43 protein-coding genes and 3 tRNA genes are annotated in these 57,671 nt (G+C 36.9%); 23 read left to right on the plus strand and 23 right to left on the minus strand.

Features of this window, described 5'->3' with window-relative positions; translation table 11 throughout:
- Positions 1 to 574, plus strand: a 574-nt coding sequence (locus tag ACFIK7_RS06115) for a DNA adenine methylase (protein WP_375663100.1), incomplete at its 5' end; no start/stop codon positions are given.
- Between the two features lie 65 nt (positions 575 to 639).
- Positions 640 to 1,032 carry a helix-turn-helix domain-containing protein gene (locus tag ACFIK7_RS06120; RefSeq protein ID WP_375663101.1) on the plus strand — a complete coding sequence of 131 codons (393 nt, stop codon included), beginning with the start codon at positions 640 to 642 and terminating at the stop codon, positions 1,030 to 1,032.
- A gap of 89 nt (positions 1,033 to 1,121) precedes the next feature.
- Here ACFIK7_RS06120 and ACFIK7_RS06125 read toward each other — a convergent pair.
- Positions 1,122 to 1,196, minus strand: a tRNA-Glu gene (locus ACFIK7_RS06125).
- 1,346 nt (positions 1,197 to 2,542) lie between these two features.
- On the opposite strand from ACFIK7_RS06125, the gene ACFIK7_RS06130 reads away from it, so the two are divergent.
- The gene (locus tag ACFIK7_RS06130; RefSeq protein WP_273791204.1) at positions 2,543 to 3,859 is read left to right on the plus strand and encodes a homoserine dehydrogenase; all 1,317 of its coding nucleotides are present in this window, start codon (positions 2,543 to 2,545) and stop codon (positions 3,857 to 3,859) included.
- A 140-nt stretch (positions 3,860 to 3,999) separates the two neighbouring features.
- The gene (gene glpX / locus ACFIK7_RS06135) at positions 4,000 to 4,986 is read left to right on the plus strand and encodes a class II fructose-bisphosphatase (RefSeq protein WP_273791203.1); all 987 of its coding nucleotides are present in this window, start codon (positions 4,000 to 4,002) and stop codon (positions 4,984 to 4,986) included.
- A 105-nt stretch (positions 4,987 to 5,091) separates the two neighbouring features.
- Here the strand turns inward: glpX and ACFIK7_RS06140 are convergent, their stop codons facing one another.
- Positions 5,092 to 6,198, minus strand: coding sequence for a branched-chain amino acid aminotransferase (locus ACFIK7_RS06140; protein WP_375637461.1), 1,107 nt, complete (start codon positions 6,196 to 6,198; stop codon positions 5,092 to 5,094).
- Positions 6,199 to 6,508: 310 nt separating this feature from the next.
- Here ACFIK7_RS06140 and ACFIK7_RS06145 point away from each other — a divergent pair, with 310 nt between their 5' ends.
- Complete coding sequence (locus tag ACFIK7_RS06145) at positions 6,509 to 6,784, plus strand: hypothetical protein (protein ID WP_273791201.1); 276 nt, start codon at positions 6,509 to 6,511, stop codon at positions 6,782 to 6,784.
- 176 nt (positions 6,785 to 6,960) lie between these two features.
- Here ACFIK7_RS06145 and ACFIK7_RS06150 read toward each other — a convergent pair whose 3' ends face one another.
- From ACFIK7_RS06150 to ACFIK7_RS06160, 3 genes are all read right to left on the minus strand, one after another.
- Positions 6,961 to 9,477 carry an SPOR domain-containing protein gene (locus tag ACFIK7_RS06150; RefSeq protein WP_375631247.1) on the minus strand — a complete coding sequence of 839 codons (2,517 nt, stop codon included), beginning with the start codon at positions 9,475 to 9,477 and terminating at the stop codon, positions 6,961 to 6,963.
- A gap of 151 nt (positions 9,478 to 9,628) precedes the next feature.
- Complete coding sequence (argS, locus tag ACFIK7_RS06155; RefSeq protein WP_375637463.1) at positions 9,629 to 11,386, minus strand: arginine--tRNA ligase; 1,758 nt, start codon at positions 11,384 to 11,386, stop codon at positions 9,629 to 9,631.
- A gap of 30 nt (positions 11,387 to 11,416) precedes the next feature.
- A complete protein-coding gene (locus tag ACFIK7_RS06160) occupies positions 11,417 to 12,619 on the minus strand; it encodes a deoxyguanosinetriphosphate triphosphohydrolase (protein WP_273791198.1) in 1,203 nt (400 codons plus the stop codon).
- Between the two features lie 108 nt (positions 12,620 to 12,727).
- On the opposite strand from ACFIK7_RS06160, the gene ACFIK7_RS06165 reads away from it, so the two are divergent.
- From ACFIK7_RS06165 to glmS, 5 genes are all read left to right on the plus strand, one after another.
- Positions 12,728 to 13,051 carry an iron-sulfur cluster assembly accessory protein gene (locus ACFIK7_RS06165; protein ID WP_273791197.1) on the plus strand — a complete coding sequence of 108 codons (324 nt, stop codon included), beginning with the start codon at positions 12,728 to 12,730 and terminating at the stop codon, positions 13,049 to 13,051.
- A 39-nt stretch (positions 13,052 to 13,090) separates the two neighbouring features.
- Entirely contained in the window at positions 13,091 to 14,080 is a 990-nt protein-coding gene (locus ACFIK7_RS06170) for a carboxypeptidase regulatory-like domain-containing protein (RefSeq protein WP_375663122.1), read from the plus strand.
- A gap of 43 nt (positions 14,081 to 14,123) precedes the next feature.
- Positions 14,124 to 14,912, plus strand: a complete 789-nt coding sequence (locus ACFIK7_RS06175; RefSeq protein ID WP_375631278.1) for a cytochrome c biogenesis CcdA family protein — start codon at positions 14,124 to 14,126, stop codon at positions 14,910 to 14,912.
- Positions 14,913 to 14,926: 14 nt separating this feature from the next.
- Positions 14,927 to 16,276, plus strand: a complete 1,350-nt coding sequence (gene glmU, locus ACFIK7_RS06180) for a bifunctional UDP-N-acetylglucosamine diphosphorylase/glucosamine-1-phosphate N-acetyltransferase GlmU (RefSeq protein WP_375631249.1) — start codon at positions 14,927 to 14,929, stop codon at positions 16,274 to 16,276.
- A gap of 173 nt (positions 16,277 to 16,449) precedes the next feature.
- Complete coding sequence (gene glmS / locus ACFIK7_RS06185) at positions 16,450 to 18,273, plus strand: glutamine--fructose-6-phosphate transaminase (isomerizing) (RefSeq protein WP_375663102.1); 1,824 nt, start codon at positions 16,450 to 16,452, stop codon at positions 18,271 to 18,273.
- A gap of 391 nt (positions 18,274 to 18,664) precedes the next feature.
- On the opposite strand, the gene recG is transcribed toward glmS, so the two are convergent.
- Entirely contained in the window at positions 18,665 to 20,773 is a 2,109-nt protein-coding gene (gene recG / locus ACFIK7_RS06190) for an ATP-dependent DNA helicase RecG (RefSeq protein ID WP_375663103.1), read from the minus strand.
- Positions 20,774 to 21,149: 376 nt separating this feature from the next.
- Between recG and dnaE the strand changes: the two genes are divergently transcribed.
- Positions 21,150 to 24,617, plus strand: coding sequence for a DNA polymerase III subunit alpha (gene dnaE / locus ACFIK7_RS06195; RefSeq protein ID WP_375663123.1), 3,468 nt, complete (start codon positions 21,150 to 21,152; stop codon positions 24,615 to 24,617).
- A gap of 193 nt (positions 24,618 to 24,810) precedes the next feature.
- Here the strand turns inward: dnaE and ACFIK7_RS06200 are convergent, their stop codons facing one another.
- A complete protein-coding gene (locus tag ACFIK7_RS06200) occupies positions 24,811 to 26,058 on the minus strand; it encodes an FAD-binding protein (protein WP_375663104.1) in 1,248 nt (415 codons plus the stop codon).
- A 52-nt stretch (positions 26,059 to 26,110) separates the two neighbouring features.
- Positions 26,111 to 26,359: a zinc-finger domain-containing protein gene (locus tag ACFIK7_RS06205; RefSeq protein ID WP_375657882.1), complete on the minus strand. Its 249-nt coding sequence runs from the start codon at positions 26,357 to 26,359 to the stop codon at positions 26,111 to 26,113.
- A gap of 325 nt (positions 26,360 to 26,684) precedes the next feature.
- Here ACFIK7_RS06205 and ACFIK7_RS06210 point away from each other — a divergent pair, with 325 nt between their 5' ends.
- Both ACFIK7_RS06210 and ppx read left to right on the plus strand, forming a co-directional pair.
- The gene (locus ACFIK7_RS06210) at positions 26,685 to 28,865 is read left to right on the plus strand and encodes an RNA degradosome polyphosphate kinase (RefSeq protein WP_375663105.1); all 2,181 of its coding nucleotides are present in this window, start codon (positions 26,685 to 26,687) and stop codon (positions 28,863 to 28,865) included.
- A gap of 6 nt (positions 28,866 to 28,871) precedes the next feature.
- Positions 28,872 to 30,389 (plus strand): exopolyphosphatase, encoded by a 1,518-nt coding sequence (gene ppx / locus ACFIK7_RS06215; protein WP_273791189.1) that lies wholly within the window; start codon positions 28,872 to 28,874, stop codon positions 30,387 to 30,389.
- A 271-nt stretch (positions 30,390 to 30,660) separates the two neighbouring features.
- On the opposite strand, the gene ACFIK7_RS06220 is transcribed toward ppx, so the two are convergent.
- Together ACFIK7_RS06220 and rnd are read right to left on the minus strand one after the other, a co-directional pair.
- Positions 30,661 to 30,846: a helix-turn-helix transcriptional regulator gene (locus ACFIK7_RS06220; RefSeq protein ID WP_375631280.1), complete on the minus strand. Its 186-nt coding sequence runs from the start codon at positions 30,844 to 30,846 to the stop codon at positions 30,661 to 30,663.
- A gap of 637 nt (positions 30,847 to 31,483) precedes the next feature.
- A complete protein-coding gene (gene rnd / locus ACFIK7_RS06225) occupies positions 31,484 to 32,638 on the minus strand; it encodes a ribonuclease D (protein WP_375631255.1) in 1,155 nt (384 codons plus the stop codon).
- A 132-nt stretch (positions 32,639 to 32,770) separates the two neighbouring features.
- Between rnd and aspS the strand changes: the two genes are divergently transcribed.
- Both aspS and parC read left to right on the plus strand, forming a co-directional pair.
- On the plus strand, positions 32,771 to 34,564 hold the full coding sequence (aspS, locus tag ACFIK7_RS06230; RefSeq protein ID WP_273791187.1) for an aspartate--tRNA ligase: 1,794 nt from the start codon (positions 32,771 to 32,773) through the stop codon (positions 34,562 to 34,564).
- Between the two features lie 773 nt (positions 34,565 to 35,337).
- A complete protein-coding gene (gene parC / locus ACFIK7_RS06235) occupies positions 35,338 to 37,587 on the plus strand; it encodes a DNA topoisomerase IV subunit A (protein ID WP_273791186.1) in 2,250 nt (749 codons plus the stop codon).
- A 477-nt stretch (positions 37,588 to 38,064) separates the two neighbouring features.
- On the opposite strand, the gene ACFIK7_RS06240 is transcribed toward parC, so the two are convergent.
- The 10 genes from ACFIK7_RS06240 to rpe all read right to left on the minus strand — a co-directional run bounded on the left by ACFIK7_RS06240 (position 38,065) and on the right by rpe (position 47,171).
- Positions 38,065 to 39,321, minus strand: coding sequence for a multidrug effflux MFS transporter (locus ACFIK7_RS06240; RefSeq protein WP_375643190.1), 1,257 nt, complete (start codon positions 39,319 to 39,321; stop codon positions 38,065 to 38,067).
- Between the two features lie 71 nt (positions 39,322 to 39,392).
- Positions 39,393 to 39,725, minus strand: a complete 333-nt coding sequence (grxD, locus tag ACFIK7_RS06245) for a Grx4 family monothiol glutaredoxin (RefSeq protein WP_375606638.1) — start codon at positions 39,723 to 39,725, stop codon at positions 39,393 to 39,395.
- A 98-nt stretch (positions 39,726 to 39,823) separates the two neighbouring features.
- Positions 39,824 to 40,057, minus strand: a complete 234-nt coding sequence (locus ACFIK7_RS06250; protein ID WP_273791183.1) for a BolA family transcriptional regulator — start codon at positions 40,055 to 40,057, stop codon at positions 39,824 to 39,826.
- Positions 40,058 to 40,116: 59 nt separating this feature from the next.
- Positions 40,117 to 42,327, minus strand: coding sequence for a phosphoribosylformylglycinamidine synthase subunit PurL (gene purL, locus ACFIK7_RS06255; RefSeq protein WP_375663106.1), 2,211 nt, complete (start codon positions 42,325 to 42,327; stop codon positions 40,117 to 40,119).
- Positions 42,328 to 42,619: 292 nt separating this feature from the next.
- Complete coding sequence (purQ, locus tag ACFIK7_RS06260) at positions 42,620 to 43,291, minus strand: phosphoribosylformylglycinamidine synthase subunit PurQ (protein WP_375657887.1); 672 nt, start codon at positions 43,289 to 43,291, stop codon at positions 42,620 to 42,622.
- Between the two features lie 11 nt (positions 43,292 to 43,302).
- Positions 43,303 to 43,542, minus strand: coding sequence for a phosphoribosylformylglycinamidine synthase subunit PurS (gene purS / locus ACFIK7_RS06265; RefSeq protein WP_375654565.1), 240 nt, complete (start codon positions 43,540 to 43,542; stop codon positions 43,303 to 43,305).
- An 80-nt stretch (positions 43,543 to 43,622) separates the two neighbouring features.
- A complete protein-coding gene (gene purC, locus ACFIK7_RS06270; protein WP_273791179.1) occupies positions 43,623 to 44,387 on the minus strand; it encodes a phosphoribosylaminoimidazolesuccinocarboxamide synthase in 765 nt (254 codons plus the stop codon).
- A gap of 173 nt (positions 44,388 to 44,560) precedes the next feature.
- The gene (locus ACFIK7_RS06275) at positions 44,561 to 45,109 is read right to left on the minus strand and encodes an RBBP9/YdeN family alpha/beta hydrolase (RefSeq protein ID WP_375631257.1); all 549 of its coding nucleotides are present in this window, start codon (positions 45,107 to 45,109) and stop codon (positions 44,561 to 44,563) included.
- A 68-nt stretch (positions 45,110 to 45,177) separates the two neighbouring features.
- Positions 45,178 to 46,485, minus strand: coding sequence for an adenylosuccinate lyase (purB, locus tag ACFIK7_RS06280; protein ID WP_375631281.1), 1,308 nt, complete (start codon positions 46,483 to 46,485; stop codon positions 45,178 to 45,180).
- A complete protein-coding gene (gene rpe / locus ACFIK7_RS06285) occupies positions 46,485 to 47,171 on the minus strand; it encodes a ribulose-phosphate 3-epimerase (RefSeq protein ID WP_375663107.1) in 687 nt (228 codons plus the stop codon). The genes purB and rpe overlap by 1 nt, the downstream gene beginning before the upstream one ends.
- Before the next feature lie 145 nt (positions 47,172 to 47,316).
- Between rpe and ACFIK7_RS06290 the strand changes: the two genes are divergently transcribed.
- Together ACFIK7_RS06290 and dksA are read left to right on the plus strand one after the other, a co-directional pair.
- The gene (locus tag ACFIK7_RS06290; protein ID WP_273791175.1) at positions 47,317 to 47,856 is read left to right on the plus strand and encodes a flavin reductase; all 540 of its coding nucleotides are present in this window, start codon (positions 47,317 to 47,319) and stop codon (positions 47,854 to 47,856) included.
- 318 nt (positions 47,857 to 48,174) lie between these two features.
- Positions 48,175 to 48,591, plus strand: a complete 417-nt coding sequence (gene dksA, locus ACFIK7_RS06295) for an RNA polymerase-binding protein DksA (protein WP_015856486.1) — start codon at positions 48,175 to 48,177, stop codon at positions 48,589 to 48,591.
- Between the two features lie 51 nt (positions 48,592 to 48,642).
- Here dksA and ACFIK7_RS06300 read toward each other — a convergent pair whose 3' ends face one another.
- Positions 48,643 to 49,119, minus strand: a complete 477-nt coding sequence (locus ACFIK7_RS06300; RefSeq protein WP_375663108.1) for a hypothetical protein — start codon at positions 49,117 to 49,119, stop codon at positions 48,643 to 48,645.
- A gap of 212 nt (positions 49,120 to 49,331) precedes the next feature.
- Between ACFIK7_RS06300 and ACFIK7_RS06305 the strand changes: the two genes are divergently transcribed.
- Positions 49,332 to 51,866, plus strand: a complete 2,535-nt coding sequence (locus tag ACFIK7_RS06305) for a response regulator (protein ID WP_375663109.1) — start codon at positions 49,332 to 49,334, stop codon at positions 51,864 to 51,866.
- A gap of 281 nt (positions 51,867 to 52,147) precedes the next feature.
- Here ACFIK7_RS06305 and purN read toward each other — a convergent pair whose 3' ends face one another.
- Both purN and purM read right to left on the minus strand, forming a co-directional pair.
- Positions 52,148 to 52,759: a phosphoribosylglycinamide formyltransferase gene (purN, locus tag ACFIK7_RS06310; protein ID WP_375663110.1), complete on the minus strand. Its 612-nt coding sequence runs from the start codon at positions 52,757 to 52,759 to the stop codon at positions 52,148 to 52,150.
- Complete coding sequence (gene purM / locus ACFIK7_RS06315) at positions 52,756 to 53,865, minus strand: phosphoribosylformylglycinamidine cyclo-ligase (protein WP_375643184.1); 1,110 nt, start codon at positions 53,863 to 53,865, stop codon at positions 52,756 to 52,758. Before purM ends, purN begins: the two co-directional genes overlap by 4 nt.
- A 158-nt stretch (positions 53,866 to 54,023) precedes the next feature.
- Here purM and ACFIK7_RS06320 point away from each other — a divergent pair, with 158 nt between their 5' ends.
- The 5 genes from ACFIK7_RS06320 (at position 54,024) to ACFIK7_RS06340 (ending at position 57,219) form a co-directional block, all read left to right on the plus strand.
- Positions 54,024 to 55,235, plus strand: a complete 1,212-nt coding sequence (locus tag ACFIK7_RS06320) for an AI-2E family transporter (RefSeq protein WP_273791170.1) — start codon at positions 54,024 to 54,026, stop codon at positions 55,233 to 55,235.
- Positions 55,232 to 55,921: a DnaA regulatory inactivator HdaA gene (gene hdaA, locus ACFIK7_RS06325; RefSeq protein ID WP_375631259.1), complete on the plus strand. Its 690-nt coding sequence runs from the start codon at positions 55,232 to 55,234 to the stop codon at positions 55,919 to 55,921. The genes ACFIK7_RS06320 and hdaA overlap by 4 nt, the downstream gene beginning before the upstream one ends.
- Before the next feature lie 710 nt (positions 55,922 to 56,631).
- Positions 56,632 to 56,708: transfer RNA gene (locus tag ACFIK7_RS06330), tRNA-Pro, on the plus strand.
- Positions 56,709 to 56,797: 89 nt separating this feature from the next.
- Positions 56,798 to 57,103 carry an ETC complex I subunit gene (locus ACFIK7_RS06335; protein ID WP_273791168.1) on the plus strand — a complete coding sequence of 102 codons (306 nt, stop codon included), beginning with the start codon at positions 56,798 to 56,800 and terminating at the stop codon, positions 57,101 to 57,103.
- 39 nt (positions 57,104 to 57,142) lie between these two features.
- Positions 57,143 to 57,219 (plus strand) — tRNA-Arg (locus ACFIK7_RS06340).
- Positions 57,220 to 57,671: the final 452 nt, after the last annotated feature.

A 57,671-nucleotide genomic window follows, 5' to 3' on the forward strand; every position in this document is an offset into this window, starting at 1 on the left:
TGTTCAAAATGACTTTGATGATTTAGCCAAACGACTAGAATGGTTTGTTTGTTCAAGACAGTTGTTTTTTGAACTTGCGGCTATTGAACCAGAGAGCCTTTCCAAAGTTGAAAGAGCCGCACGTTTTTTGTTTCTCCAACGTTGTGTGATGTATGGGAAAAAAGAGTATGTCTCTTTTGGCTTTGGAAGGAAAAAGCCTATAGCATTTAATCCCGATAAGCTGTTATCAAGGATGCGACGTGTTAGACAGAAGCTTCTTGATACGACAATCTTAAATTTGTCGTGGGAACGGGTTATCGAGCTATTTGATGCACCCGACAGTTTATTTTACCTAGACCCGCCTTATCTTGTGAAGAAGAAGTGTTACAGCTCTGGGAATTTTGTTGAAGATGATTTTGTGAGTATGGCAAAAGTTCTCAAAAGCATACAAGGCAAATTTGTCTTGAGTCTAAATGATTGTGATGCGGTTCGAGAGATCTTTAAGGATTTTGACTTTTTAGAATTAGAGACCCTTTGGACCTCTGGTTTTGCTAAAAAACCACCCCGAAAAGAACTCTTGATTCGTAATAATTGAAGAAAATCATAAAAAGATTTGTTAGAATCAGAAGAAAATATTTCTTCTCTAATAGGACTTTTTATATGGTTACATCTTTTGGTAAAATTTTACGGAAACTTCGCATTGATCACTCCGAACGCCTTTTAGATATGGCTAAGAAATTAGACATATCTGTATCATTTTTATCTGCTGTAGAAATTGGCAAAAAATCTGTTCCTGTAGGACTGGAGGAAAAGATAATTGAACTCTATGCTTTAGATCAAGAGGTAGCAGAAATTTTGAGAAGAGAATCGGATGCTTGTCGCAAAAGTTTTACAATCAAGACTTCTGATCCGTTGAGACGTGAAGCTGTTGGTGAGTTTGTTAGAACTTTAAAAGATTTTTCACAAGAGGATTTAGAAGCATTCAAAACATTATTAGAGATGATTAGCGAAGCGCAAAGAAAAGAAAATGCTACTGTTGTAGAGAAATGTTAGAAAATCCTATTCCCTAACTTTTATCCACGTATCCCGTACTTTAAAAAAGATATATAAAATCAATAGACTGTGTACAGTAAAAAGAAACATGGTACGCCCAAGGGGAATCGAACCCCTGTTTCCGCCGTGAAAGGGCGATGTCCTAACCGCTAGACGATGGGCGCAAACCAATGATGAGGCTTATAGAGAGGATCTTTTTACTTCGCAAGCCCTCTGTGTCATTTTTTTTGAAAAAAGTGTGTTTTATTGAATAATTTTTGAGAAACTCTTGTTTGAATCATCTTATTTTCTAAGATTTTTTGTAGAAAAAATGTAAAGTTATCATCATTGATAGAAAGTTTTGATGTGGGTATCATCTCAGCAAATGATATTTGCATTTATTTTCAGTTTGAAAAGTAGGCAAAAATGATCAAAACAGCATTTTAAATGTATTTATTTTTTACATATTTTATCGTTTGTTATCTTTGTTGTCACATGAGAATATTATTTAACTTGCTTGAAAGAGCCTTTATACGGAAGATTTCTCATTTGAGCTTATCATAAAGCAAAAACTGTATAATTTATAAAGTAGAAATACAATATTTATTACCAAATAAACAAATAATACCAATCATACAAAAGTTTTTTTATGAATAATCCATAGATTACTTACAATTTAACAAAATATAAATAGATATCTGTATAATAAAAATGAAAATATTAAATCAATTTTTATAGAATATATTAAAAATATTTTTTATATTTACTTTTACATGTCTGTAAGAAATTTAAGATTAAAAACCCTTCATTTGCTCTTTTATATATTGAGAAGGTTCTTGATTTGAAAATGAATTAGCGTGGATAAAGGGTAGATTGAGTTTTTTTTCATTTCAATTCGCTAGTTTTTTAAAGAGGTGGCAATAAGTTGAGATAAAATATTCAAATTTTGAAACTTTATTCTCTATATTTATAATATTTCAGAATTATGGTGTGCGCATATTAAGTTTTGTTTTTTACTTTAATGTAAGGTTCTATTTTGATATATGAGTGCGTTAAGATTTTGCATTAAAGATTTATATTTAAAGCTATGGAATGGTAGGAAGAAATGTGTTATTATGTACTGATCTACTTTATTTTATCCATTCTCTTAATTTATCATATAAAAGAATGTTTTTTGTTCCATACTTGTTGATTTAGAAGAGATGTTTTATTCTTTCTTACTAAGTCTTCAATATTCTTTAACTTGTTATTGATTATTTTTTAGAACTTTTCTTTATGGAAACTTGCATTTATCAGTTTTACAGATTTTCATTCTGAATTAAATATTTTATAAAGATTCTGAAATCTTTGAAGACAATAAATATTATATTTTTAGGAATGTTGATTGAACAAGCGGGGATAATTCTATTGGAAAAAATGAAGTGAATAGAGCGGGGTATTTCTTTTGTTCTTATGGATGTAAATATTCTTTGTGTTGATTGGCACATCATTTAAACGATTTTTCAATGAAGATAGGGATCAGTGGTTAATAATGGCAGAAGCTTTAAAAGTTGGTGTTGCGGGACTTGGTACGGTTGGTACTTCAGTTGTTCGAGCTCTATGTGAAAAAGCGAATAGTTTAGCTTGTCAATGTGGGCGATTCATCAAAGTTGTTGCTGTTAGTGCGCGCGATAAAGGCCGCAATCGTGGACTTGATCTCAGTGATATAAAATGGTTTGATTCACCTGTGGAGTTGGCTGCTTCTGATGAGATTGATGTTTTTGTAGAGTTAATTGGTGGTGAATTGGATGTGGTGTATACCGCTGTTAAGAGAGCGCTTGAGGCGGGACATCATGTTGTAACAGCCAATAAAGCTCTTCTTGCTCGACATGGAGTAGAGCTGGCTATAATTGCAGAAAAAAAAGGTGTTTTTCTTCATTTTGAAGCAGCTGTTGCAGGGGGGATTCCTGTCATCAAAGCGATGAGAGAATCACTTGTTAGTAATCGCATATCGCGAATTTATGGTATTCTCAATGGAACCTGTAATTATATATTAACACGCATGTTTACGGAAGGTCTTTCATTTAAAGATTGTTTAGCAGATGCACAGAGACTTGGGTATGCTGAAGCAGATCCAACTTTTGATATTGAGGGAAATGATACTGCTCATAAATTAGCTTTGTTGACAAGCTTGGCATTTGGAACAGCTATTTCGTTAGATGATGTTTATGTTGAAGGAATTCATAATATTTCGCAAATTGATATTCGAGCAGCTGATGAATTGGGGTATCGGATTAAGCTTTTAGGGGTTGCATTAAAAACGGATTCTGGAATAGAGCAACGCGTTCATCCAACAATGGTACCAGCATCCTCAATGATTGCACAGATAAATGGTGTAACCAATGCTCTTTCTATTCAAAGTGATTTATTAGGTGAATTACTGTTTTCTGGTCCTGGCGCTGGAGGAAAGGCAACAGCATCAGCCGTTATTGGTGATTTGGCTGATATAGCAAAAGCGCGTTCTGGTTTTCAGTATGCACCTGTTTTAAGACGTCCAGCATTAGAACTTGCTCCTCATAAAAAAGCACGTATTTCGCATCATGCAGGTGGTTATTTTATTCGTTTAAATGTTCATGATCGTACTGGTGTTTTTGCCGCGGTCGCAAGGCATATGGCTGATAATCACATCTCATTGGAGTCGATTGTTCAAAGATCTTTTGTAGAAGATCAAATTGAAAAAACAATTATTTTAATTACGCATGAAACAACAGAGGTGAATGTACGACAGGCACTTGCAGAAATTGAAAAAGATGGACATCTTGTTGCAAAATCTCAATTTATTCGTATTGAACCTATGGCAAAGAATTGATAACTTTCTTGATAATAAAAACGCACGCTTGAGTTCTTTTATCTCTTGTGAAAAATTTTCATCTTTGCCAAAAAACTTTATTCTTAGTATTTAATAAGGACTCATATTTTTCTGGTATTCATTCGGTAGGATTTTTTCATATGCCCACAACTCAGAAGATTTTAAATGGACTTGATCGTATTTTGACGCTTGAATTGGTACGTGTTACTGAACGTGCTGCTGTTGCTGCTGCACGCTGGCGCGGACGTGGCGATGAAAAGGCAGCGGATCAGGCTGCTGTAGATGCAATGCGGCAAGAACTTAATCGATTGCCTATTGATGGTACAGTGGTGATTGGTGAAGGTGAGCGGGATGAAGCGCCTATGCTTTATATTGGAGAAAAAGTGGGTCTTCAAAGTGGATTGGCGATCGATATTGCACTTGATCCACTAGAGGGTACAACACTTTGTGCTAAAAATATTGCTAATTCTTTGGCAGTAGTTGCAATTGCTGAAAAGGGTAATCTCCTTTACGCTCCTGATGTTTATATGAACAAAATTGCTATTGGTCCTGGTTATCCAAAGGGAATAGTCGATATAGATGCTTCTCCTACCGATAATATACATGCTCTTGCGAAGGCTAAAGGAGTGGCTGTTAATCAGATTGTTGTTTGTATTATGGATAGACCTCGTCATGAAAAATTGGTTGATGAAGTACGAGCGACAGGGGCGTCGATTCGCTTGATTGGGGATGGAGATGTGGCTGCTGTTATTGATACAACTGATCCAGAAGAAACAGGTATTGATATCTATATGGGGATTGGTGGAGCACCTGAAGGTGTTTTAGCTTCTGCTGCTTTGCGCTGCATTGGAGGACAGATGCAAGGTCGTTTGCTGCTTGATACAGAAGAGAAAATTGCTCGTGCAGCTAAAATGGGGATTAGTGATCCCAATAAGGTTTATACAATGGAAGAAATGGCAAAGGGTGATGTTTTGTTTTCAGCAACAGGGGTGACAGATGGTAATATGCTTTCTGGTGTTAAATTTACACCTCACTACATTCAAACGGAAACTCTCGTAATGCGCGCCCATACGGGTACAGTTCGTAATATTAAAGCACAGCATAGAGATCATTCAAAATTTGATTAATGTTTTCTTTTTTTGTCACTAAAAATAAAAGGAGTTTTTTAGGAAATACGCTCCCATGAAGCTACTTTCATGGAAGCGTTTATAGATATGGGAATACCCTTAATATTATGAGAGTTGCACAGAATGCACCCAGCCATTTTTATCTTCTATGTTCCCTTTTTGAATGCCAACCAATTGTGTACGAAGCTGCTTTGTGACTTCTCCAACTGTTTCATTTCCAATAATAAATTCTCCTCCTTTATATCTAAAACGACCAATTGATGTGACAACGGCAGCTGTACCACAAGCAAAGGATTCTTTAAGGTGTCCACTCTTTGCATCTTCTTGAAGCGCTGCAAAAGAATAAGGACGCTCTTCTATTTTTAATCCCATTTGTTTTGCCAACTCTAAGAGTGAATGACGTGTTATTCCTGGAAGGATAGTTCCATTAAGTGGGGGGGTTACAAGTGTATTATTGTCCATAATAAAGCAGACATTCATACCACCAAGTTCTTCAATCCATTTATGTTCAATCATATCAAGAAAGAGTACTTGGCTACAATTGTTTTCAGTTGCACTTTTTTGTGCAAGTAAGCTTGCTGCATAGTTTCCACCACATTTGGCAGCCCCTGTTCCTCTTGGACCGGCACGACTATAATCTGTTTCAATCCAGACGCTGACAGATTTTTCTTCTCCTTTGAAATAGGATTCAACTGGAGAGGCTATGATACAAAAAAGATATTCTTGAGAAGGGCGGACTCCCAAAAAGTTTTCATTGCCAAACATAAATGGACGGATATAGAGGCTAGCGTTGGGCTGATCAGAAACCCATTTTTGATCAATCTTTACTAATTGATGAACGGCATCCAGAAAAATATCTTTTGGCAATTCTGGCATAGCTAAACGCCTCGCTGATTCTATAAAGCGTTGTGCATTGGCATCAGGACGGAAGAGCAAGATGCGCCCATCTTTTGCACGATATGCTTTTAAACCCTCAAAAATTTCCTGTCCGTAATGTAAAACGGTACTTGCAGGGTTAATTTCTAAAGCTTTGTATTGAGAGATGATAGCATTGTGCCAGCCTTTGTCTTCAGTCCATTGAATAGTACACATGTGGTCTGTAAAAAATTGACCAAAACCGGGACTTTTTAAAATTTCTTCATATTTTTCTTCTGACAGAGGAGATGGGTGCTTTTCTATTTTAAAGGGAAGCGATGATATGGGAGATTTCATAAAAAACCTTTTGAGTATGTTTCATTTTTATTAATAAAAATAATGAAATATTTTGATTATAACTCTATTATTAACAAAACCTTTGTGTCAATGTTTTATTATAGAATAAAAAGGGGTTTATTATAGAATTCAAAGGCTAGGGTAGGGTAGATATTTTAATTCTATCCTCGCCTCTTTTTCTCAACTTTATGAAGTAAGCTGGAACTTTTGTCTATAATTATCGTTTTCTCATAATAAGTATCTGAATAATTTCATATATGCATATTTTCTAGAAATTTAAAGGTAAGGGAATTGAGAAAAGGAATCCACTATGATTGATAAAAATTATCACACATATGAAGAACGTATGGCCGCAGAAAGAAAAGGTCGTGAACAACGTGTTTCAATCGCTAAGGGTATTTTTGCTATTCTTCTTGCGATGGTTATTATCTGGTTTATTTTTGGTTTTTTAGGATCTTTTTTTGCAAAATCTCCTGAACATAGTTCGCGTTATAATACTCCAGAAACAAGCCAAAGTGTAACAACGCCAAAAAAAGATTTAAATTCACTTCCTCCTGTACCTTATACCTATAAGGGTACGGAGTGATTTTTTCATAAATATAATCTTTTAGATAGGGCGAAAATCGACGTAGATTAAGGAATAAAGTCAGCACAAAGACATAAAAAGATTGGAACGATTTTAATTTCTGAAGTTTTTGATAAGTAATTAAATGGTATGAAAATAAATCATGCAACGGTTTTAACAACCGTTGCATGTTTGGTTTAGCGTGTGATGAAGCAGCTTCCACCAGAACTTTTAATGGATTCACAAAGGATTATGGCTTCATTACGGTCTTGCGCTTGAATCCGAACACGGTAATAAGTACCTTTTCCTGGTATAAAAGCGGATTGAATATTTAAAGAACGGGCGCCGATAAGGAATCCAAATTTAGATTTCATATTTTTTAAAGAATTTCTAGCGAGCTCATGCGTTGGTTGAGATGCAAGTTGTACGTAATAACTTTCTGAATTTTGTGCTGCGACTCTGTTTGGTGATGTGGAGCGAGACGCGGCTGGTGTTTCAACTTGTGTATTTCTTTCTGCATGAGAAGGAATAGGGATAAATTTTTCTTCAATATTTGAGCTAGAATTATTTTCTGCAATTATTTTATCAATATTATTTTTGAGATCATGATCTCTTTCTTGGTCGTTTATATCAGAATCATGCGACGAAACAAGGGACGAATCTTGAAGTTCATTAGAAGCTTGATCAATGCTTTCTTCAGATTGAGCAGCAGTTTTGCTGTTTGTTTGATGCGCGGGGGCTAGTGTAACTGTACCATCTTGATTGACAATAACAGTTTGTACTTCTCGCATTGGAATAGTATGGTTTATGGCTTCTGTGACTGCATCTTCAACATCAGATTCATTTAAAGACGATGAGGAAACGTTTGAAGATTCTTCAGGGTTTAATTCTTTTAAATTTTCAGGTTGTTCAGAGTTATCAATAAGAAATTGTTGTGTATTTTCTTGTTTCTCATTTTGTTCAGTTGTTTGTTTATAGATATCTAAATTATGTGCAACATCATTTTTCGTTTCAGTTGTTTCTGGTTTGAATTTAAAAGGCGTATTATCAGCGTGGATAATGACCGTTTCTTCATTTTTTTGTGATGGCATAAAAAAGTGAGAATAACCTGCAAATCCAATTCCTATTAAAATAAGTATAAAAAAACCTTTAATGAAAGTTTTACCAAAAATAAAACTTTTTAAGGGAGGAGGAGCTGATGGATGCGTGGGAACCTCATCTGAGCTTGTGTATGATGAATTCTCGCTAAAAGAGGGGAAATTATATTCCATATTGGCAGAAGAAGAATAGTCGGAATTTTGTTCTTTAGAGTTTATATAAACACCTTCTTTTGAATTTTGCATAGACTGATGAAAAACTTCACTAAAAACTTCATTCTTCTGTTGTTTTTGAGAAAAATTATCTGTTGGAACATTTCCTACATTGAGTACATCAGCAAATTCTTCTTCTAAACCACCATTAGTTGGCACATCATATTCTGGCGCTTCATACGGGACTTCTGGAACCATAATAGGACCAGTTTTTTCTACGATTTCCTCTGAAAATTTATAAGTATCAACATTGGGAGGGGGAGTATCTCTGTGCGTATAGTTATGGGCAAAAAAGCCCTCCGTTTGTTTTGTATTTAAAGAGGGTGATGAGGAAAGAAACTCATCTAAATTATTTTCATTATATGAAATTTCTCTATTTGGGTTAGAGGCACCTTCGGCATTATTGATGTATTGGGCTCGAGCCTCATCATATATCGGAACTTTTTCGCTATAAGTTTCTTGTTGTGAGGGGGGGGCTTCAAAAAAATGGGGATAATTGGTTGTATGATCTTCTTGTGAAGCCCCCTTTAAATAAGATTGTCTATCAACTGGTGGAGAATCTAAAGGTGAGGAGAAGGTACTTGTTGTTTGATTTCTTGCAGTGTTTTGTCTTTCTGACACAAGATTAGAAGATGAGAAAAACTCATTTTCCTCTGTAGAAGAGGAGGCATCAGGATAATCTTTTTTAATCCAATTTTCTTGATCAGCTGAAATTTTATAGGGATGGTTTATAGGAGTGTCATAGAGGTTTGGATTGTCATCATAAGTTTTTTGTATATTCGTAGTCTCAGGTTGTTGTGAATTTATTTGTGAAAAACGATTGGTTTGTTCAACATCTTCTGGCATCTCTCTCTTATTTTCACGCCTTTCAGATTTATCAAAAAAGAAATTTTCTGATTCTGATTGTGACATAAGATTACTTTTTTCAAGAAAAGGATCAGCACTGGTTGCTGTTGTTTTCTGTTGATGTGATTGATTCTTTGGGATTGGTAATGGAGAAAGCTCATCTAAAATTTGTTCTTCATCATGACTGCTAGGTGAAGAATATTTCTCTTCAGATAAATTATTTTGTTTTGAATGGTTGAAAGAAGCAGCTTGTGCAATATTTGAGGCTGTTGCGTTGCTGGTTGCATACAAGTCCCATTGTTTTTTTTGATCATCAAACGGTAAGTCATGTGCTAAATTATTTTCAAGTTCCTCTTCTAGAAAGGACAAATCAAAATCATCATCATGAGATGATATTTCGGGGTGAGATGTTGATCGATCTGTTTTTAAAGAAGATTGCTCATTTTGGTTTCCGCTTTGTTTGTGCGGATTAAAAATGCGCGTAAGCCTTTCTAAAGGATCATGGTGTTCATGATCGTGTTTTGTTTCGTGTAGATTTTTGCGATCGTTATCGCTCATAGCTTTTCTCACATGGTGGTTTGCACTTACGTGCAATCAATGGTTGATTTTGATTTGTTATATTAAAATTATAAATTTTCCCCCTCTCATGCAATGATACATGAAAAAGTTTATCAATAGAGTACCTATTGTATGTATTTATAGAACTTTTTCAACGCATTTCTATGGGTGCTTCGACTCCTATGATGGTAAGCCCTGATGATAAAATATTGATAACAGCTTGTATCAATCCTAATCTTGCAAAGGATAACTCTTTATCATCAGGTTGAATAAAGCGTAAATTGAGATTTTCACTCCCTTTATTCCAATGGGTGTGAAAATTGGAGGCAAGGTCATAAAGATAAAACGCTAATCGATGCGGTTCCTTATGAACTACGGCCTGTTCAATGATACGTGGATATTCAGAAAGTTTGCGTATTAACAATATTTCATGGTCATCTGTTAATCGATGAAGATGGGCAATCAATGTATCATTTGAAAAGCTTTTAATATGAAGCGCTTCTTGTGCTTGACGAAAGACTGAGTGACAACGTGCACTTGCATATTGTACGTAAAAGATGGGGTTATCTTTTGATTGTTCTGTTACTTTTGCAAAATCAAAATCAAGAGGTGCTTCACACTTACGGTATAGCATCATAAAACGCACAGGATCACGCCCAACCTCTTCGACAACATCCCGTAGAGTGACAAAAGATCCTGCTCTTTTTGACATGCGTACAGGATGACCGTTGCGAAAAAGTTTTACCAATTGACACAAGAAGACACTTAATTTAGCCTTATCCCCAGAAATTGCTTTTGCCATTGCCTCCAGCCGCTTTACATAGCCAGCATGGTCTGCGCCTAGAATATAAATCATTTCATCAAAATGACGATTAAATTTATCCCGAAAATAAGCAACATCAGCAGCAAAATAAGTGTAAGAACCGTCAGATTTGACTAAAACACGGTCTTGGTCATCACCGACATTTGTTGAACGGAACAAAGTTTGTTCGCTTGGTTCCCAGTCTTCTGTATTTTGTCCCTTGGGAGGGGGGAGTTTTCCTTTGTAGATATAACCATTTAAAGTGAGGTCGTTGATGGTGTTACGAATGGCGCGTGCATTATCAGCATAAAGCATTCGCTCAGAGAAAAAGATATCATGATAAATATTAAGAGCAGCCAAATCTTCGCGAATCATGGACATCATTGCATGAATTGCACGTTCTTTCACAAGAGATAAGGCTTCATCTTTATCCATCGTGAGGAGTTGGTCACCAAACTCTTGAGCAAGCGATTGACCCAATGGTATCAAGTATTCTCCAGGATAGAGTCCTTCTGGAATTTCATTAATTTTTTGCCCAAGAGCCTCACGATAGCGCAATAGTACAGAATGGGCGAGGACTTCGATTTGTTGACCAGCATCATTGATATAATATTCTTTTGTAATGTTATAGCCCGTAAATTGCAGCAAATTGGAGAGAACATCCCCAACAACCGCTCCGCGGCAGTGTCCTACATGCATTGGTCCTGTCGGATTTGCTGAGACATATTCAACATTGATGCGTTTTCCTTGTCCCATTGGAATACGACCATAAGAAGTGCCTAATTCAAGCATGGATTTTATAGCATCTTGCCAAAATAATTTTGTAAGCTTTATGTTTATAAAACCAGGACCGGCAACATCTATATTTTCGATAGAGGGATCATTTTTAAGAAGTTCTATGATTTTATCTGCAAGTGCACGTGGATTGATTCCAATAGATTTTGCAAGCACCATAGCAGCATTGGTTGATAAATGACCATGGGAGGAATCACGTGGAGGATCAACAGTGATTTTTGATAAATCTAGATCTTCTCCATTTTTTCCTTTTAGATCAGATAATTCAATTGATCTCTTAATTTTTTTTTCGAAGTTTTTAAAGATATTCATATTTAGCTTCCATGATGATGCCAAAAGCCATTAAACGAAATTATCTGTATGGTCAAATAAACGGTGATATTCACGTAGAGCGTAGTGATCTGTCATGCCTGAAAGAAAGTCAGCAATCAAACGTGCTAACTCTTGATTTTTTAAGTGCACTGTTTTGCTCTGCCAACTTTCAGGCATTGTATTTGGATTTTCATAATAACAATTGAATAATTTTTGTACAATGCATTTTGCTGCATTGCGACGACTAAGAACTTGTTCATGATAGTAAAGATTTTTAAATAAAAAGTTTTTTAGTTCTTTTTCATAAACGGTCATTGTTGGTGAAAAGGTGACAATAGTTTGTTTTGCTTGGTGAATATCGTTTATGCTTGTTGGTTTGATGCGTGCTAAATTTTTTTGTGACTGTTTGATAACATCTTCAACCATGGTTGTTATTTGTCTTCGTACAAGTGTGTAACCGCGACGCGTTTGGTCGAGATGGGGATGCTCATCTGTTATATCTTTTAATATTGCTGCTGTTAGTGAAACATGTTCAAATTGATCGAGTGTTAAAAATTGCGAACGTAGACCATCATCAATATCATGCGCATTGTATGCGATATCATCTGCAATAGCAGCACATTGCGCTTCTAGTCCTGCAAAACAATCGAGTGCAAGGTCTTGCTTTGCATTGTATTGTAAAATATCGATAGGAACCTCCTTATTCTTCGCGTGGGGACCTAAAAGGGGACCATTGTGCTTTACAAGTCCTTCGAGGGTTTCCCATGTAAGGTTAAGTCCATCAAAATTTGCATAGCGCTGTTCTAGTTTTGTTACAATGCGTAATGCTTGTGCATTATGATCAAAGCCGCCATAATGTACCATGGCTTCATTAAGAGCATCTTCTCCAGCATGGCCAAAGGGTGTGTGTCCAAAGTCGTGAACAAGAGCAATGGCTTCGGCAAGGTCTTCATCAAGACACAGGGCACGGGCTAATGTTCTTGCAATTTGAGAAACCTCTATGGAATGGGTTAGGCGAGTACGGTAATGATCGCTTTCATCAGCAATAAACACTTGCGTTTTATGTTTAAGACGTCGAAATGCATTAGAATGGATAATACGATCTCTATCTCGTTGAAAAGGTGAGCGTGTGGTGCTCATCGTTTCATGGTATAACCGACCACGGCTTGTTTGTGGATGAGCACTGTACACTGCTCGAGATTGGTAATTGAAGTTGATATTGCCTATATCCATTGCAAGCTGCCCATTATCATCTTAAAATCGAGAGTGGTTTATGACAAATAAACTGATCTTTGAGTGTGGGATACTCTTTCTTGATGGTTTAATGCAAGGATATATAAAATGAATGTGAAAATTTCAGATGTTGCTGCTAAAAAAATTGCACAGATACTTTTGCGTGAACCCGATAAAATAGCATTACGTATTTCTGTTGAAGGTGGTGGGTGTTCTGGTTTTTCTTATAAATATGACTTGGTTTCTGAAATGTGTGAAGATGACCTCGTTCTCAAAAAAGACGGGGCAGTTGTGTTTATTGATTTACTATCACTTCCTTTCATGGAAGGAGCTGAGATTGATTTTGTTGATGATCTTATGGGGCAGTCTTTTCAAATCCACAATCCCAATGCTGTTTCATCATGTGGTTGTGGTGTAAGTTTCTCAATTTAAAATGATGGCTGTGTGATATTGTTTCTTGAAAAAAAGATCATGTTGGTCAACAATGCAAAAATGGGTATTCTTATAAAAATAGTGCACCGATGTATATGGTTGTGCGTGGTGCTTGCTTTATTGACTTGGAGCCACTGTGCTTTTTCTGAAGCAGGAGAAGGGCAAGATCAGCAGCAGGGACAATCAAGGAGTTTTATTGTAAAGACTCAAGAGCAGGAAAACGAAAATTTAGCATCTCAAACACAACTCATTTTGAATGCTCGATTAACAAATAGTCATCCGGATATTGAAAAAGGGCTTGTCTGGCGGGTTTATGCCCCTATTCTAGGGATTGATAATAAATTACCATTAGTGGCAACCTATAAGGGGGGAAGTGCACGTTTTGATCTCGAACTAGGAAGTTATCTTGTTCATGTCTCATTTGGTCATATGAGTGCTGTGCGCCATATTCGTTTAGAAAATGGGCAGAGTCTTGTAAAAAACTTTAATCTTGAGGCTGGTGGTGTCATTTTAAATGCAACACTGCTCAATGGCGTAATGAATGAAAAGGAACTCCGTTTTACCATTTATGAGGATGAAAAAGAAAATGATGATACGGGAGTGATTATATCAAATGTTAAACCCCAATCAGTTGTGCGTTTAAAAGCTGGCCGCTACCATGTTGCTTCCCATTATGGTTCCATTAATGCGACGGCTCGTTCGGATATTCAAGTGGATGCTGGTAAAATAACAGAAGTTACTCTTGAACATCAGGCCGCTCAGATTGTCTTAAAACTGGTACGGCAAGAAGGAGGGGAAGCGCTTGCAGATACAAGTTGGTCTCTTGCCAATGATTCTGGTGATATCGTTTATGAAACAGTTGGTGCGTATGTTTCACTCGTGTTAGCGGAGGGAGAGTATATTGCAATTGCTAAAAATAAAGATAAAATCTATCAGAAAGTTTTTTCAGTCGTTTCTGGTCATGATGAAGATATAAGTGTGGTGGCGAATGAACAAAATATGCAACAAATTGATGAAGATGTGGATTGATTGTTGTTCATGGGGGTAAGCTATGATGAAAGACGGGGTATGAATTTTGATTGAAATTTCAACAGTTGGTGTGTTTTTTGCTGGGGCACTCTCTTTTTTGTCACCATGCGTTTTGCCATTAGTTCCTCCTTATTTGTGCTATATGGCAGGGGTTGGTATTGATGATTTTCGTTCAGAAAAGCCTGATGAGAAAGTCTTTATACGGTGGGCTTTACTGTCTTCTGTTATTGCTTTTGTTCTTGGGTTTACGACTGTTTTTGTTGCTTTAGGTGCCAGTGCTAGCACAATTGGGAAATTCATCGGTTATTATCGTGATTGGTTTGCTCTTGCTGCTGGAATTGTCATTATTATTTTTGGTTTAAATTTTTTGGGGATTTTCAAAATCGCTTTTTTATTTCGTGAAGCGCGTTTTCAGACCAAAAAAACACCTGCTGGTCCTTTAGGCGCGTATATTATCGGTTTAGCTTTTGCTTTTGGTTGGACACCGTGTATTGGCCCTATTTTAGGTCCTATTATAACGCTTGCTGGAACAAAAGAAACTGTGGGAGAGGGAGCTGTTCTCTTAGCGGTTTATGCATTAGGTCTTGCTATTCCTTTTATGTTAGCAGCTTTATTTTCGAGCAGTTTTATGCGATTTTTAGGAGCTTTTCGTATTCATTTAGGAAAAGTTGAAAAAATTATTGGTGTTTTTCTTATTCTTACAGGGATTTTGTTTTTAACAGGTTCTATGCAGGATCTTTCATTTTGGCTTTTAGAACATTATCCTTCGTTGAGTTATATTGAAGATATTCGTTGGCACAATATTATGAATTTTTTTGGATTTTCTCGTTAGTCTTATGTGTTTTTATGGTTAGAAGTTGTCTTTCTATTGTTCTTGCCGCAGGTGAGGGGACGCGCATGAAATCGTCTCTGCCTAAGGTACTTCATAAAATTGCTGGATTGCCTCTTATATGCCATGTTCTAAAACAAATAGAATTGGCAGGCTCTTCACAATTAGCAGTTGTTGTGGGATTTGGTGCTAAGGAGGTTACGCACGTTGTTCAGTCATTTGTAAAAGATGTAATGATTTTTGAACAAAAAGAGCGTTTAGGAACAGCTCATGCTGTTTTGTCTGCTCGTTCAGCTTTGCAAAAGGAAGTGGATGATGTTCTCATTGTTTTTGGGGATACTCCTCTCATTCAGCAAGATTCATTGCACCAAATGCGTGCACAGCTTGCTGATGGAGCAGATGTTGTTTTTGCAGGTTTTCATACCAAAAATCCAACAGGTTATGGGCGTCTTCTCGAGAAAAATGGTCAATTAATTGCAATTGTAGAAGAAAAAGACGCTAGCGATGAAGAAAAAAAGATTTCTTTTTGTAACGGTGGAATACTCGCTATGCGTGGAAAACATGCACTTTCTCTTTTAGAGAAAGTTGGTAATAACAATGTGAAAAAAGAATATTACTTAACAGATATTGCTTCTCTTGCAACACGCAAAGGATTAGATGTGCGTGTTGTTGAAGTTCCTTTTGAAGATATTGTAGGAATTAACAATGGTCTTGAGCTTTCTGAGGCTGATTCTTTGTGGCAAAAACGTAAAGCGCGCGATTTAATGTTATCGGGTGTTACACTCTTAAAGCCAGAAACACTCTATTTTTCTTATGATACAGAAATTGAACCAGGAGTGGTGATAGAACCAAATGTTTATTTTGGGTTAAGCGTAAAAGTACAATCTGGTGCGGTTATTCATGCATTTAGTTATCTCGAAGGTGCTGTGGTTGGTAGAGATGCACAGATTGGTCCCTATGCACGTTTGCGTCCTGGAACAGAGTTGGCGAAGTCCGTAAAGATTGGAAATTTTTGTGAAGTCAAACAAGCTAAGGTAGGAGAATCTTCTAAAATCAATCATTTAAGTTATATTGGTGATGCTGAAATTGGTGCATATACCAATATTGGAGCCGGTACAATTACTTGCAATTATGATGGATTTAACAAATATAAAACCGTGATTGGTGATCATGCTTTTGTTGGGTCTAATACGGCACTTGTTTCCCCATTGATAATAGGGGATGGCTCTTATGTTGCTTCAGGAAGTGTTATTACTGAAAATATTCCTATGAACAGTATGGCTTTTGGGCGTGCACGACAGGTTATAAAAGAGGGCTATGCGACAAAATTTCGAGAGCGCTTGTTAGAAAATAAACAGAAAAAATGATTATTTTCAGCTTATTCTTTTGTTTCGTGTTAATCTAATGATGGATGGGAGGTTTATTCTTAAAGATTGCCGTACTCCATGTTTGAATTATTTTTATTATTTATAGTTTTAAATAAAGGCTGTTGGATTGTTTTATAAGATTTAAATCTTAAGATGTGGGTTGGAGCTTTTTAATGTGTGGAATTATTGGAATTCTTGGAAAGAGGTGTGTTTCGTCCTCTTTGGTTGAGGGGTTAAAACGTCTTGAATATAGAGGGTATGATTCATCTGGGGTGGCAACGGTCCATAATGGGCATCTTTATCGTGTACGTGCTGAGGGGAAGCTTGTTCATTTAGAAGAAAAATTAAAAAAAACACCTCTGGAGGGAAATTTAGGGATTGGTCATACCCGTTGGGCTACGCATGGAATTGCTGTTGAACGCAATGCGCATCCCCATGTGACTGAAAAGCTTGCGATTGTTCATAATGGTATTATTGAAAACTTTGTAGAACTGCAAAAGGAACTCATAGAGGATGGTTGTATCTTTGTAACAGAGACGGATACGGAAGTTATTGCACATTTAATAACGCGTGCATTAAAAGATGGTCTTTCTCCGCAAGAAGCCATACGCACCAGTTGGAAAAGGCTGCAGGGGGCTTTTGCTATTGCTCTTATTTTCGAAGGTGAAGATAACCTTATGATTGCGGCTTGTTCTGGTCCACCTCTGGCAATTGGTTATGGAAAAGATGAATTTTTTGTGGGGTCAGATGCGATTGCTTTGGCACCATTCGTTGATTATATTAGCTATATGGAAGATGGGGATTGGGCTGTTCTCACACGGGAGGGTGTTACAATTTATGATGCTAATAACCAACCGGTAAAACGTCCTGTGACGACATTACTTGAAGGGGCTTTATTGATTTCTAAGGGTAATCATCGTCATTTTATGCACAAGGAAATGTTTGAACAACCTGAAGTGATTTCTCATAATTTGGCGCATTATCTTGATCTTGGAAATTATGTCGTTCGACCCCTTGAGAATTTGATTGATTGGAAAAATATTCATCGTCTCCTTTTTGCGAGTTGTGGAACGGCGTATTATTCAACCTTAGTTGCGCGCTATTGGTTTGAGAAATTTGCCGCTTTAAGTGTTGATAATGATGTTGCTTCGGAGTTTCGTTATCGTGAACCTCCTATAACGTCTGATGTGTTATCGCTGTTTGTTTCTCAATCTGGTGAGACAGCTGATACATTGGCTTCTTTGCGTTATTGTCGTGAGCGGGGTGTACAAACAGCAACAATTGTGAATGTAGAGCAATCAACAATGGCAAGGGAGGCTGATTTTATTCTCCCAACACTTGCCGGACCGGAAATAGGTGTTGCTTCAACAAAAGCTTTTACCTGTCAATTGGCAACGCTTGCTTCACTAGCACTTAGTGCTGCTAAACAACGTGGCTATCTTTCGGCTCAAATGGAAAAGAAACTGGTTCAACAGTTGGCAGAAGTTCCACGTATTTTAAATGAGGTCTTAAAACTAGAGAGAAAAATTGAATGTATTTGTCGTGATTTGGTGAATGCAAAAAGTGTTCTTTATCTGGGACGTGGAACTTCTTATCCGATTGCTTTGGAGGGAGCCCTTAAACTGAAAGAGCTTTCTTATATTCATGCTGAAGGTTATGCGGCAGGTGAATTAAAGCATGGACCAATTGCTCTGGTGGATGAGACAATACCCGTTATTGTTGTTGCACCGTATGATCGGTGGTTTGAAAAAACTTTTTCTAATATGCAAGAAGTGGTAGCGCGTAATGGTCGTATTATTTTAATAACCGATAAAAAAGGAGCAGAAGTAGCTTGTCTTAAGACTTTATCAACGATCACTTTGCCAGATGTTCCAGAATTTATTTCTCCTATTATTTATGCACTCCCTGTTCAGTTAATCGCTTATCATACGGCTGTTTTATTAGGAACAGATGTTGATCAACCCCGTAATTTAGCAAAATCAGTCACGGTTGAATAAAAGTATATTTCTGAATCTTTTGGAGAATAATCAAGTGTAAGAAATTGATTTATAATGAAACTTATTTTTTCATTTTTCTCTGTTGAACGAGAATACTGAAGAAAAGTTTTTTCTTTCTAAATCCTTTACGATAAAACGAAAAATATTTTCTTACCTGTCAAAAAATAGATCAGTTATGTGAATATAATGGTAAAAAAAGACGCAATATTGCTTCTACTGTTTTAATGCAAGAATAATTCAGATTGAGAGAGAAGATAGTGCTGTTGATTTGTTATTCGTTCATGAAGCATAAAGATGCTAAGAGACTGCGTAGATCATTTATGGGTAATTCTAAGAGAGAAAATCATATTTGAACAGAGAGGTATTTAAGTTTTTTATTAGAGGGTCTTTGTTATCCTGCTCGTAAGAGGCGTGCAGCATCGTTGTGTCCGAAAAGATAAAGGAGCAACCGTAAAGCTTGTCCTTGCTCAGAAGAAAGATGAGGATCGCGTTGTAAAAATAAACGAGCATCTTTTCTTGCCATTGACAAAAGATCGCTATGAACTGCAAGGTTTGCTATATGAAATTCAGGGACTCCGGATTGTTTTGTACCTAAAAGTTCTCCTTCGCCTCGTAGGCGCCAATCTTCTTCAGCAATTTCAAAACCATCTTCTGTATTGCGGATAATATTAAGGCGTGTTGCTGCTGTTTTAGTCAGTGGATCTTTATAGAGCAAAATGCAGGAAGATTTTTTATCGCCTCGTCCTACACGTCCACGTAATTGGTGCAATTGTGAAAGGCCAAAATGTTCCGCGTGTTCGATGATAATGATCGAAGCATCTGGAATATCTACTCCCACTTCAATGACGGTGGTTGCAACTAAAATACGTGTATTTCCACATTTAAAAGATGCCATAGCGGCTTCTTTTTCTGCTGTAGACATTTTTCCATGGATCATACCAACGTGTGCTCCAAAGCGCTCATGGAGAAATGCAAAGCGGTTTTCAATTGAAGTGAGATCAAGAGCTGTCGATTCTTCTACTAAAGGACAAATCCAATAGAGCTTTTCTCCTTTTTCTAATGCAATTGCGATTCTCTCTATAAGCTCATGAAGACGTTTCAAAGAAAGCGTTGCTGTTGTAATGGGTTGTCGTCCCATTGGTTTTTCGGTAATTTTAGAGACATCCATATCACCAAAAGCTGTTAAGACGAGTGTGCGCGGAATGGGTGTGGCGGTCATAACCAGCATATCAGCTTTATTGCCTTTTTCTGTAAGAGCGATACGTTGATGGACACCAAAACGGTGTTGTTCATCGATAATGGTTAAAGCGAGATTATTATAAGTAACGCTGTTTTGTATGAGAGCATGGGTTCCGATGACAATAGAAACTTGACCTGACAGAATATCATTCACGATATTTGTCCTCAACTTCCCTTTTTCTCGTCCTGTTAAAAGGGTTGTTTGTAATCCGACCTTTTCGGCAAGAGGAGCGATGGTGGCAAAATGTTGCCTGGCAAGCACTTCGGTTGGTGCCATTAAAGCTGATTGTCCTGAATTTTCAGCAATTTGTGCCATTGCCATCAATGCAACAACAGTTTTTCCTGCGCCTACATCACCTTGAAGTAGTCTTAGCATCGGTTCTGGTGAAGCAAGATCATTTGCGATATCTTCTACTGCTTTTTTTTGTCCGGTTGTGAGTTGAAAGGGGAGGATATTGAGCAATTTTTTAGTATAAATTCCTGTTGATGGTCGAGAAGTGCCAACAAGAGATTTAGTTTTCAAACGCACGAGTCCTAGTGCCAATTGACAAGCGAGCAATTCATCATAGGCAAGACGTTTGCGTGCTGTACTTTCTAAGGATAGATCGTTGGGGTTAATGGGCGCATGGATACGGCGTAAAGCAACAGAAAAAGAAGGAAAATTTTGCTGCTTTTTCACATTTTCATCTATCCATTCTGGGAGGAGTGGAATAAAATCAAGAGCGTTTTGTATGGCGCGTCTTAGTGTTTTTGCAGCTAGTCCTGCAGTAGAGGGATAGACAGGTTCGATGAGAGGTATCTGATTTGATTGTTCGCTCGGGGCAATATAGTCTGGATGCGCCATTGAAAGCTGTCCATTAAACCATTCAACTTTTCCTGATATAATGACTTTTTTTCCTTCGGGGAGTTGTTTTTTTAGCCAAAGAGGTTGAGCATGAAAAAAGACTAAATTTATTTTTCCTGTGTGATCATGGGCAATAACTCGATAGGGAATTCGGTTGTGACCACGGGGTGGTGATTGATGTTGATCGATGATAATTTCGAGCGTAACAGTATCTCCTTCTTTTGCACAAGCAATGCTGGGACGCATTCTGCGGTCTATAACGGAATGGGGCATTAATTGAAGAAGGTCAATAAGGGTTGCTTCTCGTTGTGTAGGATTAACATCTAAGAGTTTGGTCAATAAACCATAGACTTTAGGTGTAATACCAGAAAGAGTTCGAATAGAATTAAAAAGAGGGGTAAGAAGACTTGGAGGCATGAGCAAACTTAACCTGCCCTTTTTGTTTTTTCTAGACCTTTAGAAGAGCTTTTTGGGGATAACGTCATAAAGAGGAGGTTGCTTTATTTACACATTGAACTTTAGGAAGAAAAATACAATTAAAGGGTCAAAAATTAAAGTGCTTAGATGAGATATATTGTTTTTCTTTTTATTTTAGGTGTTTATTTGCTGTGAATAGAAGCATTTTCTTGATAGAACTCTCTTATAAATATTAATAAAATTGGGATATTTCTCCTATGTATGATGATGAATTTATAGCTTTAAAGTTATGATAAACAGAAGTTTTTTCTTTTATAAGGGGTGCTGTTTAGCATTGATTTTGTAGTGGGAAATTGTGAGAGTGGTAAAAAATAAAATGCAAGAGAACAAAAATTCTCTTCCTCGCTTTATTCATTTGAGAGTGCATTCAGCTTATTCCTTGCTCGAGGGGGCTTTAAAAATCCCCCAAATTATTCAACAGGCGATTTCAGATCATGCACCAGCGGTTGCTATTACCGATACCAATAATTTATTTGGTGCTTTGGAATTTTCACAGCATTGTCTTTCTCATGGGGTCCAACCTATTATTGGTTGTCAGCTTACTGTTGACTTTCGTGATGAAAATGATCATTCACGTTTGGCTAAATGGCGTAATTCTTCTGATTTCTGCTCTATTGTTCTTTTGGCTGCTAGCAAAACCGGTTATGCTCATTTGGTTCGTCTTGTTAGCCGTGCTTATCTTGATAAATGTGATACTGATCCTCCTCATATTAAAGCTGATTGGTTGTCAGAACACAGTGAAGGAATAATCGCTTTAACGGGAGGAAAGGGAGGACCTATTAATCTTTCTTTGGCAGAAGAGAAAAAAGAACATGCTGTTGAGCGCTTAATTTATTTGAAAAAATCTTTTGCTGATCGTCTTTATGTGGAGTTACAACGGCATGGCTCTTATGATCAGAGAGTAGAAGCTGATCTTATTGAATTGGCTTATGCGCATGAAATTCCTCTTGTTGCAACAAATGAAGCTTTTTTTCTGAAGAGAGAAGGATATGAAGCCCATGATGCGCTGATGGCTGCTTCAGAAGGACAAATCGTCTCTAATCCAGATCGCAAACGTGTGACGCCAGATCATTATTTGAAGTCACAAGATGAAATGGTTACACTGTTTTCTGATCTTCCAGAAGCTTTGGAAAATAGTGTTGAAATTGCATTGCGTTGTCATATTGCCACGCCTCTTCGAAAACCGATATTGCCTCGTTTTATAGAACAATCTGCTAATTCAGAAAATACTTTAGAAATAGAAGATAGTGAGTTGTTAAATCAAGCTAAAGCTGGTTTGAAGATGCGGCTTGAAACAATAGGGTTGGCTGAAGGGTATACGATTGCAGATTATGAACAGCGGCTTGATTATGAAATTTCAGTTATTACGCGTATGCAATTTTCTGGATATTTTCTTATCGTTTCAGATTTCATAAAATGGGCAAAGGTTCATGATATTCCCGTTGGACCAGGACGGGGTTCTGGTGCTGGTTCACTTGTTGCTTATGCATTGACGATTACTGATGTTGATCCCTTACGGTTTTCTCTTCTCTTTGAACGTTTTCTCAACCCAGATCGTGTTTCGATGCCAGATTTTGATATCGACTTTTGTCAAGAGCGGCGCGAAGAAGTTATTCAATATGTTCAAAAAAAATATGGACGTGATCAAGTTGCTCAAATTATTACCTTTGGTAAGTTACAGGCGCGTGCAGTTTTGCGTGATGTGGGGCGTGTTTTAGAAGTTCCTTATCGTCAGGTGGATTATCTTACAAAATTAATTCCTGCCACGCCAGGAAGTCAGGTAGAATTGGCTGATGCTATTAAGGATGAACCTAAATTTGAAGAGGAAAAGAAAAAAGATCCCGTTGTTGGCCGCGCATTAGATATAGCACTTCAGTTGGAGGGACTTTATCGTCATGCTTCAACTCATGCTGCTGGGATTGTTATCGGAGATCGTCCACTTTGGGAGCTTGTCCCGATGTATCGTGATCCTCGTTCTGATATGCCTGTTACACAATTTAACATGAAATATGTGGAACAGGCGGGGCTGGTAAAATTTGATTTTCTTGGATTAAAAACGCTTACTGTTTTGAAAATGGCAGTCGATTTTGTTGCCAGAAAGGGGATTAAAATAGATTTATCAAATATTCCTCTGAATGATGAAGCAACCTACGCTATGATGGCACGTGGTGAAACGGTTGGTGTGTTTCAGGTGGAAAGTTCTGGTATGCGCAAGGCGTTGATTGGAATGAAGCCAGACCGTATTGAAGATATTATTGCGCTGGTCGCACTTTATCGTCCAGGTCCAATGGAGAATATTCCAACCTATAATGCACGCAAACATGGGGAAGAGGAAATTGCTTCTATTCATCCTAAAATAGATCATCTGATCAAAGAAACACAAGGTGTGATTGTTTATCAAGAACAGGTGATGCAGATTGCTCAGGTTCTTGCTGGTTATTCGCTTGGAGAAGCTGATTTATTACGTCGTGCTATGGGGAAAAAAATTCATGCTGAAATGCAAAAACAGCGTACGCGTTTTGTCAATGGAGCTGTTGCAGGTGGCGTGGATAAAGATCAAGCTGATATTATCTTTGATCTTTTAGCAAAATTTGCCGATTATGGTTTTAATAAATCGCACGCTGCTGCTTATGCAATTGTTTCTTACCAAACGGCTTATATGAAAGCAAACTATCCCGTTGAGTTTTTAGCTGCTTCAATGACATATGATATGACGAATACAGATAAGCTCAATGATTTTCGGCGTGAAGCATTAAGGTTGGGTATTGAAGTTATTGCACCTTCTATACAAACATCTCATCGTGTTTTTGAGGTTGGTGATAACTGTATTTATTATTCTCTTGCTGCCATTAAAGGTGTGGGAGAAACTGTTGTAGATCATATTGTTTCTTGTCGTGGGAATAAGATTTTTAAGGATTTGGAAGATTTTTGTGCGCGTGTTGATCCTCGTATTGTTAATAAGCGTGCGATGGAAAGTTTAGTTTGTGCTGGTGCTTTTGATTGTTTTAACATTGCACGTGAGGTTTTATTAGCCAATCTTGGAACCCTTCATGCGCGTGCACTTCGTATTCTCGATGACAATTCTAGCGGGCAGGTTGATATATTTGGAATGGCAGGCGGATTAAAAGAACCATTGATTTTATCGCAAACAACCCCTTGGTTGCCGGCTGAGAAACTTTATCGAGAATTTCAAGCTATAGGTTTTTACTTTTCTGCGCATCCTTTGGAGGAGTATCAAGCTATTCTGAACAAAAAACGCATTCAGACTTGGGGTAATTTTGCCAATGCCGTTAAAGGGGGAGCAACGGCTGCACGGCTTGCTGGAACTGTTGTGGCAAAAAACGTGCGCAAAACAAAATCTGGTAAAAAAATGGGAATTATTCATTTTTCTGATACAAGTGGACAATATGAAGCAGTTCTCTTTTCTGAGGCACTCTCGGATTATGAAGAGATGCTAGAACCCGGAAAATCTTTTATTATTACGGTGAGCGCAGAAAATCGTTCTGAAGGAGTTAGTTTGCGAATTGAAACAATTCAGTCTTTGGAAAATGAATCATTACAACAGCATAAAATGATGCGTCTTTTTATAAAAACAGTTGATATGCTTCCACAAATTGAACAAAATTTAAATCTTGGGGGGAATGGAGAGGTTGGGCTTATTTTAATTCAAGAGGATGGATTGCGAGAAGTCGAAATTGCGCTTCCTAAGCGATATAAGGTAAATTCACATGTCGCAAATGCTATGAAATTAATTCAGGGTGTTGTTGATGTAGAATTGAGTTAAAGAAAGATTAAAGATGGGAGCTGATTTTGAGTGGTGTTTTTGCTTTTAGGAGAGCTAAAAATTGAGCTTTTAAAATCGGATTGTAGGTTTCGAAAAATATTGCTTTTATTTGAGTAAATTATGATATTTTTTTAGTGTCATAAAATTAAAAAAAATCTCGTTCTTTCGTAATATTCAAAGTGTCGGAAGGATTTTATAAGTTTTTATCATTATTTTTTATAGAATTCATCGCATCATACATGTAAAGCCAATTGAGATCTGACATAATGCTCTCTGGTGTACGAATTTTCATCATGAGATTGCGTGCAATTGCTATGGGACCGGTTGCATGATAGGCTAATCTATTGAAATCTCCGCGTTTTTTTACTGCTGCAATACGGGGTGTGCGTGTTGTTTCGTAAAGCGAAAGTGCTTTCGTTAATGAAAAATCTTTCAATGAAAGTGCTTTTGCTAATGTGGCAGCATCTTCGATTGCCATAGCGGCACCCTGTGCTGCAAAAGGTAAGGTAGCATGTGCGCAATCGCCAACAAATACTTGTCTCTCTAAACCGATAAAACGATTTTGTTTCATTTGAAAGAGTGGCCAATAACTCCATTCATCAATATGATCGAAAATTTGTAAGATTTTTGAATTCCAATCTTTAAAAAGAGATTTGAGTTTTTCTTTATTTCCTTTATGGGCCCATCCTTCTTTTGAATTTTCTCCATGCGTAATGGCGACAAAATTAAAAATTTTTTCTGATGATTGAATGGGGTAGACAACAAGATGATTTTTTGGTCCCATCCAAGCCGTAATTGTCTTCATATTTTGCAATGAAGAACGAAAGTTTTGAGGAAGATTATCAAATGTTGTTGTTGCACGCCAAGCAATAAAGCCACTAAAATTTGCTTTTTCATGAAAAGGAGATTGTTGCCGTAATGTTGACCAAACGCCATCACATCCGATCAGGAGGGGCGTTGAATGAAGCTGTTCTGTTGCCGTATCTGTTTTTATTGTCGTGATTTTAATGTTGGTTGCAGATTGGGTAGAAGATACAATCGTTTCGCCTGCTTTGTATTTGATCAAAGGATTTTCAATCACTGCATTATATAAAATTTTTTGTAAAGCCGCGCGGTGAATCGTCATATAAGGGGCTTTCCAATATTTTTCTGTTAGATTAATAAGATGAGCCCGTAGATGTATTTTTAAAGATAATCCATCTTTTAACTCAAAAAAATGTGGGATTGTCGCGACTTCAGAGAGTTTGTTAAGAAGTTCCCAGCGAGCAAGAATAGATGTTGCATTTGGTGTCAGTTGAATACCAGCGCCTATCGTTTCAAGTTGCTTACACTTTTCGATAATGGTGCTTGCAATTCCTTTATGAGCGAGTGCTAAAGCGGTGCTTAAACCAGCAATTCCTCCCCCAACGATGATGGGTGACTGTTCCACAAATGATTTCATATTAAACAAGCAGAATGAAAAGAGGGGTTATTAAGAAAGCCAAAAAACGCAATTATAATAGCTTTTCTGGATGATATAAGCATCCTGTTGGGTTTGTTTGATCGTATGATAGCGAGGGAACATAACGATAAAGGGTTGAGCAGTAAGGGCAAATTTTCTCATCTGCTGTTCCCATATCGATAAAGATATGAGGATGATCGAATGGGTGTGTAGCGCCTACACACATAAATTCTTTCACACCAATTTCGATTGTTTTATATCCAAGGTCATTTTGGAAATGAGGAATATTGTGATCAGCCATGGCATACAAACTCCAGAATAAATTTTCTCATCAGCTATGATTGGGCTCTTCTATTTTATAGGCGTGAGTTTGTAATAAAGCGTATAATAATGCAAGATGCTTTTTAAGACAAATTTCTCTTCTTTTATGCTATATTAGAATAGTTGTCTTACTTTTAGTGCTTTGCGCATAGCAATAATTCCAAGTATTTTTAAATATTAAATGGAAAAATGATGAGGGAAGTTAAGCATTGATATATTATTATGATGATAACATATTATCAAATATTATGTGAGATATTTTGTCAAGGATTTTAGAAAATATAAAAGAAAATTATTTAGGATATATGGAACAGAGGGTGGTAAATAAAATTTCTATATCGAATATAACAATGAAAAATCCGGTACGGTTTATTAATCGAGAGTTTTCATGGCTACAATTTAATAATCGTGTTTTGATGGAAGCGGCTAATTCGAAACATCCTTTATTAGAACGTCTACAATTTCTTTCTATTTCAGCTGCAAATCTTGATGAGTTTTTTATGGTTCGTGTTGCAGGACTGGCAGCTCAAATTCGTGCTCGCGTTACAGCGTGCAGTGCAGATGGGCACACTCCACAGGAACAACTTGATATTGTATTAGCTGAGATTTTAAAGCTGCAGGCTCACCAACTACGAGAATTGAATGTTTTACGTGATGAATTAAAAAAGAATGATATTGAAATTATTTGTTCTGATGATCTTTCAGAAATTGAAAAATTATGGCTTGAAAAATATTTTCTTAAGACAATTTTTCCTGTTTTAAAACCTTTGCCTGTTGATTCTACTCATCCTTTTCCATTTATTCCTAATTTAGGGCTTTCTATTGCGCTTCAATTGTCTGGAGAAACTGATCAGAACTCACACACAGTGTTGTTGTCTATTTCAATGCTTTTAAGGCGTTTTATTCTTCTTCCTCAAGAAGGCAATCATTTTCGTTTTATTGCATCTGAAGATGTTATTTGCCTTTTTATTAAACATGTATTTCCTAACTATGAGGTTAAAGGAATTGGTACATTTAGAGTAATCCGAGATAGCGATATTGAAGTAGAAGAAGAAGCTGAGGATCTTGTTCACTTTTTTGAAATTGCTCTTAAAAGGCGGCGCCGTGGGCAGGTTATTCGAGTTGAGTTTGACGCAAAAATGCCAGAGAGTTTACGTCAATTTATAGCGAATAGTCTCGCTGTTCCTGATAATTGTATTAATGTTCTTGATGGATTTTTAGCGCTTAATACGGTATCAGAAATTGTTTCTATTCCTCGTGATGATCTCAAATTTATTCCTTATATTTCTCGTGTTCCAGAATGTATTCGTAAACATAAAGGGGATTGTTTTGCGGCTATTCGTGAAAATGATATTGTGATTCATCACCCCTATGAGACATTTGATGTTGTTGTCCAATTTTTACGTCAAGCTGCTTGCGATCCTGATGTTGTGGAAATCAAACAAACACTTTATCGTACATCAAATGATAGTCCAATTGTTGGCGCTTTGATTGAAGCAGCTGAACAGGGAAAGTCTGTGACTGCTTTGGTAGAACTTAAAGCACGTTTTGATGAGGAAGCAAATATTCGTTGGGCCCGAGATCTTGAATGTGCTGGGGTTCAAGTTATTTTTGGTTTTATTGCATTAAAAACGCATGCTAAGATGTCATTGGTTGTGAGACGTGAGGGAAAACGTCTTTGCTCTTATGTTCATCTTGGGACAGGAAATTATCATCCCATTAACGCTAAAACTTATACCGATCTTTCTTTTTTTTCCACAGATGATGATATCGCTCATGATGTTGCGTTATTGTTCAATTATATTGCGCAATATGAGCGTCCAAATGAAACAATGAAGATTGCTTTTTCACCCTTAACATTGCGTGGTCGTATCTTAGAGCATATTGAGGAAGAAATTGTTTACGCACAACAGGGAAGGTTTGCTGCTATTTGGATGAAAGTTAATGCATTGGTAGATCCTGAAATTATTGATGCTTTATATCGTGCTAGTCAAGCAGGGGTGCAAATTGATTTGGTTGTGCGGGGGATATGTTGTTTACGTCCTGGTATTCTAGGAATTTCGGATAATATTCGTGTAAAATCAATTGTCGGGCGTTTTCTTGAACATAGTCGCATTTTTTGTTTTGGGAATGGTCAAGATTTGCCTAATGAAAATGCAATCGTTTACTTAGGCTCTGCTGATATGATGCCTCGTAATCTGGACTATCGTATTGAAATATTGGTTCCAGTTTTTAATAAAATAGTCCGTCAAAAAATTCTTTTACAGATTATGTTAGCTAATATCATTGATAATCAACAAAGCTTTGATATACTTAAGGATGGAACATCAAAACGTATTACACCGCAGATAGGTGAAAGTCTATTTAATGCGCAGGAGTATTTTATGGCCAATACAAGTTTTGCGGGGGAAAATGAGTCTTTTGAGTCTTCTGTTTCGCGCTTGGTTGCGTTGCATCGGCAACAAGCCGAAATACATAAAGACTGAAATCCAATGACATATAGAGATGCTCAAGGTCGGTTAAAAGGGTGTAAGCCTGTTGCTGTTATTGACATTGGCTCAAATTCTGTTCGGTTGGTTATTTATGAGGGGCTTGTTCGATCACCAACAGTTTTGTTTAATGAAAAGATTCTTTGTGGTCTCGGTCATGGTGTGGCAAAAACGGGATTTTTAGAAGAAAAATCGATGAAAATGGCGTTGCAAACACTGAAACGGTTTCGTACGCTTTGTCGACAGATTGGGGCAGATGAGGTCTATACTTTAGCAACAGCAGCAGCACGAGATGCACAGAATGGCGTAGCATTTATTCAGCATGCTGAAGATATTTTGCAAAATAAAATATATCTTCTTTCAGGAAGTGAAGAAGCTATGTATTCAGCATATGGAGTTGTGTCTACTTTTTATCAACCAAAAGGTATTTCTGGGGATCTTGGTGGTGGAAGTCTTGAGCTGATTGATATTGATCATTCTGATGTTGGTGAAGGGATAACTCTTCCATTGGGTGGTTTAAGGCTACAGTATATGTCAAATAATGATAGTGCTGTAGCTACAAAAATTGTACATGAGCAATTTTATAAATCGTCTGTTGTTCGTACTCGTAAAGGTATAGCACGTTATTTTTATGCAGTAGGGGGGACATGGCGTAATTTGGCAAAACTCCATATGGCAATGAAACACTATCGGCTCCCTGTTATGCATGGCTATGAAGTTGATGCCGTTGAAATGGAGAACTTTTTACGTCTTGTAGCACGTGGCAATATTGATAATATGAGAGGGATTGCAGCGGTTTCTCAGAATCGTCGAAAACTTTTATCTTATGGGGCAATAGTTCTTATTGAACTCATTCAGTGTATGGAGTTTGAAAAGATAATCTTTTCTGGTGCTGGCGTTCGTGAAGGTTTTCTTTATTCACGTTTGCCGCAGGCGATTCGGCTTTCAGATCCTCTCATTGCAGCATGCACAGAAATGGCTATTTTACGGGCACGTTCACCAAAACAAGCAGAAGAACTCATTGATTTTACGACGAATGCTTTTGAAGTTTTTGGAATTTCAGAAACTGAAAATGAATGCCGTTATCGTCAAGCCGCTTGTCTTCTTGCAGATATTGGTTGGCGTATACATCCAGATTATCGAGGCAATGAAGCAGCAAATCAAATAGCTTTAGGATCTTATCCAGGAATTTCTCATGAAGGGCGCCTTTATGCAGCGCTTGCTGTTTTTTTTCGCAATACGAGTTTATTGGTTGATAAAGAATCTCTTCCCATTTTTCAATTAGCAACTCAAAATATAATTGAAAAAGCACGTATTCTTGGCGAAACTATGCGTATTGCTCATCTTTTTAGTGCTTCTGTTGCAGGAATTTTACCTCATTTATTGTGGCATAAAAAAGCAGATCATATTATCCTGCAGATCCCAAAGAATTACGCTGGGTTATTAGGAGAACGTCCTCTTGGACGATTACAGAAGTTATCAAAAATAATAAAACAACCTCTCGCTTTTGAAATTTTTTGATTTTTTTCTAATTTATTCGTGTTTTATGTCTTATAATAGGGCCATTGACAAGGGATAAACTAGGCAATCTATCATCACGAGCTGGACAATAGGACTTGTTCCATAACGCCCAAGCCAGACTCCATGCAAGGCATTTTTAATGCGCTGAGCATTCATAAAAGAAAACATAATTTTTTATTCTGTTATTTGCGTCACAGGATGGATTTTTCACTTCATAAGCTTCATGTGAAAATGAAAAGCCTTGTCCATTTTTACGTGAAAAGATTTTCTTTTATGCTGCGTCGTTATAACGTTTCTGTTTAGCTTGCTCGATTATCTTGATAAGATTCGATTGTAACCAACGCGATAAAAAACCAAACTTTAAAGGTTTTGGAAGAGATCCATTGGTTACATGACGGCGGAATGTTGAAATACTCATATGAAACAGTTTTGCACTTTCACGGTCTGGCAAAAGAATATCATTTCAGTCATTATAAAATCCTTTCACTATAAAAAATAGAAATAAATCATAACTATTTATTAACCATGATTTTTTGAATCCTTTGAAAGGTGTTTAATCTATAAAAAAAACAGCGCTTTATCATATAATTTCTTATGTAAAACTTTATGAGTCTTATTGAGATGGAATAAGAGAAACTTACGATATTCGGGGGGCTAATTTAATATAAATAACGCTAGATTATCTTTATAAATAAATATATTGCCTTTGTTAGGTATTTTAGTTGTTATGCTGGATCGTTTTTGATTGTTAGATTGCAATCTCGGTAGTTTTTTTTAATACGATATGGTGACGTGAGGCATTATATCTTTATTTGTTCCGATTGCTAGGCTACTATTTTTGTAATGAATACGCTTTTATTATCAGAGCTTTTTCTTTTTAAAACTTTTAAATGAGGAGCTGTCTGTTTTTTTAGATTTTCTTAATAAGATTGCTATTTGATTGATCTAATAAAGATTTATCTGTCATTTTAATAAGAGTTTACTATTCAAGTTTTTAACTTTGTCAGAAGTAGGTTTTATTTATCCTATTTGCGTTGGCCTATAGGGCATACCAATTGATGTAGATTAATGGATTTTTAAAATAAAAATGTAAATTAAAGCTGTTTTGTGCTTACTTTTCCATCGTTAAAGTAAAATCCTATCTGGCCCTTTAGCAGTTGTTCGGCTTTTTGACCAAATATTTCATAGCGCCAGCCATTCATAGCAGGAATATTTTTCTTTATTCCTCCATTGGCAATTTTTTCTAAATCATTAGATGTTGCAATAATTTTAGGGGCAATGCTGTTTTCATTTGCAACAATTTTTAATAACACTTTGAGTAGATCGATAACAGCGGCCGTCGTATCATTGAGTGGATTATGTTTAGGAATGGGGGGTAAAGTAGAAAGATCCACCTCTAATCCTTCGTGGACAGCTTTGATTAATGATTGAGAAATTGAGAGTTTATCCCAGTTCTTATTAAGACTGCGCAACCGCTTTAATGCAGATTCATCTTTTGGTTGTTGGGTTGCTATTTCTATAAGACATTCATCTTTTATGATATGACGACGTGGCATATTGTATTTTCGTGCTTCACGTTCCCGCCAAGCTGCTATCTTTTGTAATACAGCAAGTTCACGTGGCTTTTTAATTTTTCCTTTCACTTTTTTCCATGCTTCATCTTCTGGCATATCATAGGTTTTAGGATTTAAAAGGATTGTTATTTCATCGTCCATCCAGTGAGCACGTTGATTTTTTTCTAACCTTTTTTTCAATAACAGGTAAACATCTCTTAAGTAAGTTACATCGGCAAGTGCATAGAGCAGTTGTTTTTCAGACAAAGGGCGGTAACTCCAGTCTGTAAAGCGGGAGGATTTATCAAGATGATGCCCCGTGCAGCGTTGTACAATTTGATCATAGGAGATAGAATCACCAAATCCACAAATTGATCCTGCTATTTGCGTATCAAAGAGAGGGGAAGGAATAACACCTCCAAGATGATAAATTGTTTCAATATCTTGGCGCGCAGCATGAAAAACTTTTACAACTTTTTTATCGATCATAAGGTCAAAAAAAGGTTGTAAATCAATATCTGGTGCTATGGGATCAATCAAAACTGTGACATCTGGTGATGCGAGCTGGATTAAACACAGTTGAGGCCAAAAAGTTGTTTCGCGGATAAACTCAGTATCGACTGTTACAAAATCAGAGGTACGTAGAGCGTTAAGTGCAATTTCAAGATCTGTTGTTTGTGTAATAAGATTCATCATTTTATTATAATTCGATAAATTAAATTTGTGCTTTATTGACTTTATTTTTGAGTTTTTATTCTCATATCTTGACAAATGGTTATTAAAAAGCGTTTGTAGCGCATGTGAATATTATAATCAAAGGCAAAAAACATGCACCGTTATCGCAGTCATCATTGTGCGGCTCTTCGTAGATGTGATGTAGGAACACAAGTTCGTCTTTCGGGGTGGGTTCATCGTGTTCGTGATCATGGAGGGATTCTTTTTGTGGATTTACGTGATCATTTTGGAATCACACAAATTGTTGCTGATCCTGCTTCACCAGCTTTTAAAGTTATTGAAAAAGTGCGTTCTGAATGGGTTATTCGTGTGGATGGGGAGGTGTGTGCTCGTTCTGATGAGGTTATTAATGCAACGCTTCCAACAGGTGAGATTGAAATTTTTGCACAAGAGGTAGAAATTCTTTCGAAATCTGATGAGCTTCCTTTACCGATTTTTGGTGAGCCTGATTATCCAGAAGATATTCGATTAAAATATCGTTTTCTTGATTTGCGTCGGGAGACTATGCACAAAAATATCATGCGTCGGACTGAAATTATTGCGGCTATGAGACGGGCTATGCAAAATAATGGTTTTACGGAATTTACGACGCCACTTTTGACAGCTTCATCGCCGGAAGGAGCGCGTGATTTTTTGGTTCCAAGTCGTGTTCATCAGGGAAAATTTTATGCGTTACCGCAAGCGCCACAGCAATATAAACAATTGTTGATGATGTCAGGTTTTGATCGTTATTTTCAGATTGCTCCATGTTTTAGAGATGAAGATCCAAGGGCCGACCGTCTTCCTGGTGAATTTTATCAATTAGATGTTGAAATGAGTTTTGTTGAGCAAGAAGATGTTTTAGCAACTATGGAACCTATTATGCGTTCTATTTTTGAAGAATTTGCAGATGGAAAGACTGTGACACAAAGCTTTCCTCGCATTTCCTATGATGAAGCAATGCAAAAATATGGTTCTGATAAGCCTGATCTACGTAATCCGATCATTATGGAAGATGTTTCTCAGCATTTTTATAATTCTGGTTTCAAAGTCTTTGCTCAAATTTTAGCGAATGATGAGAATGCTCAAGTGTGGGCTATTCCAGCTAAAACGGGTGGAAGTCGTGCTTTTTGTGATCGTATGAATGTATGGGCACAAGGTGAGGGGCAACCAGGGCTCGGTTATATTTTTTGGCGTGAAGAAGAAGGAAAATTTGAAGGAGCAGGGCCTATCGCCAAAAATATTGGTGAACAGAGGACTGAAGCAATCCGTATACAGCTTGGGCTTGAAAGTGGGGATGCCTGTTTTTTTGTAGCTGGCGATCCAAAAAAGTTTTCATCTTTTGCCGGAGCCGCACGCACAAGGGTAGGAGAAGAATTAGATCTTCTTGATAGAGATAGTTTCTCTTTGGCGTGGATTGTTGATTTTCCATTTTTTGAATGGAATGAAGATGAAAAAAAGATTGATTTTGGACATAATCCTTTTTCTATGCCTCAAGGGGGAGAAAATGCCCTTGCCTGTCAAGATCCTCTTACTATTAAAGCTTTTCAATATGATCTTGTTTGCAATGGTTATGAAATTGCATCAGGTGGAATTCGTAATCACTTACCAGAAATGATGCTTAAAGTTTTTGAACTTGTAGGACTTTCTAAGGAAGTTGTGAAAGATCGTTTCGGTGGTCTTTATCGTGCATTCCATTATGGGGCTCCACCACATGGTGGTATGGCTGCAGGAATTGACCGCATCATTATGCTGTTGCAAGGTGTTAAAAATTTGCGTGAAGTTGCTTTATTTCCTATGAATCAACAGGCGCTTGATCTTTTGATGAGTGCTCCGTCTGATGTTTCTCCTACACAATTACGTGATTTAGGAATCCGCATGGCTCCTACTCACAAAAATAGCTCATAAAGTTGATAATGGATTGTTTTCATCTTTTCTACGTAGAGTGAAGTTTTGATGCCTTTCAAGAGCCGTCGGTGTGTGTGGCTGTTTGTGAAATTTAGATAGGTAAAAACGCTATTGTGTTGATTCTTTACGAGGCATTTTTATTCCTTGTTTCTATAGTGGCTCTTCCACTTGTGATAGGTGAGGAAATGATTATGATTGCTTGATCATGAATAAATTAGAAATGAAAGAACTCTATAATATTCGGGAGTCTCATTTTAGTTGAAAAAAATGAATTATCTTTATGTGTCAATATATTATTTATTTTTTATTGAAGTTTTTACAACGTTGTAGCAGAGAATTGTGTCTCTTCGTTTTTATGAAAATAATGTGATTTTCCATTCTATGGACTTACTCTAAAAAGTTTAAATTTCATAAGTTTTGAATATTTTTTAGTTTTTCATAGAAAAACTGAAGGGGATTGTTATACAATTTATCTTTATAATAAAAGATGATGTTTGAAAGGTGCTTTTGTCATTCCAGAAAGGATGAAATAACTCTTTGTGGGCAGTTAAATTATCGTCGGATTTGACAAAGCTTTCAATAAATTACTTAGGACAAGGGGGACGGACATGTATAAATTTTTCAAATTGATATAATTTTCTGTTCATGTTCTAATTGCAGCGTTTGTTTTTATGTAATTGACTTTTAATAAAAAAGTCGACTCATAGAAGATTTCACTAAATAAATCCTATAAGATAATTTCTTATTATTGTGGGAATTGTTGTTTTAATACTATGTCTGATAAAATGAATTTACCTTTTGATAAAGAACATATTGAACCAATAGAATTACGCTCTGCTTTACAGGAACGTTATTTGGCTTATGCACTTTCTACGATTACACACCGTGCATTGCCTGATGTACGTGATGGATTGAAGCCGGTCCACCGGCGGATTGTTCATGCGATGCGTCTTCTCAAACTAAATCCTGGACAGTCTTATGCGAAATGTGCGCGGATTGTTGGTGATGTCATGGGAAAATTTCATCCTCATGGGGATGCGTCTATTTATGATGCCTTGGTGCGCTTGGCTCAAAGTTTTGCTGTTCGTTATCCGTTGGTTGATGGGCAAGGCAATTTTGGTAATATTGATGGTGATAATGCTGCTGCCATGCGTTATACGGAAGCACGTATGACTGAAGTGGCTGCATTGTTACTTGAAGGAATTAATGAGAATGCTATTGATTTTCGTTTAACCTATAATGAGGAAGATGAAGAGCCGGTTGTTTTACCAGGAGCTTTCCCTAATCTTTTAGCAAATGGTTCTTCTGGTATTGCTGTTGGTATGGCAACATCTATTCCACCCCATAATGTTGCTGAGCTTTGTGATGCAGCACTCCATTTGATTGCGCATCCCGATGTAAATGATGAGGCATTAAATCAATTCGTTCTTGGTCCTGATTTTCCGACGGGGGGAATTTTAGTTGAACCTAAAAAAAGTATTGAGGAATCCTATCGTGTTGGGCGTGGATTCTTTCGCTTGCGTTCACGTTGGCATCAGGAACCTGGTAGCCGTGGTTCTTATGTGATTGTTGTGACTGAAATTCCCTATCAGATTCAAAAGTCACGTCTTATTGAAAAAACAGCAGAGTTATTGCTTGCACGCCGATTGCCAATGCTTGAGGATATCCAAGATGAATCAGCAGAAGATATCAGAATCGTGCTGGTTCCTAAAAATCGGTCGGTTGATCCGGAGCTCCTTATGGAGTCTCTTTTTAAATTGACTGACTTTGAAGTAAGATTTCCCCTCAATCTGAATGTTTTGTCTTTGGGAAAAATACCCAATGTTCTTTCTTTACGAGAAAGTTTGCAGCAATGGCTTGAACATCGTCAAGAAGTGCTTATTCGTCGCTCTCATTATCGGCTTGATCAAATTGATAGCCGATTGGAAATTCTTCATGGATATCTTATTGCCTATTTAAATCTCGATGAGGTCATTCAGATTATTCGTGAAGAGGATGAACCGAAAAAGAAGCTGATTAATCGGTTTGAATTAACAGAAAATCAAGCTGAAGCTATTCTTAATATGCGCTTGCGTTCTTTGCGTAAACTTGAGGAATTTGAAATTCGTAAAGAATTTGAAAGTTTGAAAGCTGAAAAAGAAAAACTACAGAATTTGTTAGCTTCTCCTATAAAACAGTGGAAAATAATTTCAGAAGAAATCAAAAAAGTTCGAAACACTTTTGGTCCTGAAACACTCTTGGGGAAAAGACGTACGACGTTTGAAGAGGCACCAAGACATGATCTTGATGATATTCAACAAGCAATGATCGAAAAAGAACCGATTACTATTGTTATTTCTGAAAAGGGGTGGATGCGCGCTTTGAAGGGACATTTGACCGATTATAAAGCGCTTTCTTTTAAAGAAGGAGACAGTTTAAAGTTAGCATTTCCGGCATTTACAACCGACAAGATTGTGCTGATCAGTACGGGTGGAAAGTTTTTTGCTATTGGTGCAAATAGTTTACCTGGAGGGCGGGGACATGGTGAACCTATTCGTCTTTTAGTTGATATGGATGATGAGCACGATGTTCTCACAGCTTTTGTGCATCGCGCCGAGGAAAAATTGCTCTTGGTTTCATCTCACGGTAATGGTTTTATTGTTTCTTCTGCAGAAGTGATCGCCAATACACGAAAAGGAAAGCAAGTGATGAATGTGAAAGCTCCTGATAAGGTAAAGCTTTGTGTTCCGGTAAATGGTGATCATGTGGCTGTAGTTGGTGAAAACCGTAAAATGCTTATTTTTTCTATTGAACAAATACCAGAAATGAATCGCGGTAAAGGTGTTCGTTTACAGCGTTATAAAGAAGGTGGTGTTGTTGATGCCAAGACTTTTAATTTATCAGAAGGCTTAAGTTGGCAAGATACAGCTGAACGAATCTTTAACCGTCAGGCGGACGATCTCTTTGAATGGATGGGAACGCGTGCGGGAGTTGGGCGTTTGGTTCCAAAAGGATTTCCAAAATCAGGAAAATTTATTAATTAAATGTATTTTATAAATGGGGAAAATTCCCTATAGTTTTATGATTGTTTAAGATATTAATTTATAAGGATAATTTATTATTTTTTATATTGAAAGAAAGACCTAAAGCGTAAGTTTTTCTCTTATTTCGATCTTGTTCAGGTTAAATCAATCAAAACTGTTTGTTTGCCTATCATGAGATGAGAGACCAGCCCGTCTTCATAAAAACTATTGAAGAAAAGAATAAAAATATTTTTTAATAAACCGTTTCACATACAAGAGTTGTTGCGACAATAGGTATGTTTGTTTTTTTACATTATACCATTTATGGGTGCTGTCGTGAAATGATTTGATATTTCGAGAGCTGTACCTTTAAACAAACAATGTGAATGTTAACACAAGAGTGTTCTATTTGGAGATGTTTTATTTTGTCTGATAGATTTATCTTCTTATTGTTTCTTATTGTTCAAGAGAGATGTTATTAATCTTTCATAGTAATATTTATTCGTTAGGATTACTATGATATTGTCTAAAAAGATGACCACGTTCAGCCCATAAGACGAGAAGTATGGCAGTGAGACTCAGAAAGAAAAATCCTGCTGAGTTTGGGATGGTTGTTTCATCAAATTGTTGGGCAATAAAAAAGCTAAGTCCTGCACCGATAGATGTTTGAAGAAAGCCGGATACAGAAGAAGCTGTTCCAGCTATTTCTCCTACAGGTTCAAGAGCGAGTGTATTGAAATTGGCCATAATACCACCGCAGGTAAACATTAATATACAATATAACGTCATATAAAAAGGAAAAGGGATAACACCACCTGCTAAGATGGACCCAATAAACCAAATGCATGAAGCGGCACAAAAGAGCAAAAGCATAGTATGAGCAATACGCCGCATTCCAAGGCGTCCAACGAGTTGAGAGTTAAAGAATGATGATAGAGCTTGAAATGCAGCACCAACTGCAAAAGCAATAGGGAACCAAAGTCCTAGATTATAGATCCCTTCATATGTTTGTTGTGATGTATTAACGGCGGTAAAGATACAGCCTAAAATAATGGAAGTTGCAAGTGTATAGCAAAGTGTTGTGCGATTGGTTATCACAATCCATAAGTTGTGTTTAACTGAAAAAAAGGAAAGAGAGCGTTGCGTATAAAGAGTTTCAGGCAAGCGCAGTTGAATCCAAATCATCAGTCCTAAACCAATCATTGCCATGAAAATAAAAATATATTGCCAATGTCCGAGCAGTAAAATGATCTGTCCTGTTGCGGGACCAACCATTGGTGCAACAAGAAAAACCATCATAACAATAGACATAACTTCTGCCATTTTTCGACCACTGTAAAGATCACGTACGACGGAAACTGTAAGAACCCGCATAGCAGCCCCTCCAATACCTTGCAAGATACGTAAAATAAGCAAGAGAGAAAAATCAGTTACAAAGGCACAGCCAATCGCTGTAAATGAATAAAAAGCAAGCCCGAGAAGAATAAGTTTACGTCGTCCATACCTATCGCTTATTGGACCGAAAAATATTTGAGCAATGCCATAGCTAATAAGATAACTCGAAATGATATAATGTTGATCATTTTCATTGAGAATATTTAAGCCGTCTAAAATATTGGGCATAGCTGGCAGCATAATATCAACAGCTATAGCGTTAATAGCCATAAGCGAAGCAATAAGAATAACAAATTCTTTATAGCCAATTTTGTTTCTAATCGCATCTCTATGCGTTTGTTCATCGACTGAATATGACATATGGCATCCTTGAAATAAAAATTTCGTCTGAAAACAGCTCTTTTTAAGAGTCTGAATAAAATGAAAGATACCTATGATTGATTACAGGGAATATTTTTTTCTTTCAAAAGTTCCTGTAACTCATTGTTTTGAAACATCTCTTTAACAATATCACAGCCTCCGATAAATTCACCTTTGATATAAAGCTGTGGAATTGTTGGCCAATTTGAGTAATCTTTAATCCCTTGACGCAATTCGTTAGAAGTTAAGATATTAATCCCTTTATAATTCAATCCTAAATAATCAAGGATTTGAACCACTTGTCCTGAAAACCCGCATTGCGGAGCGTCAGGTGTTCCTTTCATGAATAAAATGACGTCGTTTGTTTTAATTTCGTTGTCAATAAAATCATGAACAGTGGTCATTTTTATCCCTCGATATTTCAGATTTTTATCAGTGTGTAATTTATATCCATACTGCTTTTAATCGTATTAAATGTGTGAATGCAAGAAAAAATTTTAGATTATTTTGGGACATTTGTTTGCAACATTAAGGCGTGAAGGTCATTTCCCATATTGCCTTTAAGGGCATCATAGACCATTTTATGTTGTTGAACACGGGTTTTACCACGAAAACTTTCAGAAATAACTTCTGCAGCATAATGTTCCCCATCTCCAGCAAGATCACGAATTGTTACAGTAGCATCAGGAATGCCTTCACGAATAAGCGTTTCAATTGCATGGGCACTCATTGCCATCATTATTCTCCTATGTTGTTCATTTTTTTATAAAGGCTGTTTAAGAGAAAAAACAATTTTTATTCTTCACCCATAAATTGTGGAAACCAGTTTTCATAGGCTTTTGTGAGTTTGTCTACTGAAAGTGTTAATATCCCATCTATATTAAGGGAAGTACCCTCGACTTGACCTAGCTCTGTTAAAGAAACTGTATTGATTTGTGCACGCTCTTTAAGACTATTAAGAGAGTGAGGTTTGACGGCTAAAAGATAACGTCCTTGGTCTTCTCCAAAAAGTTCTGCATGATGGGGTGATTTATTGCTTAATTTTACTTTGATTCCTTTACCTGCTTTAATCACCATTTCAGCAAGTGCTATCGCTAATCCTCCGTCAGAAAGGTCATGGGCGGCGTGAATAAAACCACGATGTATGACATCTCGAACAAATTGACCATGCTTTTTTTCAAGTTGTAAATCTACAGGGGGGGGGGCGCCTGCATCAATATTTAAAATGTTACGTGCATAGATTGATTGTCCTAAATGGGAGCCGCAATTTCCTACTAAAACAAGAATATCTCCATTTTGCATACCACTTATTGTGACCATTTTAGACCAATCATTAAGAAGGCCTACACCTGCAATTGTGGGGGTTGGAAGAATGGCTTTCCCATTTGTTTCGTTGTAAAGAGAAACATTGCCTGAAACGATAGGAAAATCGAGGATTCTACAAGCTTCTCCTATACCTTTAATAGCAAAAACCAGCTGTCCCATAACTTCAGGTTTTTCAGGGTTACCAAAATTGAGATTATCTGTAGCAGCCAGTGGTGTTGCACCTGTCGTACTAATGTTTCGCCAGCATTCTGCGACAGCTTGTTTCCCCCCTTCATAAGGGTCTGCTTCACAATAGCGAGGTGTTACATCAGAAGAAAAAGCAAGAGCACGTTTGCTGTTGTTTCCTACACGGATAACGCCTGCATCACCTCCTGGACAAACAAGGCTATTTCCTTGGATAAGGGTATCATATTGTTCATAAACCCATCGCCGTGAACTTTGATTAGCAGAATTCAATAAGGTCAGAAGCGCATCACCAAGATTTTCAACTTTTTTGACGTCTTCTGCTTTCAAGGGTGTTTTTTTTGCCGGCTCACTCCAAGGACGATCATAAACAGGCGCTTCATCACCAAGCTCTTTGATGGGAAGATTGACAACTTCTTCCCCTTGATGAAATACACGAAAACGTAAATCATCGGTTGTTTTCCCAATGATAGAAAAATGTAGCCCCCACTTATGAAAAATTGCTTCTGCTTGCTTTTCTAGTTCTGGTTTAAGGACCATGAGCATACGCTCTTGACTTTCAGAAAGCATCATTTCATAGGCTGTCATGTTTTCTTCTCGAACAGGAACTGTATCGAGATTAAGCTGTATCCCTAAATTTCCTTTTGCCCCCATTTCAACGGCAGAAGAAGTGAGTCCTGCGGCTCCCATATCTTGAATAGCAACCACGGCTCTAAGTTCCATGAGCTCTAAACATGCTTCAAGGAGACATTTTTCTGTAAAAGGATCACCTACTTGAACAGTTGGGCGTTTTTCACTGATTGAATCATCAAATTCAGCAGAGGCCATTGTTGCTCCACCGACACCATCACGTCCTGTTTTTGCACCAAGGTAAACAACAGGGAGTCCAATACCTTGCGCTTTAGAATAAAAAAGGGCGTTTGTCTTTGCAATACCGGCGACAAAAGCGTTAACAAGGATATTGCCATTATAACGCTCATCAAAATTTACTTCTCCACCAACCGTTGGAACGCCAAAAGAATTGCTGTAACCACCTATTCCAGAAACAACACCAGAAACAAGATGGCGTGTTCGTGGGTGATCAGGAGCACCAAATCGCAATGCATTCATAGCAGCAACAGGACGGGCTCCCATTGTAAAGACATCACGTAAAATACCACCAACACCTGTCGCTGCACCTTGATAAGGTTCAATATAAGAAGGGTGGTTATGGCTTTCCATTTTGAAAACAACACATTGTCCTTCGCCAATATCGACAACACCAGCATTTTCACCAGGTCCTTGGATGACACATTTTCCTTCTGTCGGAAGAGTTTTTAGCCATTTTTTAGATGATTTATAGGAACAATGTTCGTTCCACATTGCAGAAAAAATTCCTAGTTCAGTAAATGTTGGTTCTCTACCGATTAACGTCAGGATACGTTGATATTCATCTTCTTTTAGCCCGTGTTGTGCAATGAGTTCTGGTGTAATAGTGATGTTATTGCAAGGCTTCATGAGTATTTATCCGTCAAATTAATCGAAATTTAGCATTTTTATTTTTTTAACCTAGCAGCTTATATTATAAACAATAATGTTGTTTAATAATAAAAATATTTATAGACAGTAAGCTGAAGATTTTGTCCGTTTGTTTGGTGGGATTTAAGACTAAAAATGGTCTTAAATAATTATGTGTTTAGAAAATAATATCCATTGTTGTTTGTGAAGAGCTTTGTTTATAGATTTACGATGCGAGAAATGGTATAAGTCCTTGTTTTTTAAATTATGGAGCGCGAGTATTTTTGCAGCATTATCCATTTACTAACTCTAAAGCACTTTGAAAAAGTAAACGACCGTCAGTACCTCCATGGGCGGGTTCAATAAAGTTTTCAGGATGGGGCATCATACCAAGAATATTACCAGTTTTATTAACAATACCAGCAATATCTTTCATTGAGCCGTTCGGGTTTGTATTTTCTGCATAGCGAAAAACAATTTGTTCATTGTCTTCCATTTGTTTCAATGTTTCACTATCAATAAAATAATTTCCGTCATGATGGGCAACAGGACAACGAATAATTTGTCCTTTAGAATAATATCGAGAAAATTTTGTCTTGGCGTTGACGACTTCAAGTTTGATTTCACGACAAACAAACTTTAAAGAAGCGTTACGCATTAAAGTACCGGGTAATAATCCTGCTTCCAACAAAATTTGAAATCCATTACAGATACCTATAATTGTCGTACCTTCTTGTGCTTTTTCACGAATGGCTTTTAAGACGGGAGTTCGCGCTCCAATCGCACCACATCTTAAGTAGTCGCCATAGGAAAAGCCACCAGGAATAATAATAACATCTACATCTGGAATTGTTGTTTCTGTTTGCCAAATTTTTAGTGGCTCAACTCCCGTTATATGATGTAATGCTGCAACCATATCTCGATCACGATTTAATCCAGGAAGTTGAATGATGGCAGTTTTCATGAGCGTTTCACTTAAAAAAGTTCGATTGTATAATTTTCAATGACAGTATTTACGAGTAACTCTTCACACATTTGTTCAAGTTTTTTCTTTGCGGTTTCAGAAGGTAGTTCATCAAGAACAATATCAAAAACCTTTCCTTGACGAATGGATTGAATGCCTTCGAAAGCTAAACTTTTTAAAGCACCGACAATTGCTTCTCCTTGTGGATCAAGAACGCTTTCTCTTAAAGTAACTGTAATGCGTGCTTTCATTTTTTGCTTCCTGCTTTTTTAAAGAACCTCTCCTTTGAAAGAGGGGTATTTATATAAGGTGATGTTTTTTTACCTTGTTTTTACTTTACGAGAACGGGACCACTTGGTCGTGTTGGTTCATTTTCATTCATAATACCAAGACGTTTGGCAACTTCTTGATAGGCATTAATAAGCCCACCCATATCACGACGAAAACGGTCTTTATCCATTTTTTCTTGTGTGTGCATATCCCATAGTCGTGCAGAATCAGGAGAGATTTCATCAGCAAGAACAATGCGCATCGTTTCATCTTCCCACAGGCGACCAAATTCCATTTTAAAATCAATTAATTGGATGTTAACACCGGCAAAAAGCCCAGAAAGAAAATCATTAATACGAATTGAAAGTTGCATGATATCTTCTATCTCTTGTGGGACAGCCCACCCAAAAGCTGTGATATGTTCTTCCGTTACCATAGGATCATCGAGAGAATCATTTTTATAGTAGAATTCAATGATGGATTGCGGAAGCGGGGTTCCTTCTTCCAGTCCTAAACGCTTAGCAAGAGAGCCAGCAGCAACATTGCGAACAACAACTTCCAACGGAATGATTTCCACCGCTTTAATAAGCTGTTCGCGCATGTTTATACGTTTGATAAAATGTGTTGGGATGCCCAAACGTCCAAGATGGCTAAAAATATGTTCCGAAATTCGGTTGTTTAAAACCCCCTTTCCGTCGATAATTTCATGTTTTTTTGCATTAAAGGCAGTTGCATCATCTTTAAAAAATTGAATATAAGTCCCTGGTTCAGGTCCTTCATATAAAATTTTAGCCTTGCCTTCATAAATACGGTGGCGACGATTCATCATGATTCTCTATTTATCTTGAGAGGTTTTTAATAACATTGATAAATGATACTATCCTAATTGATAGAATTTCTCAATGATATTGCTATGATACTTTTATAATTTTTATCATTACACGTTTACCCAAAGGTGAAGATACATAAGCGATGAGAAAGAAGATCACCTCTTTTGGATCAAATTTTTGCAAGAAAGTGAGAGAGGACCATAAGCCCTTCAGGCCAAGGTCCGTGTCCGGATTCTGCGTTAATATGGCCAGAATACCCAGCATCAACAAAGAGTGATCCCCAATCATTGGCAATTTTTTCTGCTACTGAAAATTGACAAAACTCATCGTTGCGACTGGCTATGACAATAGAAGGAAAAGGAAGCTTTTGGCGATGATAGGGGCCAAATGTCATTAAATGTTTGGGACGTATTTTTTCATTGGCGACATCTGGAGGTGCAACAAAGAATGCGCCACAAATTTTTTCTGTATTTTGTACAGTTGCATGAATAACACTGGGAACTCCTAATGAATGAGCAATAAGCATAACAGGCCTTTGAGCTTTTGCGATGGCGGTTTTAACTTTGTTAACCCACTCTTCACAAACAGGCTTTGACCAATGGAGTTGTTCAATGCGGCGGGCTGTCGACAATTTTTTTTCCCAGCGTGTTTGCCAATGATCTGGACCAGATCCTTTGTAGCCAGGAACAATAAGAATATCGAGTTGATTTGCTCTCATGAATTGTTTTCTTTGTTACAACAGATTTTTGATCATAGGTGGAATGGATTTTGGTTTTCTATGTCGCTTTATTGTTCTTCAAAAACACGTTTAAAAATCGTATTGATATGTTTGGTGTGGTAAGAAAGATCAAATTTTTCGCGAAGTTCTTCTTCACTTAAAGCTTTGGTAACATCTTTGTCATTGAGGAGTTCTTCTAAAAAATCTTTTCCTTGTTCCCAAACTTTCATCGCATTTCGTTGTACAATTCGATAAGAATCTTCACGACTAATCCCTGCTTGTGTGAGGGCTAAAAGAACCCGTTGTGAGTGAACAAGACCGCGGAATTTATTGAGATTTTTTTGCATATTTTCTGGATAGACAATAAGATTTTCAATGACAGATGTGAGGCGAGAAAGAGCAAAATCAAGTGTAATAGTCGCATCTGGAGCAATATAACGCTCAACAGATGAATGGGAAATATCACGTTCATGCCAAAGAGCTACATTTTCCATGGCTGGGAGTGCAAATGCACGTACCATACGGGCTAATCCAGTTAAATTTTCTGTTAAAACTGGATTACGTTTATGAGGCATTGCCGATGAACCTTTTTGCCCAGGTGAGAAATGTTCCTCTGCTTCAAGAACTTCTGTTCGTTGTAAATGGCGTATTTCTATCGCTAGCCTTTCAATAGAGGAAGCAATAACACCAAGTGTTGCAAAAAACATAGCATGACGATCTCTTGGTATTACTTGGGTAGAAACTGGTTCAGCACGCATCCTCAAGGCTTTTGCTACATGTTCTTCAACGCGTGGATCGATATTTGCAAAAGTTCCTACGGCTCCTGAAATCGCGCAAGTAGAAATTTCTTCTCGTGCTGCAAGAAGACGTTTGCGACAACGGGAAAATTCAGCGTATGCAAGAGCAAACTTGATTCCAAATGTTGTCGGTTCAGCATGAATGCCATGACTCCGCCCAATAGTGATTGTCTCTTTATGCTCAAAAGCACGTCTTTTTAATGCTTCAAGAAGTTGATCTATATCCTTTAGCAAAATATCACTCGCACGCATCAATTGAATGTTCAGCGTTGTATCGAGAACATCAGATGATGTCATGCCTTGGTGGATAAAACGTGCCTCTGGTCCAATGAATTCAGCTAGGTGGGTTAGAAATGCGATAACATCATGTTTGGTAATTGCTTCAATTTCATCAATGCGATTGACATCAAATTTAGCTGCTGCCCCTTTTTCCCAAATGACTTTGGCGGCTTCTTTCGGAATAATCCCTAAGTGAGCAAGGGCATCACAGGCATGGGCTTCAATTTCAAACCAAATACGATATTTTGTTTCGGGAGACCAAATTGTTACCATTGCAGGGCGGGAATAACGTGCGATCATCATTTTTTTCCTTGTTGTGAGAGGATTGCGGCTTGGCGCAATGCATTAATACGTGTTCTGTAAAGCTCTTTATTTCCATCTTTATAAATTGCAGAGCCTGCGACAAATACATTTGCACCAGCTTTTGCAGCTATCCCAATTGTATCAACGGTGATACCACCATCAACTTCAAGATCAATAGGGCGGTTTGCAATCATGCTTTTAACGCGTTTAATTTTATCTTTTATTTCTGGAATAAAACTTTGTCCACCAAAACCGGGATTGACTGTCATGATGAGAATGAGATCTAATTGATCAAGCAAATATTCAAGTACATATTCAGGGGTGCTTGGATTGAGTGCGATTCCTGCTTTTTTTCCCATTTTTTTGATTGTTTGTAATGAACGATGAAGATGTGGACTTGCTTCAGCATGAATGGTTATAATATCTGAACCCGCTTTTGCAAAAGCTTCCAAATAAGGGTCTACTGGTGCGATCATCAGGTGGACATCAAATATTGCTTTTGTTAATGGGCGTAGAGCCTTGACTATTTCAGGACCAAAGGTGATGTTAGGAACAAAGTGCCCATCCATAATATCAAGATGAAGCCAATCTGCACCAGCATCAACAACATCTAACATTTCTTGTCCAAGTTTAGAAAAATCAGAAGCCAAGAGAGAAGGCGAAATGAGATGAGAATGGGGCATTAAAATCTCCTTGATTGGCAGTTTTTATCATATCGCTGTGTATACACAAATATCTTTTGTGTTATGACGGAAAAGAAAAAATATGTATTATAGATCTTTTTATGGAAAGATCGCTTGAAATTTTAAAGCTTTATAAGTGAAAGATATGTCGAATCATAAAACATATTTGATGCCTGAACTTCAACATAAACATACTATCGCGGTTTCTTCCCAAGAATATCGAGATGCCATGAGTCTTTTTGCAGGAGCTGTGCATATTGTGACAACAAATGGTATTAAGGGAAGACGCGGGGTGACTGTTTCGGCGTGTTGTTCTTTATCTGATGATCCTCCAACCCTTCTTGTTTGTCTCATGCGCCATAATTTAAAGAATCAGGTGTTTATGGAGAATGGAAATTTTTGTGTTAATAGCTTGGCAGGAAAGCATCGTTCATTAGCGGATGTTTTTTCGAGGCGTTGCAATTCTACACAAAATGAGCGTTTTGATGTTGCTCAATGGGGAGCTTTGCAAACGGGGGCGCCTAGTCTTTCAGACGCTCTAGCATCGTTTGATTGTCGTTTGATTTGTTGGCATGAGCACGCAACCCATTGTGTTTTGATTGGTGAGGTTGTTGCAATTAACTGTAATCAAGAAAAAGATGCTTTGATGTATTTGAAACGTGAATATCACACTTTGCCTTTATAAAGATTTTATTTTTTTGCATTGATGAAATGATTTATTGTTGCTTCATTTAGACTTTAAACAATGAATGAGAGAGTAGGGGAGGGATGGCTCTGATATCTGATATTAGATTTCCTTCTTTTTAAAGTTTTTCAATAAGCGAGAAAAATGATTCTGGATGAGATTTGATCAAGAATCCAATCTACATAAAAAAGCGATTAAACCTAAACAGTGCATTTAGACATATTCGTCAATTGTTATGAAAAAACATTTTACTCTTGTGTTGATGGGTATTGCACAATATATAGACCGCACATAGCATATGTGGAGGTTTTTTATTGCATGAGCGAAGAGATTGATGGTCAATATCGCCCTAGTGAAGATGAGCCTTTTATGAATGAGCGGCAAAAGGCGTATTTTCGTGCTAAACTGGTTTCTTGGAAGAATGATATATTAAAAGAAGCTCGTGAGACTTTGGAAAATTTGCAGGAAGAGAATGTTGGTCAACCCGATTTGACTGATCGGGCTTCTTGTGAAACTGATCGTACAATCGAATTACGTGCTCGTGATCGTCAGAGGAAACTTATTTCAAAAATAGATGCTGCTTTAGAGCGCATTGATAATGGGACATACGGTTTTTGTGAAGAAACCGGCGAGCCCATTAGTATAAAGCGTCTTGAGGCTCGGCCGATAGCCGTTTTGTCATTGGAAGCGCAAGAACGTCACGAACGACGTGAAAGAGTTTATCGCGATGATTAAAGTCATTGAAATGATAAAAAACGAAATTCGTGGTGATAAAATTGTGTATTTTTATTTTTGAGGAGTAGGAATGAATAAAGATGGTTCTTGCCGCCCCTCAATTTCGGCGGTGATTGCTGAATCTTTTACCGCTTGATTCGTAAAAGGAGAGGGATTTTTATCCGATATGTTGTTTCTTTCTGTAGGGGCGGAATTTAGATGTGTGTGTGTTTCTCTCTTTTGTATTTTAGATGTACCTGTAATATCGGATTCTACAACCACATCTGTTAATCCGCCAATAAGGAGCAAATGTTCTTTATTATCGCAACGGACTAAAACAAGGCGGCGTGCTCGATCTATAGAAATTACTTCACATAATGCTAATCGTGATAGACTTTTTTTTCTATTAATGCTGAATCTTCTCGTACTTAAACGACGTAAAAACAAGATAATTATGGTAATAGCTGTGATTGTTATTATAAAAAACAAAGAGCTTATCGTTATTTTCGCAGCAGATATACCTATTTGCTCTGATAACCAGATATACATAGATTTTCTCCCATTTTTGTGTGAAAATATCGTTTTTTATCGAGATAAATTTATAAATACACCCTTAAAAGGCTCACTTAAATACAAGAAATAAAATTTTTAACATTAAGTGAGCTTTCTTAGAAAGATAATATCATAGTATATACTTTATAACAATGAATATAAAGGAAGTTTTGTGATATAAGAAACAGCTAAATCTAAGGCAATGAGAGATGGATAAAGGTTTTGATAATAATAAAAGATCAGTGTCTTCTGTTCATCGAAGAGTTGTGATTTTTGGTGTTGTTTTTATATTAGTTTTTCTTTTCATTGTGGGTATTTTAGGTTTTTTTTATCCACAAAGCTATTTGCAAAAGGCGATATCAATATCTTTTTTGATTCTAGCAATTATCGGTGTTGCAACACTCGTTTTGTGTGGAATGGGCATTTTAAGATATCATGTGTGGTCGCATGAAGATTTTGATTTTAGCATCTTTAATAGGAGCGATGATGCAATTGTAATCTCTGATCTTTCTGGTTTTGTTTATTATTCTAATCAAAACTATCAAAAAATTCTGACCTATAAGCCTGAAGTGTCTTGTTATATGGTTATTGCTGATCTTCCAGGAGCAGATGCACTCTCGTATCGCTTAAAGGTTGCTGCCTGTAATAATCTTGCAGCGCAAGAGGAATTGAGAGTAGAACAACCAATTTTTACCGATTCTACACCAAAAAAATCTGTTTGGTATAATATTTCCGTGCAGCCTATCACAAAACAGAAAAAAAAGCTTTTATTTTGGCGTATTACTGATATTTCGCATTTACAACAAACGCGAGAAGTTTTTTTCTCGAACCTTCAAGAGGCTATCAATCACTTGGATCAAGCCCCTATTGGTTTTGTATCCGTTAATAGACATGGAACTATTCTTTATGCCAATGCGATTTTTGCCGAATGGTTTTCAATTGATTTAGCGAATTTCTCAATTGGTCAATATAATTTTGATTCGTTATTTGATAGCGTTGGCGCTAAGAGCTCATGGAGTGATATCTGTTTGCAAACCAACAGATATCAAAGTTCAGGTTACTCTTTACCTTATAGGTTTTCGTTATGTTTAAATTCACACACGACTTGTGAGAAAATATTCCATTGTCTTATATCTGTTTCTTCTCTCTTAGAAGAGGAGGCCATTTATCGTATTGTGATCATTCCACAACAAATACAAAAAGAAGAGGACGATCAATTAAAATTACCCAGTATATTAGGAGAATATTTTGATGCGAGTCCTTTTGCAATAGCCGTGGTGGATCATGCAGGGCAATTGATTCATATGAATAAAGCTTTTTCATCACTCACGGGATGTATGGACAAAGCTGTCAATTTTTATGATGTTATTTCTCGTCGTGATTGTGTGCAGTTAGAGCGTTCTTTTCAGAGAATTGCGACAAATAAAAATTATTTTGTTTCTCTAGAAACTGTTTTAGAAAAAAATGAAGAATGCCATTTACGACTCCATATTATGTCTGTACCGCCTTATCATGGTGATGCATTGCAAGATTTGCTTATTATCTCTGTGATTGAAACAACCGAACAAAAAACACTTGAAGACAAAATGATGCAAAGTCAGAAGATGCAAGCTGTAGGACAATTGGCTGGCGGTATTGCTCATGATTTTAATAATGTTTTAACAGCAATTTTAATGTCGTGTGATCTTCTTTTAAATACGCATCGTAGTTCTGATCCTGCTCATGCTGATCTGATCAATATTAAAAATAATGCTAATCGAGCAGCTGCTCTTGTACAGCAATTATTAGCTTTTTCTAGAAAGCAAACACTTCGACCTGAAGAAGTTGATTTTACTGAATTTTTATCAGATATCCGCAATCTTATTTTACCACTTTTGGGGAATAATATTCAGTTAAAAATTATCCATGGAAGAGATTTGTGGAGCGTTGAAGTTGATCAAGCATCTTTCCAGCGTGTTATTATGAATTTGGTTATTAATGCGCGTGATGCCATGTTAGATGGAGGTATTGTTACGATTGCGACAAACAATATTACAAAGCAACAAAGTGCTGAATTTAATCATCTTGGTTTAGCAATTGGCGAGTATGTGCAATTGACTATTTCAGATACAGGGGCTGGTATATCTGCTGCTATACAAGAAAAAATGTTTGAGCCATTTTTTACAACAAAAGAAGTTGGAAAAGGAACAGGACTTGGTTTATCAATGGTTTATGGAATTATCAAGCAGAGCGGTGGGTACATTTATTGTGAAAGTAAAGAAGGTGAAGGAGCAACATTTCATATTTTTCTTCCCCGTTATATCCCCAATATAAAAGGAGAAATTTCTCAAAAGATTGAAAAAGATGAAGAGAAAGATAAAAATATAGACTTAACAGGATCTGCGACTGTTTTATTGGTTGAAGATGAAGATGCGGTCAGAATGGGGGGGGTAAGAGCTCTTCAAATGAGAGGATATACGGTTTTAGAGGCAGCAAGTGGGGTGGAAGCACTCTCTATTCTTGAGGAACAAAAAGGAGAAGTTGATATTATTGTTTCCGATGTGGTGATGCCAGAAATGGATGGGCCCACTTTATTGAAGGAAGTCCGTAAAAACTATCCTGATATCAAATTTCTTTTCGTTTCTGGATATGCAAAAGATGCCTTTGCTAAAAATCTTCCACAAGATGCTGTTTTTGGTTTTTTATCTAAGCCTTTTACACTCAAACAGTTAGCTGTAACAGTTAAAGAAACACTTTCGTCATAAACAAAAATTTATGCAATAGAAAATTGCGTATTTTAAGATTTTTTAGGCGAAATACGAGAGTATTTTGATAAATAGAGCTTATGATAATGTCATAGAATTGAATAAAGAAGAAAAATTTTAAAAATGAACTAAAATTCAAAAAATTACATATTTTGTGCAAAAATTTATGAAGAGATGGACTCTATTATGTCAATATTTCATAGAGATTTTCAATTGTAGATACTGAGCAAAAACTATGTGTAAAGCATTGAAATATGCTGATTAATAGATTGTTGATACACTCAAAAAGATAAAAGCTGTTGTTGCGTATCGACCATTTTGCTCTTCCCTTCAATAAATGCTTTTAAGGCTTCGGGATAGAGTTTATGCTCTGCTTTAAGAACTCTTTGTGCTAAGCACTCAGCAGTATCATGGGGATAGACTGGAACGGCTGCTTGGGCAAGGATTTTTCCTGCATCCATATCTTCTGTAACAAGGTGAACAGTGCAACCCGTGATTTTTACACCTGCTTGTAAAGCTTTTTCATGTGTGTTTAAGCCTTTAAATGAAGGCAAAAGAGAAGGATGAATGTTTAAAATTCGTCCTTCATAAAGTTTTACAAAACGTGGTGAGATAAGGCGCATATACCCTGCAAAGCAGAGAAAATCCGGTTTATATTGATTTAAAATTGTAAAAATATTCTCTTCATGCTCTTCTTTTGTTTTGTAAATTTTACGATCAACAATATGAATAGGTAAGTTATGGTTTTGCGCTTTTTCAATACCGTTGGCACGCGGATTATCGCAAATAACCGCGACGATTTCAGCAGGATATTCCGTTTGTTGACTAGCTTGAGCAAGGGCGACCATATTGGATCCATTACCAGAAATGAAAACGACGATTTGTTTTTTCATAAATGCAGTACCCCTTTATAAAGTATTCCTTTATTTTGATCTTGGCATTTTGTTAAAATGCCAAGGGGAGTTACAGTCTCTCCTTTTCTTTCAAGAGCTTGTGTAATTGTTTCAGCTGCATGCTGTGCTACGATAATGATCATGCCAATACCACAATTAAATGTTCTTAACATTTCTGTTTCTTCTATTTTACCTTGTTTGGCAATCCATGAAAATACTGCTGGAACATTGATGCTAGAAAGATTAATTTCAGCGCAGAGAGAGGATGGAAGGACACGTGGAATATTTTCAGGAAAACCTCCACCCGTAATATGAGCAAGAGCTTTAATCCCTTCATATTTTTGCATGATGGGAAGAAGCGATTTTACATAAATGCGTGTTGGTGTAAGAAGTGCTATACCAAGGCTGCTTTCAGGGGAAAAAGGGGCAGGGTCATTCCATTTGAGATAATTTTGCTGGATGATTCGTCGAACAAGCGAAAAGCCATTGGAATGAATTCCAGAGGCGCTTAGACCTAATATAATATCACCTTCTGTCAAATCTTTTGAAGGGAGTAGCTTGCTACGTTCGCATGCTCCAACAGCAAAACCAGCTAGATCATAATCTCCCTCTGCATACATTCCTGGCATTTCTGCAGTTTCTCCTCCAATAAGAGCAGCACCGGCTTGTTTACATCCTTCTGCAATACCGGAAACAATCGCAGCTCCTTGTTCAGGGTCAAGCTTTCCAGTTGCAAAATAATCCAGAAAAAAGAGAGGTTCAGCCCCTTGTACGAGTAAATCATTGACACACATAGCTACAAGATCAATACCTACAGTGTTATGGTGACCTACTTCAATGGCAATTTTTAATTTTGTTCCCACACCATCATTGGCTGCTACTAGGATAGGATCCGTAAAGCCTGCTGCTTTTAAATCAAAAAGTCCACCAAAACCGCCAATTTCTGCATCTGTTCCGGCTCGTTTTGTTGCGCGTATAAAGGGTTTAATTTTTTCTACCATGGCATTACCCATATCGATGTTTACACCGGCTTTTGCGTAGGTAAGACCAGCTTTGGATTTATCCCCAGCCTTGGATTTATTATTTGTAAGATCTTGATTGCTCATTGGAGCCTTCCTTTAATGGAAAATCAGGTTTTGATATTATGCAATGCCATGATAGAGTTCTCTCTGCAAGAGATATTGATAAGAAAATAAGCAACTTTTCTTGTACCTTTCTTTGAAGTTGTTTATAATTTTTTGTGAAGAATTTTTTAGGATATTTTATGAGCAAGATATCAGATAATCACGGACAGTCCTCTTGGCAGCTTATGAGAAAGAAAGTGAGTGAGAATACATCTCGTGATCGTTATAAGACTTATGTGCCAGCGTATACTCAATTACCTTTGCCGAATAATATGAAAAGGCAAATCTTTTTTTGGCTTGGTACGCTGATTTTTTTCATTTTTTTTATGTTTGTTTTTGGATCAATTTTGCTTCCTTTTGTGGCAGGGATTGTGTTGGCTTATTTTCTCAATCCCATTGTTCAATTACTTGAAAAATTTGGTATTCGTCGTGTGTTTGGGACTGTCCTTATCACCCTATTTATTGTTATTACCTTTGTTGCTGCTTTAATTATTTTGATTCCTGTTATTAGTTGGCAAATACAGCAATTTATGAGTGATGGTTTACCTGTTTACATTAATCGTATTCAAACCTTTTTTGTTGAGCATGATTTTGATTGGTTAAGGCGCTATTTTGGAAGTGATCCAAATGAATTACGGAATAATATTAAAGGATTTTTGGGAGAAGGTTCGGATTTTATTACGTCTCTTTTGAATTCACTTTTAAAGTCAGGAAAATCAATCGTTAATATCGTTAGCCTATTTGTTGTGGCACCTGTGGTGGCATTTTATATGTTATTAGATTGGCCACGTATGGTAACAGCAATCGATTCGTTAATACCGCGTGATCATCTTGAAACTGTTCGTAGTATTTTTCATGAAATGGATAGAGCTATTGCAGGCTTTGTTCGTGGACAAGGAACAGTTTGTCTCATATTGGGAGGCTATTATGCTATTGGTTTAACGATTGCAGGACTCAATTTTAGTCTTTTGATTGGTATGTTTATTGGTCTTATTAGCTTTGTTCCTTATATCGGCACAATGAGTGGTTTGGTCCTTTCTGTTGGTATTGCATGGGTCCAGTTTTATCCCAATAATTGGGGGGGAATCATCGTTGTGATGGCACTTTTTTTAATTGGTCAGTTTATTGAAGGTTATATCCTTCAACCCAAGCTTGTAGGTTCATCAGTGGGATTACATCCCGTATGGTTGATGTTTTCACTTTTTGCTTTTTCTTCACTCTTTGGTTTTACTGGTATGCTTGTTGCTATTCCTGCGGCAGCGGCTGTTGGCGTTTTAGTTCGTTTTGCTCTTCATACTTATCTGAGTTCTCAGATGTATTCGAGAAGCGGAAATTCGGAGCCGCTAAAATGAATGGGCGTGAAACGCAATTATCTTTAAATTTTCCCTATGATCCGATTTTTCAATTTGAGGATTTAGTGGTAACGGAAAGCAATCGTATGGCTTTTCAGCTTATTGATCACTGGCCCAATTGGAGCTTACCTATTGCAGTTTTGGTTGGTAAAGAAGGCTCTGGAAAAACGCACTTTTCTAATATATGGCTCCAAAAAGCAGATGCTTTCAGGATTCAGCACAATGAAATTGATCAGGCTATTACTATGGCTTCTTTAGGCAGATCATTTTTAATAGAGGATATTGATGTAGGTGAAATCAATGAGACAGAACTTTTTCATTTAATTAACAGTATTAAGCAAGCAAATCTTGATGCACGACAAGCTACTTTATTGATGACGGCACGAACACTTCCTTCCGCTTGGAATTTAATGTTAAATGATCTAAAAAGTCGTCTTAATTCGGTAATGTTCGTTGAAATTAATCAGCCTGATGATGCATTGTTAACAGCTGTTGCATTTAAGCTTTTTTCAGATAGGCAACTTATTGTACATCCAGATACGGTTTATTATCTTGTAAGTCGTTGTGAACGTTCTTTATTTTCATTGAAGCGTGTTATTGATTCTGTTGATCAGTTGGCATTACAAAGAAAAAGAAAAATAACACGTTCTGTTATTGCTGAAGTTTTGAATAGAAGAAATCCGTAAATACTCCTTATCATGGCTTACTTATTCTGTCCTTCTACTATCGTTTCAATACGTGGAAAGACAAGTCATTTAAATTTTCTCCTTTTTGGATATCTATATAAAAGTAAAAAATAATATTTTTTACTTTTATCATGTGTTTATTTTAAATAGCTTTGAGATTTTATTGTATGATGTTGAATTCTTTCCATCTTCGCATTTGAAAATTTTTCTAAAAAGAGCGCTTTATTTTATTTATAATAAAATCTTTGTGCTTTGAAAAAATGTTTGTTGTTTATGGATTTGGATTGTAGAAGATTCTAGAATTTTTAATAAAAGCGTCTTTGGGAAGATAGAAAAAGAGAGGAAAAAGCTTAATACAGCTTAATTTTTTGGCTTATGTGCTCTTTGGGAAAGTTTTTCTATGATATTTAAGTCGTTTTTTTCTAAAATTGTATCTGTGGAATGCGTTTTGATACAGTGAGAGCTTGCTTAAAACAGGACAAGAATTATGAAGTCCTTATAGAGAAATTCATTCTTTTTTAATATAGATTGGATTTTCTACGGAGGTTATTTTCTACTACTTGTTAATAAATCTGTTATTGAATAGGGAAAAAGATTTAAAAATGTGCTTTTTTGTAAAGAAATGCAACAAAATTAAAAAAAAGTGTGTTTTTCTCTTGCACTTCTGTTGTGAAAATTTTAGGAAATGTGCATCAAGTAAATGTAAATGGCGGAGCGTAGCGCAGCTTGGTAGCGCACCTGATTTGGGATCAGGGGGTCGTAGGTTCGAATCCTATCGCTCCGACCATATTTGATTGAGTGTGTGAGAATGACCCAATTGGGTACGTGTGGTGAGAAACTATCATTCAAGCGTTGTGTAATCTGAAGGAAAAAGGCATGATCGCACGTATTTATAGTCCTGCTAAGACAGCTATGCAGTCAGGTAAGGGGAATACAGGTTTTTGGATTCTAGAGTATGAGCCGGTGAAAGCGAAAATGCTTGAACCTCTTATGGGGTACACGGCAACGTCTGATATGAATAATCAGGTAAGAATCCGATTTAATAGGAAGGAAGAAGCGATTGCTTTTGCGCGTAAGAATGCTATCTCTTACCGTGTAGAAAAGAAACATACGTCGATTCGACGTGCTATTTCTTATTCTGATAATTTTCGCAGTGATCGGCAGCATTCTTGGACACATTGAATTAAAGATGCTATTTTGAATTGAGAAAATAATCAGTTGGGTCCCGTAGCTCAGCTGGATAGAGCAACGGCCTTCTAAGCCGTGGGTCACAGGTTCGAATCCTGTCGGGATCACCATGTTTAAATGATATTAATAGGCTATAAAAAGTTAGAGAGTTTTCCTTTTATTCTATTAGCTTATTTTTCTGTAAACTCCCGAACCTTTTTGATGTTTTTTGGTTGATTTTGTTGATAAACGTTTTCTGTTGACTGTTTTAGTATAAAATGATGCTGTTTTCTCTTTTTTCAGTAAAAATTGCTTTTGATTGCTGAAACTTTAGCATTGCATATTCTTGCCGCGTGTTGCTACTATATCACATGCTTTAGGAAACAGATTGCAAAAACTCTTTTTTACGAGCTTCTTTTCATCTTTCTGAAAATGAATATTTTATTTCTTAGATTAGATTTAAGCATTGCGGCTAATGCTGGTGAAATTGCCAAAAAACATCTATTGTGATTTTTTTTATTTTTTATGAATAATATTATTACGTTTTTCAGCATGATCTTTGGTAAGATCGATTTTGATTAGA

Source organism: Bartonella sp. CL266QHHD (genome assembly GCF_042195355.1).
In the GTDB taxonomy this organism is placed as follows: Bacteria; Pseudomonadota; Alphaproteobacteria; order Rhizobiales; family Rhizobiaceae; genus Bartonella.

Coding starts and splice junctions, on each gene's coding strand:
- glpX (WP_273791203.1), top strand. CDS start 4,000: ATGCCCACAACTCAGAAGATTTTAAATGGACTTGATCGTATTTTGACG.
- rpe (WP_375663107.1), bottom strand. CDS start 47,171: ATGCCCCATTCTCATCTCATTTCGCCTTCTCTCTTGGCTTCTGATTTT.
- ACFIK7_RS06150 (WP_375631247.1), bottom strand. CDS start 9,477: ATGAGCGATAACGATCGCAAAAATCTACACGAAACAAAACACGATCAT.
- ACFIK7_RS06200 (WP_375663104.1), bottom strand. CDS start 26,058: ATGAAATCATTTGTGGAACAGTCACCCATCATCGTTGGGGGAGGAATT.
- ACFIK7_RS06140 (WP_375637461.1), bottom strand. CDS start 6,198: ATGAAATCTCCCATATCATCGCTTCCCTTTAAAATAGAAAAGCACCCA.
- ACFIK7_RS06130 (WP_273791204.1), top strand. CDS start 2,543: ATGGCAGAAGCTTTAAAAGTTGGTGTTGCGGGACTTGGTACGGTTGGT.
- hdaA (WP_375631259.1), top strand. CDS start 55,232: ATGAATGGGCGTGAAACGCAATTATCTTTAAATTTTCCCTATGATCCG.
- dnaE (WP_375663123.1), top strand. CDS start 21,150: ATGCAAGAGAACAAAAATTCTCTTCCTCGCTTTATTCATTTGAGAGTG.
- ACFIK7_RS06290 (WP_273791175.1), top strand. CDS start 47,317: ATGTCGAATCATAAAACATATTTGATGCCTGAACTTCAACATAAACAT.
- purM (WP_375643184.1), bottom strand. CDS start 53,865: ATGAGCAATCAAGATCTTACAAATAATAAATCCAAGGCTGGGGATAAA.
- ACFIK7_RS06170 (WP_375663122.1), top strand. CDS start 13,091: ATGTTGGTCAACAATGCAAAAATGGGTATTCTTATAAAAATAGTGCAC.
- ACFIK7_RS06335 (WP_273791168.1), top strand. CDS start 56,798: ATGATCGCACGTATTTATAGTCCTGCTAAGACAGCTATGCAGTCAGGT.
- purB (WP_375631281.1), bottom strand. CDS start 46,485: ATGATCGCACGTTATTCCCGCCCTGCAATGGTAACAATTTGGTCTCCC.
- purC (WP_273791179.1), bottom strand. CDS start 44,387: ATGAATCGTCGCCACCGTATTTATGAAGGCAAGGCTAAAATTTTATAT.
- purL (WP_375663106.1), bottom strand. CDS start 42,327: ATGAAGCCTTGCAATAACATCACTATTACACCAGAACTCATTGCACAA.
- ACFIK7_RS06305 (WP_375663109.1), top strand. CDS start 49,332: ATGGATAAAGGTTTTGATAATAATAAAAGATCAGTGTCTTCTGTTCAT.
- ACFIK7_RS06145 (WP_273791201.1), top strand. CDS start 6,509: ATGATTGATAAAAATTATCACACATATGAAGAACGTATGGCCGCAGAA.
- purS (WP_375654565.1), bottom strand. CDS start 43,542: ATGAAAGCACGCATTACAGTTACTTTAAGAGAAAGCGTTCTTGATCCA.
- ACFIK7_RS06320 (WP_273791170.1), top strand. CDS start 54,024: ATGAGCAAGATATCAGATAATCACGGACAGTCCTCTTGGCAGCTTATG.
- recG (WP_375663103.1), bottom strand. CDS start 20,773: ATGCCTCCAAGTCTTCTTACCCCTCTTTTTAATTCTATTCGAACTCTT.
- grxD (WP_375606638.1), bottom strand. CDS start 39,725: ATGACCACTGTTCATGATTTTATTGACAACGAAATTAAAACAAACGAC.
- purQ (WP_375657887.1), bottom strand. CDS start 43,291: ATGAAAACTGCCATCATTCAACTTCCTGGATTAAATCGTGATCGAGAT.
- dksA (WP_015856486.1), top strand. CDS start 48,175: ATGAGCGAAGAGATTGATGGTCAATATCGCCCTAGTGAAGATGAGCCT.
- aspS (WP_273791187.1), top strand. CDS start 32,771: ATGCACCGTTATCGCAGTCATCATTGTGCGGCTCTTCGTAGATGTGAT.
- parC (WP_273791186.1), top strand. CDS start 35,338: ATGTCTGATAAAATGAATTTACCTTTTGATAAAGAACATATTGAACCA.
- ACFIK7_RS06120 (WP_375663101.1), top strand. CDS start 640: ATGGTTACATCTTTTGGTAAAATTTTACGGAAACTTCGCATTGATCAC.
- ACFIK7_RS06300 (WP_375663108.1), bottom strand. CDS start 49,119: ATGTATATCTGGTTATCAGAGCAAATAGGTATATCTGCTGCGAAAATA.
- ACFIK7_RS06160 (WP_273791198.1), bottom strand. CDS start 12,619: ATGGATATAGGCAATATCAACTTCAATTACCAATCTCGAGCAGTGTAC.
- ppx (WP_273791189.1), top strand. CDS start 28,872: ATGACATATAGAGATGCTCAAGGTCGGTTAAAAGGGTGTAAGCCTGTT.
- ACFIK7_RS06250 (WP_273791183.1), bottom strand. CDS start 40,057: ATGGCAATGAGTGCCCATGCAATTGAAACGCTTATTCGTGAAGGCATT.
- ACFIK7_RS06240 (WP_375643190.1), bottom strand. CDS start 39,321: ATGTCATATTCAGTCGATGAACAAACGCATAGAGATGCGATTAGAAAC.
- ACFIK7_RS06210 (WP_375663105.1), top strand. CDS start 26,685: ATGGAACAGAGGGTGGTAAATAAAATTTCTATATCGAATATAACAATG.
- rnd (WP_375631255.1), bottom strand. CDS start 32,638: ATGATGAATCTTATTACACAAACAACAGATCTTGAAATTGCACTTAAC.
- ACFIK7_RS06165 (WP_273791197.1), top strand. CDS start 12,728: ATGAATGTGAAAATTTCAGATGTTGCTGCTAAAAAAATTGCACAGATA.
- purN (WP_375663110.1), bottom strand. CDS start 52,759: ATGAAAAAACAAATCGTCGTTTTCATTTCTGGTAATGGATCCAATATG.
- ACFIK7_RS06205 (WP_375657882.1), bottom strand. CDS start 26,359: ATGGCTGATCACAATATTCCTCATTTCCAAAATGACCTTGGATATAAA.
- glmS (WP_375663102.1), top strand. CDS start 16,450: ATGTGTGGAATTATTGGAATTCTTGGAAAGAGGTGTGTTTCGTCCTCT.
- ACFIK7_RS06275 (WP_375631257.1), bottom strand. CDS start 45,109: ATGAGAGCAAATCAACTCGATATTCTTATTGTTCCTGGCTACAAAGGA.
- glmU (WP_375631249.1), top strand. CDS start 14,927: ATGGTTAGAAGTTGTCTTTCTATTGTTCTTGCCGCAGGTGAGGGGACG.
- argS (WP_375637463.1), bottom strand. CDS start 11,386: ATGAATATCTTTAAAAACTTCGAAAAAAAAATTAAGAGATCAATTGAA.